Raw genomic sequence first — 55,207 nt, 5'->3', positions numbered from 1 at the left:
GCCGGTGCGGTGGACACGGCCGTGGTGGATTTCGTAGCCGTGTACAGGGGTGTCCCCCGCGCGACCAGTGACCTGGCGGGCGATCTTGGGGTCGGCGAATTCGATGTCGAGGTCGAGTAGGCCGAGTCCGGCGGCCACCCAGGGTTCGTGATCGGTCCGCGGCGGGACCGATCGCGCGGCGGGCGCCGGTGCCCGTTCGTGATCGGTCCGGGGTGGATCCAACCGCGTGGCAGGCGGCGGTACCGCCGTGGCGTCATCGGATGTCACGGCGCCGGTTTCGGCCCGGTCGTCCGGGTCGACGGCTCCAGCCGGGTCGACGGCTCGGACCCGGTCGGCCGCTCCGGACGGGTCATCGGCGCGTTCCGTGGCGACGGGTCCGGCGGACGACTGAGCAGGCGCGCCGAAGTACTCGATGCCGTCGACAATGCGGCGGCCGAGTATCTGGTAGCCGCCGCAGATACCCAGGATCGGCCGTCCGGCGGCGGCACGCGCGCGCAGCGCGGCGTCGATTCCCTTGGCGCGCAGCCATTCCAGATCGGAGACCGTCGCCTTCGAGCCGGGCAGGACCACGAGGTCGGCGGTGGCGAGCTGGTGGGGGGCGTCGGCCCAGCGCACGGCGACGCCGGGTTCGCAGGCGAGGGCTTCGATGTCGGTGGAGTTGGAGATGCGCGGGAGGCGGATGGCGGCGACGGTGAGCCATTCGGTGCCGTGCGGTGGACCGGGGCGGCCGACGGGGGTGCCCGCGATGGTGCCGAGGGAGTCTTCGGCGTCGAGCCAGAGGTCTTCGGCGAAGGGCAGCACGCCGAGGGTCGGGCGGCCGGTCAGGGTTGTCAGCTGGTCGAGGCCGGGTTGCAGCAGGGACACGTCACCACGGAATTTGTTGACGACGAAGCCCGAGATGAGTTGCTGGTCTTCGGGTTCCAGGACGGCTACCGTGCCGAACAGGTGAGCCAGCACCCCGCCGCGATCGATGTCGCCCACCACCAACACGGGGAGATCGGCAGCTCGCGCGAGGCCCATGTTCGCCAGATCTGTGGCACGCAGGTTGATTTCAGCGGGCGAACCCGCACCCTCGCAGATCACCACATCGAATTCCGCACGCAACGAGGCGAGTTCGGCTGCGACCACCTCGCGCAACTGCTGGCGGCGCGTGAAATAGTCACGCGCGCCGACGGTTCCGACAGCCTTGCCGCGCACCACGAGTTGCGATCGCCGATCACTACCCGGCTTCAACAGCACCGGGTTGAACCGCACGCTCGGTTCCAACCCACACGCCCGCGCCTGGAGCGCCTGCGCTCGCCCGATCTCCCCGCCATCGAGAGTGACGACGGAGTTGTTGGACATATTCTGCGCCTTGAATGGCGCCACTCGCACCCCGCGCCGCGCCAGCATCCGGCAGATCCCTGCCACCACAACGCTTTTCCCGGCGTCGGAGGTGGTGCCCGCGATGAGCAACGCTCCGCGCAGATCGGCGCGGCTCACCACCGCGACCGCCACGAGGTCGGCGCCCCGGGTCCGCGATCGGATGCCGCACGCGTCCCGTCGACGATCCGCCGAGCCGACCGCGCGCCGGAGTAGCCGGGCGACCGGCTCACGGCAGCGTCAGGATTTCCGCACCCGTCTCGGTGACCACGAGCGTGTGCTCGAACTGGGCGGTCCACTTGCGGTCCTTGGTGACCACGGTCCAGCCGTCGTCCCAGATGTCGTAGTCGATGGCGCCGAGGTTGATCATCGGCTCGATGGTGAAGGTCATGCCCGGTTCGATGACCGATTCGATGGAGGGCTGGTCGTAGTGCAGGACCACCAGGCCGCTGTGGAAGGTGGGGCCGACGCCGTGCCCGGTGAAGTCGCGCACCACGCCGTAGCCGAAGCGGTTGGCGTAGGCCTCGATGACACGGCCGACGACATTGAGCGCCCGGCCCGGCTTGACCGCCTTGATCGCCCGGTTGGTCGCCTCCTCGGTGCGCTCGACCAGCAGGCGCACCTCCTCGTCGACGTTCCCGGCGAGGAAGGTCCGGTTGGTGTCGCCGTGCACGCCGTGGATGTAGGCGGTCACGTCGATGTTGACGATGTCGCCGTCCTCGATCACGGTCGAGTCGGGGATGCCGTGGCAGATGACCTCGTTGAGCGAGGTGCAGCAGGACTTGGGGAAGCCCTTGTACCCCAGCGTCGAGGGGTAGGCGCCGTGATCGCACATGTACTCGTGCGCGATGCGGTCCAGCTCGTCGGTGGTGACGCCGGGAGCCACCGCCTTGCCCGCCTCGTCCAGCGCCTGCGCGGCGATCTTGCCCGCGATCCGCATCTTCTCGATGGTCTCGGCCGTCTGCACCCAGGGCTCGTTGCCCTCGTTGGCGGTCTTCTTCCACACGTATTCGGGGCGCTCGATGGAACGCGGGACGTCCCGGATCGGCGACTGGGTGCCGGGAACGAGTGGCTGACGGGTGCGCACGGACATAGCAGAGAGTGTATCCAGAGCGGCTAGCTCAGCGACTCGGCGCCGTCGGGCCATGGCTCCAGCCGGACCACGATGCCCTTCGACGTCGGCGTATTGCTGATGTCGGCCACGCTGTCGAGCGGCACGAGCACGTTGGTCTCCGGGTAGTAGGCGGCCGCCGATCCGCGACTGGCCGGATAGGCGACGGCGATGAAATTACGGGCGCGCCGCTCGACGCCGTCGTGCCAGACGCTGACGATGTCGACCACGTCACCGTCGCCGATCCCGAGTTCGGTCAGGTCGGCGAGGTTGACCAGCACCACCCGGCGGGCGTCGTGGATGCCGCGATAGCGGTCACTGTTCGCGTACGGGATGGTGTTCCACTGGTCGTGGGAGCGCAGCGACTGCAGCAGCAGGTGCCCCGGTGGCACGTCGGGCGCGGTGAAGTCGTTGCAGGTGAATCGCGCCTTGCCGGTGGCGGTGCGATAGACCCCCTCGTTGACGGGGTTGATCAGCCGCAGACCACCGGGTTCGCTGACGCGTTCGTTGAAGTTCGCGAAGCCCGGCACCACCCGGGCGATGCGCTCGCGGATGGTGCCGTAGTCGGCGACGAACTCCGCCCACGGGATGCTGCCGCCGTCACCGAGGGTGCGCCGGGCCAGCCCGGCGATGATCGCCACCTCGCTCAGCAGGGTGGGCGAGGCGGGGTCGAGGCGCCCGCGCGAGGCGTGCACCTCGCTCATCGAGTCCTCGACGGTGACGAACTGCTCACCCGAGGCCTGGATGTCGCGATCGCTGCGGCCGAGCGTGGGCAGGATCAGCGCGGTCTCGCCACACACCGTGTGGGAGCGGTTGAGTTTGGTGGAGATCTGCACGGTCAGCGAACATCGCCGCAGGGCGGCCTCGGTGACCTCGCTGTCGGGGGTGGCGCGCGCGAAATTGCCCGCGACGCCGATGAATACCTTCGCGGCACCATCACGCATGGCGCGGATCGCACCGACCGAGTCCACCCCGTGCTCGCGCGGCGGGGTGAACGCGAACTCCGCGCCGAGCGCATCGAGGAACGACTGCGGCATCCGTTCCCAGATGCCCATGGTGCGGTCGCCCTGGACATTGCTGTGCCCGCGCACCGGGCACACCCCGGTGCCGGGACGGCCCAGATTGCCGCGCAGCAGCAGGAAGTTCACGATCTCGCGGATGGTCGGCACGCCGTGCTTGTGCTGGGTGAGACCCATCGCCCAGCACACGACGATCTTCTTGCTGGCGAGCACCTGCCTGCGCACCTGCTCGATCTCGGTGCGGGTGAGCCCGGTCGCGCGCAGCGCGTCGTCCCAGGTGATCCGCCAGGCGTGCGCGGCGAACGCGTCGAACCCGCTGGTCTGCGACGCGATGAACTCGTGGTCGAGCACGGTGCCCGGTGCCGCGTCCTCGGATTCGAGCAGCAGCCGGTTGAGCATCTGGAACAGCGCGAGATCACCGCCGGGGCGGATCTGCAGGAACCAGTCGGCGATGGCCGTGCCGCGCCCGATCACCCCGCGCGGCACCTGCGGGTTCTTGAACCGGATCAGGCCGGCCTCGGGCAGCGGGTTGACCGCGACGATCTTGCCACCGTTGCGCTTGGTCTCCTCGAGCGCGGAGAGCATGCGCGGATGGTTGGTGCCAGGATTCTGGCCGACGACGAAGATCAGGTCGGCCTCGTAGATGTCCTCCAGCGACACGCTGCCCTTGCCGACGCCAAGGGTCTCGTTGAGCGCCGAACCACTCGACTCGTGGCACATGTTCGAACAGTCGGGCAGATTGTTGGTGCCGTAGGCGCGGGCGAACAGTTGCAGCAGGAACGCGGCCTCGTTGCTCACCCGCCCCGAGGTGTAGAACAGGGCCTCGTCGGGCGAGTCGAGCTCGCGCAGGTGGGTGGCGATCAGGTCGAGGGCGCCGTCCCAGCCGATCGGCTCGTAGTGCGTGGCGCCGGGGTGCTTCACCATCGGCTCGGTGAGCCTGCCCTGCTGGTTGAGCCAGTAGTCCGACATCGTGTCGAGTTCGGCGACCGGATGGGTCGCGAAGAACTCGGCGGTGACGCGGCGGGTGGTCGCCTCGTCGTTGATGTGCTTGGCGCCGTTCTCGCAGTACTCGTTGCGGTGGCGGTGCTTGGGCTCGGGCCACGCGCAGCCGGGGCAGTCGAAGCCCTTGGTCTGATTGATGTTCAGCAGGGTCAGCGCCGTGCGCGCGGGGGTGGTCTGCGACAGCGAGTACTCGATCGCGTGCACGACACCGGGGACGCCCGCCGCCCACTTCTTGGGCGGCGTGACGGTCAGTTTGTCCTGGGGGTCCTCGATCGAGGTCATGTCGCCCATTGTTCCAGCCGGCCTCGTCGAGCGATACCGTCGCCGCCGCTCAGTGCACGGCGACGGTATCGGCGACCGGTGCGGACGCGGCGGGTGCGCCGGGTCGGCGCAGCACCGTGACGCTGATGACCAGCGCCGCCGCGAGCAGTCCGGCGGCCACCGTGAACGCCAGCCGGTAGCCGCTGGTCAGCGCGTCCGCCTCGGACGCACCCGCCGCGAGCTCGGCGCCCGTGCGGGCGGCGGCGAGGGTGGACAGGACCGCGACGCCGATCGCCATGCCGACCTGCTGGGAGGTGTTGAACAGGCCCGAGGCCAGTCCGGCGTCGTCGGCCTCGGCACCCGACATCGCCAGGGCGGTGAGGGTGGGCAGCACCAGACCGCCACCGGCGATCAGCACCATCATCGGCAGCAGGTCGGTGACATAGACGGCCTCGGTGGGCAACCGCATCAGCCACGACATCCCGATCAGCAGCAACACCAGACCGGAGATGAGCACGGCCCGTTCCCCGAACCGGGTGACCAGTCGCGCGGAGGCGAACAGCGACACCGTGCCGATGGCCAGTGCGGCGGGCAGCATGGCCAGGCCGGTCTGCAGCGCGGTGTACCCGAGCACCTTCTGCAGGTAGAGCGCGACGATGATCTGGAAGGCGAACATGGCGGCCAGTGCGAGCATCTGCACGACGTTGGCGCCGGAGACGTTGCGGGAGCGGAAGATCCGCAGCGGCAGCAGTGGCGTGCGGGCAGTGGCCTGGCGCGCGACGAAGGCGGCGAGCAGGGCGGCGGCCAGGGCACCGAGGCCCAGGGTGTGCGACGAGGCCCAGCCGTAGGTCTCGACCTCGACGACGGTGTAGATGCCCAGCATCAGCCCGGCGGTCACCAGGATCGCGCCGAGAACGTCGGCGCCCGCGGCCAGCCCGAGTCCACGGTCGGCGGGCAGCGCCTTGATCGCCACCGCGATGGTCAGTACCCCGATCGGCACGTTGATCAGGAAGATCCAGTGCCAGTTCAGCGCGTCGGTGAGCACGCCGCCCAGGACCTGGCCGATGGAGGCGCCCGCGGCACCGGTGAAGGCGAAAACGCCGATGGCCGTGGCTCGTTCGCGCTTTCCGGTGAAGATCGTGACCAGGATGCCGAGCACCACCGAGGCCGAGATCGCGCTGCCGACACCCTGCAGGAAGCGGGCGCCGACCAGCATCGCGGGGCTGGTGGCCGCACCGGCCAGCAGCGAGGCGACGGTGAAAACGACAGTGCCGGTGAGGAACATCGTCTTGCGGCCGATCAGGTCACCGAGGCGACCGGCCAGCAGGAGCAGACCGCCGAAGGCGATCAGATAGGCGTTCACGGTCCAGCTCAGACCGGCGGGCGAGAAGCCGAGATCGTCCTGGATCGCCGGCATGGCGACGGTGACGATGCTGCCGTCGAGGATGGTCATCAACATCGCGGCCGAGAGCACAGCGAGCGCGACGCGCTGGGATTTGGTCATGAAAGGACCGTACTAGATAGTTCCGTTGCAGACAATCTATGACGGACTATTGCCGGGCGCGGCGCGCGCAGGTCGCTTCCACCGCGGTCGACAGCTCCCCCTCGACCAGGCGATTCAGCGCGCGCAGCAGCACATCCCGCTCTTGCGGCGGCAACGATCCGAGGACCGACTCGTGGACGCCGTCGGCGATCTCGACACTGCGCGCGGCCAGTTCGGCACCCGCGAGGGTCACCGAGATGATGCGGGCGCGGCGGTCGGTGCTCGACGGTTTGCGCTCGGCCAGACCGGCCTTCTCCAGCGCGTCGACGGTGACGACCATCGTCGTCTTGTCCATGTCACCGAGGTCGGCGAGCTGCGCCTGGGTGCGCTCGGCCTCCATGGCGTGCACCAGCACGCAGTGCATGCGGGCCGTCAGCCCGATCTCCCCGAGCGCGGAGGCCATCCGCGTGCGCAGGACATGACTGGTGCGGTCGAGCAGGTAGGACAGGTCGGGTTCGGTGCGCGTGTTCGCCGGGGCCGTCATGCGGTCCATCATAGTTTCGTCATAGATAGTCTGCTACCAGCCACAATGATGCGGGGAATCATTTCGGACCACGGTCCGTTTATGCCGTGAGTAGACCGACTCCCGGAAACGAGGTTCACATGGAACTGGGGCTGACCACCTTCGCCGAGCTGTACCCGACCGGCGACCGGCCCGCGCCGACCGCCGCCCAACGCCTGCGCCAGGTCGTCGACGAAGCCGTCGCGACCGAGGCCGCGGGACTCGACGTCTACGGCGTCGGCGAACACCATCGCAAGGATTTCGCCGCTTCCTCCCCCGCCGTCGTCCTGGCCGCCGCCGCGGCCCGGACCGAACGCATCCAGTTGACCAGCGCGGTCACCGTGCTCAGCTCCGACGATCCGGTCCGGGTCTATCAGGACTTCGCCACCCTGGACGGGCTGTCGAACGGCCGCGCGGAGCTGATGGCCGGTCGCGGGTCGTTCACCGAGTCGTTCCCGCTGTTCGGCTACGACCTGGGCGACTACGACGAGCTGTTCGAGGAGAAGCTGGCTCTGCTGCTGCACCTGCGCGGCGATGATCCGGTCACCTGGTCGGGGAAGTTCCGGGCGCCGCTGCGCGATGTCACGGTGTATCCGCGCACCGACGATCGGCCGCTGCCGGTGTGGATCGCGGTCGGCGGGAGTCCAGAGTCGGTGATCCGTGCCGGGCTGCTCGGCCTGCCGTTGGCCATCGCGATCATCGGCGGTCAGCCCGCCCGGTTCAAGCCGCTGGTCGAGCTGTACCACCGCGCGCTGGCCGAGGGCGGCCACGAGAAGCAGCCGGTGGCGGTGCACGCGCACGGGTACGTCGCCGATACCGAGGAGCAGGCCGTGGCCGATTTCTACGCGCCCTACGCGTTGGCCATGTCGGTCATCGGGCGTGAACGCGGCTGGGGTCCGATGACCCACGCGCAGTTCGACGCCCTGCGCTCGCCGGAAGGTTCACTGTTCGTCGGCACCCCCGACTACGTGGCGGGCAAGATCGCCGAGGTGCGCGACGACCTCGGGCTCGACCGCTTCATGCTGCACACCAGTGTCGGCACGCTGCCGCCGGAACAGGTGCTGCACAGCATCGATCTGCTGGGCACGAAGGTGGCGCCACAGGTGAGGTGATGTGGGACGGCGCCCCGCACGGCTGACCGATCGCCGGGCGGGGCGCCGAACCTCGGCCCACCGAGAGTTCGCGCTGCCTATTCGAGGGCCGGATCTCGGCCCGCACGGTGGGCGGCGCGGCGTTCACCCCTGCGGCGCCGGTAGCGGCGAATTCTGCTGGCACACAGGTAGACCACCCAGAGTCCGATCGCCAGTGCGATCGCGGCGATCACCGCCGCCAGGATCGGGAAGAACACGGCCAGGGTGATGACGCCGCCGACACCGAGATCCTCGACAGTGCTCAGCGCGATGTTGGTGACCGGTTCCGGCGAAGTGTTGACCGCCATCCTGGTACCCGCCTTGACGATATGGCTGGCCAGCGCGGTGGTGCCGCCGACCGCCGCGGCGAACAGGGTCGGCAGCGAATCGTCCTGCCCCGCGATCAAGGCCGACACCACCGCACCCGAGGCGGGCCGTACCACCGTGTGCACGGCATCCCAGAACGAATCCAGGTACGGGATCTTGTCGGCGACCGCCTCGATGACGAACAGCACGCCCGCCGCGACCAGCACATCGGTCCGCTCGAGCCCCGCGGGCACGTCATCGGCCCACCCGATCCGCCCGAACACCCCGAGTAGGAACACCACCGCATATGCGTTGATCCCGCTGGCCCAGCCCGCGGTGAAGATCAGAGGCAGCACCGACACCCGCTCAGCCTATGCCCGCTCACCGACATCGCGACCTGAACAGCGTCGATGTCGGGTTATGGCGTTGGACCGCGGCTCCCCGAACTCGCGCGCCGACCTTGACGGGCGTCGCCGTCGCCGGGCGATCATGGCCCATGACTCGCACACTGTCGACGCCGCCCACCCTCCCCGCCGGGACCCTCGCCAACTCCCCTCAACCCACGCTGCCGGCCTCCGGAAACCTGCTGCTCCGCCCCTGGGAGCCGGCCGACGCACCCACATTCCTCTCCGCCTACCAGGACACCGAGACCCGCCGCTGGCACACGAACCGACCCACCACCGAAACCCAGGTCAGGGAATGGTTCGACACCTACCGTCAGGACTGGCAGCAGGAGAAGGCAGGCCACTGGGCCGTCACCCGCGCGGGCGCGGAGGTGCTCGGCCGGATCGCGTTGCGCAGCCTGGACTTCGACGAGGGCACCGCCGTTCTCGCCTACTGGGTGCTCCCGTCCGCTCGCGGCGCCGGTGTCGCCTCCCGCGCCCTGTCCTCGCTCTCCACCTGGGCCATCGACGAGATCGGTTTCCACCGCCTGGAATTGGAGCACTCGACCAGCAACAACGCCTCGTGCCGGGTTGCCACGAAGTCCGGGTATCTCCTGGAGGGCACCCGCCGCAGCGCCGCCGTCCACGACGACGGCCGACACGACATGCACCTGCACGCCCGCATCCGAGGTGACCGGGTCCGACTGCGGTAGCGCTCCGAAATCTAGCAATGCTAGACAGACTAGCGGCCCGGTGTTACCGTTGCTCCAACATCTAGCGTCGCTAGATTCCAAGTAGAGGTGCTGAAATGCTCATTGTCACCGGCCAGATCGTTGCCGCCGCCGCCATTCTCACCAACGCCGTCGTCTACGGCACCGATGTCTGCGGGGCGGTGATCACCCGATCGGTGTATCGCAAGCTCGATGACGCGACCGTGACCATGAGCGCGGGATGGGGTCACTACTACGGCGACAAGCGGATGCCCGTCGTCGGTGCGGGTGGTGTCGTCACGGCGGTGCTCACGCTGCTGATCGCACTGCTGGCCGGGCAGCTCGGCGCCGCGGTCGCGGCAGGGATCACCGTGGCGGCGCTACTGACCTGGCTCGCCTTCTACGTCCGGGTCGCCAAGCCGATCAACACCCAGCAGACCGCCGCCGCGCGGAGCGGCATCATTCCGGCCGATGCCCGTGCGCTGCAGGACGAGTGGGACAGCATTCTGAAGTACCGGGTAGCCCTTCAGTTCATCGCCATCGCCGGACTCTGCGCGGCGCTGATCCTGTTCTGATCCCGGATCGGACTAGGCGAAGCGGGCGATGGCAGCGACGACCGCCTCGCCCATGGCGGGACTGCCGGTGTGGCCGGAGTCGTCGATCACGTGCAGGCGGGCGTCCGGCCAGGCTTTCGCGAGTTCCCACGCGGTGTCGAGCGGGGCACTGAGATCGAGGCGGCCGTGGATCAGTTCGCCGGGAATCCCGGTCAGCCGTCCGGCCTCGCGCAGCAGCACACCTTCGTCGAGCCACGCCGCATGCGCGAAGTAGTGCGTGCAGATCCGGACGAAGGCCAGCATGGCCCGATCCGGCCTGGCGCTGTATTGCCCTGGGCTGCCCGCGGATTCGTGTGCGATCACCGCGTCCTCCCAGCGGCACCACTCGATCGCGGCGTTGCGGCGCACCGCCTCGTCCGGGTGTTCCAGCAGCTGCCGATAGCCCTCGACCAGGTCGCCGCCGGGCACAACAGCCGCGAAGCGCTCCCACTCGGCGGGCAGCAGCCGCGCGACACCCCGGTACAGCCAGTCGATCTCGCGGCGTCGGGTGCTGGTGACGCCGACCAGCACAATCCCGCTGACCCGCTCCGGATACCGCTCGGCGTAAGCGAGGATCAGCGTGGACCCCCAGGACCCGCCGTACAGCAGCCAGCGGTCGACGCCGAGGTGGGTGCGCAGCCGTTCCATGTCCGCGATCAGGTGCTCGGTGGTGTTCACCGACATGTCGGTGCCCGGGTCGACGGCGCTCGGAACGCTCCGTCCGCAACCGCGCTGATCGAACTGCACGATCCGGAAGACGTTCGGGTCGAACGACTTCCGCGACCCCGGACCGCTCCCGCTCCCCGGCCCACCGTGCACCACCAGCGCGGGCAGGCCCGCGGGATTGCCACTGGCGCACCAGTACACCTGGTTTCCGTCACCGACCTCGAGCATGCCGTCGGCGTACGGATCGATCGGGGGAAAGGAAGTCGGCACGGTTACCGAGATTAGTGGAATCGAGGACTGCGCCGACGAGGACGACCTTTCCCGCCGCAATCGGCAAATTATTCTCGACCATCCCGATCCGACCGCGGAGTATCGCCATATTCGACTGAAGAACCCGATCAGCGGCACATTCGGGCAATAGCAAGCGCACCGCCAAAAGTGGCCTGAGTAACATTCTCGATCCCCCAGCGATCTTCCAGACAACATCGATTCAGGAGGTTCGACATGCTTTCTGCGAAGAGACTCGCCGCCGGCGCCGCTGTTGCCGCCGTCACCGCTTCCGCTGTGGTCGCCGGTGGCGGCGTAGCCCAGGCCGACGTACCGGTGTGGGAGGCCAACTGTCACGTCTACAACATCTTCAACACCGGCGGAATGTCCACCTGCGAGCGCCCGACCTGGCACCAGGTGAAACTCACCTGCGTCGCATGGCCCGTCCCGTTCGTCTACTGGAAGTACGGCCCCGCCCACTACGGCCAGAACCAGTCCTGGGCCAGTTGCGATTCCCTCAACGCCCTGGTCGGCATCGAGGTCATCCAGGCGTAGTTCGGCACGGCGGATTCGCCAATGGCACTGTGGGACAGTCGAACACTACGGCTGTAGACCTACCAGAGCCGGCGCCTGTTTGATGTGCGCCGCCAGCGCGGCGACGGCGTGTTCGGCGTCTCGATGAACCCCTCGCAAGGTGTTGGAGGAGAACGATCGCTGGAACTCCAACCCGACATACACCAACCCCGGATGGGTGGTCGACACCCCCGCGCTGTGGAGTGGGTAGCCGTTGGCGAGGGCGCCGAGCTCGGCGAGATAGCCGAGGTCGGGCCGATAGCCGGTGGCGAAGAGCACGGTGTCGACCGATTCGACGGTGCCGTCGGCCCAGGTGATCGTCTCGGTGTCGAAACTGGTGAACATCGGTCGGCGGTCCATGCGACCGGTTTCGACAGCGCGCTGGTAGTCGCCGGTGTCCATGACCAGGGTGCCGCCGACATAGCGGATCAGCCATTCCGGCGGGAGCCGGTCGAACCCGGTCGCCACGAGCCAGTGGTGGATGTCGTGCCCATCGCGGTGCTGGGGCAAGAAATTGATCGGGTTGTGGGTGGCGAGAGTGACTCTCGCGTGGTCGGCGAGTTCGTAGGCGACCTGTACCGCGGAGTTTCCCCCGCCCACGACGATCACCCGCTGCCCAGCGTGGTCCTCGGGTCGACGGTAGTCGGCGACATGCGTGATCCTACCGGCGAACCGGTCCTGGCCGGGAAGATCAGGCACGTGTGGGTTTCCGAAAGATCCTGTTGCGGCAACGATTCCAGCGGTGCGGAGCCGCTGTCCGTCGGCGGTGTCGACGACGAATCCGCTGTCGGGGTGGGCCCCGACGGTGGTGACGGAGGTATTGGTGCGGATGTCGGCCCCGAGGGTTTCGGCATAGCGGCGCAGGTAGTCGACGACGTCGTCGCGGTGCGGGTAGCGATCAGGTTCGGCGGGAAATTCCAGGCCGGGCATGGTGCTGTACCGCGCGGGCGAGAACAGGGTGAGGCTGTCGTAATAGCGCGGCCAGGACCCGACGGGTTCCGGTCCGGCTTCGAGCACGACCGGTGTGAGGTGGTGGTCGGCGAGAGCGCGGGCAGCGGCGAGTCCGGACTGGCCCGCGCCGATGACGATGGCGTCGATCATGAGTGTTGCTCTTTCGGTGAGAGTTTCGGGATGGTGGACAGGGACAAGGCCGCAGCGGCCGCGGCGGCCGTGCCGAGGACAAGGAAAGTGGTCGAATAGCCACCGAGCCCGGCGGCCAGGGCAGTGGCGGCGAACGGTGCCGAAGCCAGGGAGATCGTCATCGGCGCGGAGAGCAGGCCGGAGAGTTGCCCGTAGTGAGCCGAGCCCCAGCGGTCGGTGATCGCGGTGGCCTGCAGCAGGGTGAACACTCCGCGCGCCATACCCGACAGAACCGCCGCGACCGTCAAAGCCGCTGCGGTGGTGAAGATTCCGAGCAGCATCGTGGTCGCGGCGATCGCGACCACGATGACGGTCGTGCGGGTGCGCACGCTGGTACGGGCAGCGAAAGCGCTGTAGCCGACCCGGCTGACGACCTGCCCGACCCCGCCCAGCCCGAGGGCGATCGCGGCGGTGGTGGTGGAGATCCCGCGTTCGGTCATCAACGGCACGAGGGTGACCACGACCGCGAACGAGGCGAACCCGGTGACACTCAACGCGATCGCCAACACCAGAAACGGCCGACTCCGCGCGATCTCGCCGGGATCGCCCGGATGATGCTGCTCGGTCTCGCCCTCGGGCCGAGGCTGCCAGGGCAATCGCAATCCGAACCAGTGTCCAGGAACGGTCACGACCGCGAGGATCACCGCGAGCACCAGATAGGTCGCACGCCAGTCCATTCGCGCCACCAGTGCGGCGGTCAACGGTGCGAACACCGTCGAAGCCAGTCCGCCGGCGAGGGTCAGCACTGTCAGTGCCCGGACCCGATCGGGTCCGTACCAGCGGGTCAACGCGGCGAACGCGGGCGGATACAGCACCGCGCCCATCGACACCCCGACCAGCACCCAACCCAGCGCAAAGCCCGTCAGGGTTCGCGCCGTCGCCACGACGATCAGCGCCGCGACCGCGAGCACCGATCCCGCCGTCATCACCACCCGCGGACCGTGACGGTCGAGTCGGCGACCGACCAGGATTCCGGTCGCCGCGGTGAGGAGCTGTCCGGACGAGAACGCCGCGGTCAGTGCGGTGGGCGACCAGCCGGTGTCGGAGGCTATGGATCCGAGCAGCACCGGGAAGGCGTAGAACAGGATTCCCCAGCTGGTGATCTCGGTGACGCACAAGACCACCAGTACCCGCCGCAACCCGGACGCGGCCGACAGTGCCGGTGCCGAAACATCCTGCATCGCTACGGGTTCAGCGCACAGGAGAGGAGGTCAAGGGCGGTTCCTGGATCCCGGTCGGCGCGCCGAGGGTCAACTCCTGTACCGCTGCCGGGGCCGAGCAGCACCCGCCTGAGGATTCTTCGGCGGGGGCGTCGAACACACCGGACCCGCCGCAGACACCGGTGTCGGGCAAGGTCAGTTCGACCCGTTCGGCGGCGGCGTGGTCTCCAGCGAGAGCGGCGACGATGGAGCGGACCTGCTCGTAGCCGGTCATCGCGAGGAAGGTCGGCGCGCGGCCGTAGCTCTTCATCCCGGCCAGGAAGACATCGGGTTCGGGGTGGGAAAGTTCGTTGACTCCGTGTGGATAGACGGTGCCGCACGAGTGGGCGTTCGGGTCGATCAGTGGCGCCAGTTTCGTGGGCGCCTGCAGGGTGGCATCGAGATCGAGGCGGATCTCGGAGAGCCACGACAGGTCGGGGCGGAAGCCGGTCGCGACGATGACTTCGTCGACATCGGTGACCGGGTCACCGTCGGCGGGAATCAGCGTGAGCCGGTCGTGCTCGTCTCGTTCGACGGTCTCGGTGCGAAATCCCGTGACCACGCGGATGTGTCCGGCTTCGACGGCCGATCGGGCGCGTAGGCCGAGTGCACCACGGGCCGGGAGTTCGTCGGCCTGCCCACCACCGAACGTGGATCCGATCGCACCGCGACGCAGCAGCCAGGTGACGCGGGTGCCGGGGTGCTTCTCGGACAATTCGGCGAGCACGATCAGCGCGGTGAGCGCGGAATGGCCGCTGCCGGCCACGACGACATGGTGGCCTGCGTGCCGGGCGGCGACATCGGAGTCGGTGAGATCGGGAACGCGGTAGGAGATCTTGTGGGCCGCAGCGGTTTCCCCGATCGCCGACAGTCCGTCACCGCCGAGGGGGTTCGGTGTGGTCCAGGTCCCCGACGTGTCGATGACCGCGCGAGCGGTGATCCGCTCCTCGCGGCCGTCGGCGGTGCGGACGTGCACGGTCAGCGGTTCGCTGTCGCGTCCGGCGTCGACGACCCGGTCGCGGCCCCGGCGCGCCACACCGGTCACCTCGGTGCCGAATCGGACCGCGGCGCCGAGCGCTTCCCCGAGGGGACGCAGGTAGCTCTCGACCCACTCCGCGCCGGTCGGATAACCCTCGAGGTCGGGCTCGGTCCAACCGCGTGCGTCGAGCAGCGGTCGTGCGGCCGGGGCGATCAGCTCGGCCCAGCGGGAGAACACCCGCACGTGATGCCACTGCGCGACCGCGGCACCGGCATGCCCACCGCGTTCGAGGAGCAGGAACGGCAGTTCACGGCGGGCGAGCTCGGCGGCGGCGGCGAGACCGACCGGACCGGCACCGACGACAACAACGGGCAGGGCATCCATCACAAACCTCTTTCATCGACTCAGATCGATCAACTACCGCTGAGAGTATCGACTGGCGTCGATGAATACAACCATCGATTCGCGTCGATATACTGACGGCATGCCGATCGCCCTGCCCCAGGCCCAGGTTCTGCCCACCGGCGAGGCCGCCACCTACGCCGAATGGTTCGCCTGCCTCGCCGAACCGGTACGCGTGCGCCTGCTCCATGCCGTGGCGACCACCCCGAAAGGCATCACGATCGGCGCGCTGACCGAGATCCTCGGCACCAGCCAGTCCACGACCTCCCACCACGTCCGCAAGCTCGCCGATGTCGGTTTCGTGCGCCTGCACAAGGAGGGCACCGCCACCATCGTCACCGTCAACGAGGCCTGCTGCGCCGGGCTTCCGCATGCGGCCGACGCGGTGATGGGCCTGCTCGCTCCTCGCCCGTGCTGCCCCGGCGATCTGCCGGTCGACGTCACCGTCCGGGCGCTGAAATCCGGCGACTGGGCCGCTGTGCGACGCATCTACGGTGAGGGCATCGCCACCGGAATCGCAACCTTCGAGACCGAGGTCCCCACCCGCGCGTACCTCGACAAGCACTGGCTGCCCGAACACCGATGGGTCGCCGAGATCGAGGGAAAGGTCGTCGGCTGGACCGCCGCCAACGCGGTATCGAGCCTCGACTGCTACGCCGGAGTCGCCGAGACCTCGGTCCATGTCGCGGACGGCCATCGCGGCCGCGGTGTGGGTAAAGCCCTGCTGCACAAGCAGGTGCTCGCGGCCGATGACGATGGCTTGTGGACGTTGCAGACCTCGATCTTCACCGACAATCGCGCCTCGCTGGCCCTGCATCACAGCGCCGGATACCGCACCGTCGGCGTGCGTGAACGCATCGCCCAGCGAGACGGCGTCTGGCGCGACACCGTCCTGCTCGAACGCCGCTCACCGGTTCGGTAGCCACCGCGGCCGGGCGGCGTTCACCTGAAGTTCGCTTGCCTCGACATATAGATATCGATCAATATAGGCGCATGTCGAAGCCGAAGCTGGTGGTGACGCCTGTGCAGGCGTGCTCCGCGGCGCCGCTGGTGCGCGAGCCCCTGTCCGAGCCACATGCCGCGGAACTCGCGAGTGTGTTCAAGGCGCTGTCGGATCCGGTCCGGCTGCGGCTACTGAGCACGATCGCGTCCCGTGCGAACGGGGAAGCCTGCGTCTGTGACCTGTCGACCGGGATCGAGCTGACCCAGCCCACCATCTCCCACCACCTCAAGGTGCTGCGTGAGGCCGGACTGCTCGACAGCGAACGCCGCGCCTCGTGGGTGTATTACCGGGTGGTTCCGGAAGCGCTGCAGCGACTTTCGGAAGTTCTGCTGGTCGAGAGCGGCACCGCCCAGGGTGCCAGCACGTGAACGCGACCGCCACGGACCACCCCGCTGTCGTCGGCAAGCTGTCCACCCTGGATCGGTTCCTTCCGGTCTGGATCGGTGTCGCGATGGTTGCCGGACTGCTGCTCGGGCGCATGATTCCCGGCCTCGGCGATGCGTTGTCGGCCGTGGAGATCGATGGCATCTCGCTGCCGATCGCGATCGGGCTGCTGATCATGATGTACCCGGTGCTGGCCAAGGTCCGTTACGACCGCCTCGACTCCGTCACCGGCGACCGCAAGCTCCTGATCAGCTCCCTGGTGTTGAACTGGGTGCTCGGTCCCGCGCTGATGTTCGCCCTGGCCTGGCTGTTCCTCCCCGATCTCCCCGAGTACCGGACCGGGCTGATCATCGTCGGGTTGGCTCGCTGTATCGCCATGGTCATCATCTGGAACGACCTGGCCTGCGGTGACCGGGAGGCCGCCGCCGTGCTCGTCGCGCTGAACTCGGTGTTCCAGGTGTTCATGTTCGCGGTCCTGGGCTGGTTCTACCTGTCGGTCCTGCCCGGCTGGCTCGGCCTGGAACAAGCCACCATTGACGTCTCCCCCTGGCAGATCGCGAAATCGGTGCTGATCTTCCTCGGCATTCCCCTGCTGGCCGGATTCCTCACCCGCCGCTTCGGCGAGCGCACCAAGGGCCGTGCCTGGTACGAATCGAGCTTCCTGCCGCGTATCGGGCCGTGGGCGCTCTACGGACTGCTCTTCACCATCGTGATCCTGTTCGCCCTACAAGGCGACCAGATCACCTCGCACCCCCTCGACGTCGTCCGTATCGCCATCCCACTGCTGGCCTACTTCGCAATCATGTGGGGCGGCGGCTACGCCATGGGCGCGGCCCTCGGCCTGGGCTACGAACGCACCACCACCCTCGCCTTCACCGCCGCGGGCAACAATTTCGAACTCGCCATCGCCGTCGCGATCGCCACCTACGGCGTCACCTCCGGCCAGGCTCTCGCCGGTGTCGTGGGTCCGCTGATCGAGGTACCGGTCCTGGTCGGGCTGGTCTATGTCTCCCTGGCACTGCGCAAACGGTTCAAATCCGCCCCCGCTTCGCCTGTCGATGAAGGGGTGACCCAACGATGACCACGCCTTCCGTCCTGTTCGTGTGCGTCAAGAACGGCGGCAAGTCCCAGATGGCCGCGGGTTTGATGCGTGCCATCGCCGGGGGTCGGGTCGAGATCCATTCCGCCGGAACCAAACCCGGAACCTCGGTCAACAACCTGTCGGCGCAATCGTTGCTCGAAGTCGGTGTCGACATCCGCGCCGAGATCCCGAAACCGATCGACCCCGCCCTCCTCCGCTCGGTCGGCCTGGTCGTGACCCTCGGCAGCGAAGCCCACCTCGAACCGGTCGATGACGTGCGAATCATCAACTGGGACACCGACGAACCCTCCGAACGCGGCATCGACGGCATCGAACGCATGCGCCTGGTCCGTGACGACATCGCCGCCCGCGTCGAAAACCTGCTCACCGAACTCACCACACCCGCCGAGCGACGGATCACATCATGAGCGACATCCCACTCGCGCCCACCCATACCCGCCACGACCTGACCATCGATCAGCAGCTCGCCCTGAAAACCGCCGCCACACACCTGCAACGCGAGTTCGACGGCACATTCGGCGTGGAAACCATCGAACGGTTCCTGCACTCGTCCTACGGCCAGTTCGCCGGACGCGCGACCGTGATCAACTACCTGCCGCTACTGGCCGAACGCTTCGCCCGCCAACGCCTGCACGCCCTGGCCCGCGTCGAGGGCAAAGCCCACACCGGCACCCCGACCGTGTTGTTCCTGTGCACCCACAACGCCGGACGGTCCCAGATGGCGCTCGGGTTCTTCACCCACCTCGCCGGGAACCGGGCCGTGGCCTGGTCCGGCGGCCGCGAACCCGGCGAGGAGATCAACTCCGTCGCCGTTGAAGCCATGGCCGAGGTGGGCATCGACATCACCGGCGAGTTCCCGAAGCCCTGGACCGAGGAGATCATCCAAGCCGCCGACGTCGTCATCACCATGGGCTGTGGCGACGCCTGCCCCCTCTACCCCGGGCGCCGCTACGAGGAATGGGATCTCGACGACCCCGCCGAACTCGACCTCACCGCGGTTCGGCCGATCCGCGACGAGATCGAAACCCGTGTCCGACACCTGCTCGCCGAACTCGACCTTCCGGCCAACTGAAAGGTATTGCCCCACATGAGCATCAAGCCCAGCGTGCTGTTCGTCTGCGTGCACAACGCCGGACGGTCCCAGATGGCGGCCGGATTCCTAACCCACCTCGTCGGTGATGCCATCGAGGTCCGGTCCGCGGGGAGCGCGCCCGCTGAGACGATCAATTCGGCCGCGGTCGCGGCGATGGCCGAACTCGGTATCGACATCGCTGATCAGTCACCGAAGATCCTCACCTACGACGCGGTGGAAAGTTCCGATGTCGTGATCACGATGGGCTGCGGCGACACCTGCCCGGTGTTTCCCGGGATCAGTTATCGCGATTGGGTCCTGGACGATCCCGCGGGCAAAGGGATCGACTCGGTCCGACCGATCCGCGACGAGATCAGGCGCCGCGTCGAAGCTCTCGTCGCGGAACTGCTGCCGACCCACGCCTGACGCCGGACCGGCCCCAGAATCGGACCGATCCGGCACCGGCGAGACAGCGCCCTGGATTCCTCCACCCGGGCGAATTCGTCAGCGCAGCGCGGCACGACCTTTCAGCCGTCCGAGCAGTACCAGCACGACCAGCGTCACCGCGACCAGAACCGTGGTCCCGGCGGCGGCGTCGAAGACCTCGCCGCGGTCGGTTTGGGCGAAGATGCTGACCGGCAGGGTTTTCCAGGTGGCGGGGTAGACCATGATCGTCGCGCCGAGTTCACCCATGGACAGGGCGACGGCCAGGCCCGCTGCGGCGCCCATCGCGGGCAGGAGCAGGGGCAGGGTGATCTGGCAGAGCACTCGGACAGGCCCGGCGCCGAGGGATTCGGCGGCCTGGCGGTACGCGGGGTCGAGGCGGTCGAGGGCCGCGGAGACGGCGCTGAACGCGTAGGCGAGCACCAACACCGCGTGGGCGAGAATGACGATCCACTTCGTTCCGCCGAGCAGGATCGGGCGCTCGTTGAACGCGATGAGCACGCCGAGGCCGATGGCGACCGAGGGCACGGCGACCGGGAGGTGGAACACCGCATCGGTGATCCGGCGCAACCAGCCGGGTGCCTCCCGAGAGGCCAGGGCGGCCCAGGTGCCGAGGATCAGCGAGATCGCCCCGGCCAGCAGGGCGGTCTGCAGGCTCACCGAGAGGCTGGCGGCCTGCTCGCCGCTCAGCGCGTGGCCGAGATTGGCGAAGCCGAGATCCGAGGGCAGTGGGCCGGTCCAGCTGCCCGCCAGTGCGGCGGCGACCACGGTGGCGATCGGGGCGACGAAGACCACCGTGACCACAAGCGCGAAAACGCCGAGGACCAGTGCCTTTCCCCGCGGTGTCCAGACGAGCACGATCAATCCCCCTTCGGGCGGGTGCGGGTGAACCGGGCGAAGACGAACCGGTAGGTGAGGTAGAGGGTGAGCGAGAGCAGCACCTGCACCGAGGCGAGCACGGCGGCGCCGGGCAGGTCGAAGGTGACGATGCCGCGGGTGTAGATGAGCGCGGGCAGGGTGATCACACCCTTGGCGCCGGTGAACAGCACGATGCCGAACTCGTTGAGCGTCAACAGCAGAACGAGACTGCCGCCCGCCGCGAGCGCGGGCCACGCCTCGGGCAGCACCACCTGGCGCAACACCCGCCACGGCGAGGCGCCCAGACTCGCCGCCACGTCGAGTTGTTCGCGTGGCAGCTGCGCGAACGCGGCCAGCAGCGGTCGCACCACGAACGGGGTGAAGAAGGTGATCTCGGCCAGGATCACGCCCAGCGGGGTGGTCAGGAAGTCGATGACCGGGGTGGTGGCGCCGGTCAATTCGGCGATCAGCGCGTTCACCGCGCCCGCCGTGCCGTAGAGGAAGGTGAAGGCGAGGGTGATCAGGAACGACGGCAGCGTCAGGATCGTGTCGATGAGCCGCCCGACCAGACCGGACCCGGGGAACGGCACGAACGCGAGCACGATGGCCAGGAAGGTGCCGAGCACCAAGCAGCCCACCGTCGAGCAGACGGCGATGGTCACCGTGCGCCACAGCGCATCCCGGAAGGCGGCCGAGCCGAGCACCGAGGTCCACACCTCGGTGCCGCGCCCGGTCGGGGTCTGCGTGGACTCGGTGAGCACCCGCAGGATCGGATAGCCCGCGATACCGAGGACGACGAGCACCGGTGGCAAGGTCCACAGAATCGGCAACCATCGGCGCTGTGGCGCAGGTACTTTCGCCGGCGGTGCCGGATCGGGACGGTCGAGAACGACAGCGCTCATGACGCGCCCTCGGTGTCCGGGCCTTCGGCCACACGCGAACCCGTCCCGACCGCACGGGGAATCAGTACCCCGGCCGGGTCCGGCAACCGCACACCGACCACCGCACCCACTCCACCGGTGAAGTGCCCCGGCACGTCGGCCGCGAGCTGACCCGGCATTCCATCGACCGCCAGCTCGAGCCGGGTCGACGCACCCCGCCAGACCGCGGTCGACACGGTGGCGCGCAACGCGTCTCGGTCGGTGGTCGCACCGACGGTCACGGTGTGCGGCCGGATGCACAGCAGCGCATCGTCATCCGGCGCCCACTCCTGGGCCCCGACACCGGGATGGGGTGCCTCGGCGCGCAGTGTGTTGGTGCCCGCGGTCACCAGCGCGGCGGTACCGGCGAGGTGATTCACCGTGCACGGCACCAGATTCGCGCCACCGAGGAAGGCGGCGGTGAAATCGGTGGGCGGGCGCTGCCACAGGTTCTCGGCGGTGTCGATGTCGACGAGGCGGGCATCGCGCATCACCGCGATCCGGTCGGCCAACGCCAGCGCCTCGGCCTGATCGTGGGTGACATACAGCATCGCGGTGTCGGGCAGGGCTTCGCGCAGCTGCTGCAGCTCACCGAGCATCGAGTGGCGCAGCTGCGCGTCGAGCGCGGCCAGCGGCTCGTCGAGCAGCAGGACGCGGGGCCGGATGGCCAGCGCGCGGGCGATCGCCACGCGCTGCTGCTGGCCACCGGACAATTCGCGCGGCAGCCGCTGGGCATAGCCGCCCATACCCACCATCGCCAGCGCCTCGGCGACCCGCGCGCCGAGTTCGGCGCGCGGCACCCGGTGCGAGCGCAGCCCGAACGCCACATTGCTGTGCACGTTCATGTGCGGGAACAGCGCGTAGGACTGCACGACGACACCGATCCCGCGTTTGGCGGGCGAGAGATCGGTGACGTCACGACCGGCCAGCCGGACCGTGCCCGAGGTGGGCCGGACGAATCCGGCCAGCGCCTTGAGCGCGGTCGACTTGCCCGACCCACTCGGGCCGAGCAGCGCGACGGTCTCGCCGACGGCGACGCGCAGGGTGAAATCGGCCAGCGCGACGGCGGCCTTGCGGCCCCTGCCGTAACTGACCCCGACCCGGTCGAACACGATCGCCGGTTCGTTCGTCGTTGCCGTCCCGAGCTGGGCGGCGGTAGCGGACTTCGTGCGGAGGTCACCGTCGGACATCGTCAACTCCCTTACTGCGCGGCCGGATTCAGCTACCGGTGGCCTTCTGGTACGCCGCGAGATCGGCGTCCAGGTCGGTCAGGACCGCGTCCCAGTCGATCGCGAGCACCTCGACCCCGGTCAGTACCTCCGCGGGCGCACTGGATTCGGTCAGATCGGTGCGGGGCGAGACGGCGAACGCCTCGGGGGCCAGCTTGGACTGGGCGTCGGGGACCAGCAGGAAGGTCATCAGCTCGACGGCGTCGTCCTTGTGCGGGGCGCCCTTGGCCAGGCCCATCACATAGGGCACCGGCACGGTCGTGCGCTTGCCGTCGGCGGACGGGAAGAACACGTCGAATTTGGATCCCTTCTCCTTGACCGTGGTCAGGTTCATCTGCACGTCGCCGTTGGCGATGAGCAGCTCACCCTTGTCGACCTTGGCCTGCAGCTTGCCGGTCGAGGACGACGGGCCGACATTGTTGGCCTGCAGCGCGGTCAGGTAGTCCAGCGCGCCCTGCTTGCCGCGCAGCTGCTGCAGCAGCACCAGCACCGCGGTGCCGTCACCGGCCTGGCCGGGCGTCGAGTACTGCAGCTTGCCCTTGTACTCGGGCTTCAGCAGGTCGTCCCAGGTCAGCGCGGAGGCGTCGACCGCGGGGTTGGCGATGAAGCACAGGTAGTTGTTGGCCATGGTCACGTAGGTGCCGTCGGCGTCCTTGTCGGTGGCCGGGATCGCGGCGGTGTCGATGCCGCTGGGCTGCAACAGGCCCGACTTCTTGGCCTTCTGGATGAACGGCGGCAGGGTGACGATCACGTCGGCCTGCGGATTGGACTGTTCCTTGTCGACCCGGTTGACCACCTCGCCGGACCCGGCCTCGACCAGGTTGACCGCGATGCCGGTCGCGGCGGTGAACTCGTCGAAACGGTTCTTGTACCAGCCGCCGACGCCGTCGGCGGAGTACACGGTGACGGTCCGGCCGTCCGCGGATTCGGTGCCGGTGCCGCCGCAGGCCGCGGTGAACGCGACGGCGGTGACGCCGGCCAGCAGCAACGCGACCTTGGACAGGCGGCGCGCGGTGAGGGATGTACGCACGATGACAACAACTTTCGCTTCGATGTCGAGAGGGGATCGCAGGGACGGTGGGCTTGTCCCGGTGGCTACCGGGACGATTCAGGGGCGCAGGACCAGCGCGGGGAATTCGGCGACGGAGGTGACGACATGGGTGGCGCCCGCCGCGCGCAGCTGTTCGGCGGTGTGCGCGCCGGTCAGGGCGCCCGCCACGATGCCCGCACCCGCGGCGAGACCGGTGGCGATGTCGCTGGTGGTGTCGCCGAGCACGGCGATCCGGTCGACCGCGTCGACGCCGAGACGCAGCGCGGCAGCCAGCACCATGTCGGGGTAGGGGCGGCCGCGGCCCGCGTCCGAGGGCGCGAGGGTGAGGTCGGCGAGGTCCGCCCAGCCGAGAGCGGCCAGCAACTTGTCCTGCGTGCCGCGGCTGAAGCCGGTTGTCAGCGCCACTCGCACGCCCGCCGCACGCAGCGCGGTGATCGCCTCGACCGCACCGGGAATGGGCGCGATGTCGGTTTCGGTGACCGAGGCGTCGTAGGCGGCTTCGAAGGCGAGATTGGCGGCCTGGGCCGCGTCCTCGTCACCGACCAGCGCGCGGAAGACCTCGATCTTGGACTGGCCCATGGTGTCGATGACATAGCGGCGGGCCTGCTCACGCCGCGGGCCCTCGGACTCGATCCCGGCGGCGGTCGCGGCGGCCTCGAAGGCGCGCAGTACCAGTCCCCCGTCGGCGACGGTGGTTCCGGCCATGTCGAGCACGGCCAGCTGAATGATGTTGTCCGGCATGGTTTTCCTCACAGTCCGATCTGGTCGGCGGTCTGTTCGCCGATGGCGGGGCCCAGCGTCATGCCGCGGCCGCCGGGGCCGGTGACGACCCAGACGTTGGTGTCGGCGCGCACGCGGGTGACGATGGTGGCGGGGTCGACGCTCTGGCTGTAGACACCGGCCCAGCGGCGCACGACCCTGGGCAGCTTGCGGCCGAGCAGTTCCTCGGTCACCTCGGTGAGGTGGTCGTAGGGCGCCTCGTCGACGTCGAAGGCGAACGGCTCGGTGTACTCGTGGGTGTCGCCGATGGTCAGGCCGCCGTGCAGGCGCTGCACGCACAGCAGCTGCATCTTGTGCTCGGCGGCGGTCGCGGTCTGGGACTGCTCGGCGGCCAGCGAATCCACCTCGGCGCCCGCGAATCCCGGGTAGTAGCGGAAGCTGTCGCCGTCGGCGATCGCGGTGGTGAGCGGTTCGTCCAGCGGCGCGGTCTGCATCATCTGCAGCCGCACCCGGCGCACCGGCAGATCGGCGACGAGTTCGCGGGTGAGCCCGGTGTGGGCGGCGCCGGGGCAGTGGATCACCAGATCGGCCTCGTGGCGGCGCCCGTGATCGTCGACGACGACCGCGCCCGAGCCGGTGTCGAGCACCGAGCGGGCCTCGGTGGCCTCGTGGAAGGTGTAGCGGCCGGAGGCGGCCATGTGGGCGCGCAGGGCGGGCAGCGCCTGGCGTGACTCCACCGCGGCATCGGTCGAACAGTGCAGTCCGGCAAGGTATTTGCCGCGCAGTGCCGGATTGACCGCACGCACCTCGTCGGGCTCGAGCAGGGCGAACCCGCGGGCGGCCGCGGTGGGCCCGGCGGCAGCGGCCTCGGCGACGGCGAGCTCGGCCCGCGTGCGCACCAGCGTGATCGAGCCCGCGGGACGGAAGCCGACGCCGGCGACGCGGCCGCCGATCTCGGCCCACAGTTCCCGGGAGCGCAGGGTCAGGTCCAGCTCCGCGGCCGAGCGCCCGGAAACCCAGACCAGGCCGAAGTTGCGGACCGTCGCGCCGCGCGCTTCCCGTTCGCGTTCGAGCTGGACGACCTCGTGGCCGCGGGCGATCGCCGCCCAGGCGTGTGCGGTGCCGAGTATCCCGCCACCGATGATGACCAATCGCATGCCGACGATGGTGGCAAATGGTCTAGACCGATAGGTGTGGGCAGTGAGAACGGCAAGTTAATTTTTGGTATAGACCAATTGGGTACGCTGACGGCATGGGCGCAACGCGAGTTCCGAAGGTGTTCCTGGTTCGCACCGAGATCGACGCCATCCTGGCCGATCTCGACGAAGGCGACCCAGTCCCCTCGGAACGCGAGCTGGCCACCCGCTTCGGCGTCGCGCGCGAGACGGTGCGACAGGCCTTACGAGAACTGTTGGTGGCGGGCCGGATTCGCCGCCTCGGCCGGGGCACGGTGGTCTCCCGGCCCAAACTCACCCAGCCGCTGTCCCTGCGGTCCTACACCGAGGGCGCGATCAGTCTCGGCCGCACCCCCGGCCGCATCCTCGTCACCTGGGAGGACGCCGCGGCGGACGCGGAGACCGCCGCCGACCTGGAACTGGCGCCGGGCACCGAGGTGATGCATCTGGAGCGGGTACTGCTCGCCGACGGTGAACGCATCGGACTGGAGAGCACCTACCTGCCCCTGCACCGCTTCGCCGGTCTGCGCGGCAGCTATGACCCGACCACCTCGCTGTACGCCGCGATCCGCGCGACCGGCGTCGAACTCGCCGGTGCGCGCGAACGCATCGAAACCGTCCTCGCTGCGCCAAGGGAGGCGGGACTGCTCGACTGCACCACCGCACTGCCGATGCTGCTCCTGCACCGGCGCAGTGTCGACGCCGACGGCGCACCCATCGAGCGGGTGCGCTCGCTGTACCGGGGTGACCGCGTCGCCTTCGAGGCGAGGCTGTCGCCCGAGCAGGCGTGACGAATTACTGTTCGGGCAGCCTTCGCCGTCCGCCTGCCACATCGGTGACCAGATCGGTGTAGCCGTCGACGAGTTCGGCCAGCTGATACCAGTGCTTGTGTGTGCTGTCGCTGCGCGCGCCGTTGAGGTCGATGGCCTGATTGGCATCCACCCAGCTACGCGCCATGCGGTCGACCACGGCACCGAGGCTCTCGGTGTGCAGTGACGCGCCACTGCGATGCATCGGCACCTCGGCGACGATCCAGTCGTTGATGTCGTCGACGAGTTCACCTCGACGGCAATCGATTTCGGCGATCAACGCGGCGTCACGCACCTGTGCCCGCCGTTCGTGCAGCTCGGCGAGCGCATGCGCCGATCGCAACAATTCACGGTCTTGAAACCGACGGCCCTGGAATGCGCACAACAATTGCGGCGCCGTCGGAAGTACCCCCATCACCGGCGCGCTCATCGCGTCGCCCCGAATTCACCCGACACCCAAGATTTATGTACCAACATGATTGGCTCTCGATTCGGTTATCCCGGTCTTCTGTTCGGATTGCTCGCAACCAGGCTAACTGGATCATGCTCGCTCACAACGTGAAACGCAAGATTGCGTTGTCACTCATGCAGTAAAGCCACCTCGACAGAACCGGCGGTCACATCGGCGCCGCGACGACGGTCCGTGGCGCATCATCGACCGTTCTGACCACAGTAACCGCGGCCGGGCCCGCTGTCTTCGCCGATCGCGTGACATCGACGCCACGCAGCGCAATAATGCGATTCATGGCAGGTAAGCGCACGACACTGACCGTCAGGCTGCGGCGCCTCGCCGCGATGTTGCGCGAGTTGCGCGAAGCCGCGCAGCTGAGCAAGGAAGATGTCAGCGCCCGCACCGGTATCAACGTGACCACGCTGTATCGGATCGAAATGGCGCAGGCCCGCCCGCAGCGCCGCACCCTCGGCGCGATGCTCGACCTCTATCAGGTCAGTGACAAAATCCGCGAGGAGGCGCTCAGCCTGCTCACCGACGCGTTGAAACCGGGCATGTCGCACGCCTACGAGGGCGCCGTCTCCGATGTCTATGCCACTTACATCAATTTCGAGGCGGAAGCGCTGTCGGCGCGGCAGTACCAGACCTCGACCGTGCCCGGTCTGCTGCAGACCTACGAGTACGCGGCGGCCGTCATCGACACCACGATGCCGCGCCTCGACGCGGCGACCATGGAGAGCCGGGCCAAGGCCAGGATGGATCGCGCGGTGAACCTGTCCAAGGACGACCCGCTGGAGCTGTGGGTCGTGATGGACGAGGCGGCCGTACGCAGGGTCGTCGGCGGTCCCGCGGTGATGGCGGGCCAGCTCGACCGGCTGATCACCGAGACCAAGCGTAAGAACGTGATCCTGCAGATCCTGCCCTTCGACGCGGGCGCCCATCCCGGCATGGCCGGTTCGTTCACCCTGCTCGATTTCCGCGATCCGGCCGACCCGGAACTGGTGTACGTGGAGAGCCTCGCCATCGACACCCTCGTCGAAGGCCACTCCGAGATCCGGCGTTTCGGCGTGATCTTCGACCAGCTGCGCGCGATGGCGTTGAGCCCGCGCGATTCGGCCGTGCTGCTCGCCGAGGCGCGCGCCGCGATCGCTCAGTAGCGGCTCGCGCGCCGGAATCCGTACGCGGCGGGCAGCGCGAACAGCGCCATCGCGCCGAGCGACCAGGCCAGGGTCGCCAGCAGCGGGGCACCGATCGGGCCGCCGAGTGCGAGCCCGCGCATGGTGTCGATGGCGTGGGTCAGCGGATTGTTGGCCACGATCGGCTTGGCCCAGGCCGGGTAGGCGGTGAGCGGGACGAAGCCGGTGCTGAAGAACATCAGCATCGACGAACCGAGCGAAACGCCCTCGACCAGCGCGGCTTTGGCGGTGTACACGGCCAGCGCGGTGACCATGGTGGCGAAGGCCAGACCGTAGACCAGCGGAACGGCGAACAGCGCCAGCGCGGCGAGCGGGCCCTGGGTGAACCGGAAGCCGAGCGCGACACCGACCGCGAAGATCACCAGCGTGCACAGCACGATCCGCACGCCCTCGGCCACGATGCGCGAGAGCAGGCCCGACGCGCGATGCACCGGCAGCACCCAGAACCGCGCGAGCAGTCCCTCACCCCGCTCCCGGCCGAGCGTGACCGCACCGGCCAGCGAGCCCGACATCACCGAGACCAGCGCGATCATCGGCACCGAGCCGTAGAGCGCGTTGTCACCCGCGAACGACGAGACCTGCTTGCCGAGCACCGAATTCAGCATCACCAGCAGCAGGGCGGGAAAGACCAGGGCCTGCATAACTGTGAGCGGGTCGCGGTACCAGCGCAGGAGCAGGCGCTTGGTGTGGATCAGGGTCTGCGGCACCAGCATCCGCAGCGATTCGGTGTCGCGCCGCACGGTCGGCATGGTGTCGGCGCGCGCCGTGCCCGCGGTCATGCGGTCCGCCGGGTGGCGTGCCTGCAGGCGAGCACGGCGCAGCCGGCGAGCAGGCCGACCGCCCAGAGCAGGCCGGGGCCGAGGGTCGCGAAGTCGACCGAGCCCGCGTTGCCCGTGGAATCGCCCGCCAGAGCGCGCAAGCCGTTCACGAACTGGGAGACCGGCTGATTGCGGGCGTAGCCCTGCAGCCAGCCGGGGAACTGGTCGGCCGGGGCGAAGCCGGTGGAGACCATGCCGAGGATCAGCTGGGGCAGCACCAGCACCTGGGTGGTGGCCTCCGGACTGGCGGACACGCTGCCGATCAGGTCGGCGCCGCAGCACATCGCCGTGGCGATCAGCAGCGAGAAGGCGAGGAAACCGAGGGTGTGCCACCAGCTTCCGTAGAATCGGAACCCGATCAGGGTGCCGCACACGAGCGCGGCGGCGATCGCGGTCACCGAGCGCTGCGCGGCGGCGGTGATCCGGGCCGCCAGCGGCACCCAGCGGGGCATGGGCAGGGTGGCGAAGCGGATGTCGATGCCGTCGCGGGCATCGGTGGCCGAGCGGAAGGCGGCGGCGATGGCACAGAACGAGACCGCCTGCATGACGATCATCGGCATCAGGAACTGGGCGTAACTGCTCAGGCCGTGCCCGTACACGGTCATCACCAGGTTCAGCGGGACGTAGAAGCCGACGGTGAACGCCACCGGGGCCACGATCGCGGTGATGATCTCGCCGGTCCGCCACGAGGGCCGGATCAACCGGCGCGCCAGCACCCACCACTGGCCGAGCGCTCCGGTCGCGGACCGATCGTGCCCGGTGACCGGTTCGTCGGAAAACTGCACGCCCCCATCGTGCGCGATCCGGCCCGTGGTGGCGAATTCGGGCACGGTCAGCGAGACTGCGGTGGCGCGGACACGGTGGCGAGGATCCCGGCGATGTCGGGCATCAGCCCGGGATCGATCAGTTCGCCGGGGCTCGCGTCGACGACGACGCCGGTGACCGTCCCGGCGACGTAGGGGCGCCAGTCGCGCACGTCCACACCGGGATCGGGCCGGTCGCCGCCGTCGGGTGCGCGGCCGGGGACGCAGACGGTCAGATCCCCGGCCAGCACCGACGGTCGATGACCCAACGCCGCGCGCACCACGGCAGCGCTCGTTTCGCCGAGGCGATCGAGGTCGGCACCGGTGAGGCCGAGGGCATCCGTCCAGCGCACGGCGAGCGCATCGGCTTCGGCGACGCTGAGATGGGCGATGTCGGCGTCGATCCCGAGCACGATGGCGAACCGGTCGACGAAGCCCGTGCCCGGCGTTGTAGTGGGTCGCGGCAGTGTCGCAGGTTCCGGCCCGGTCGGAGGTTGCGGCGGCGTACGGGCTGATCCCCCGGGCACGATCGGCGCCAGGCCCGGCGGGCCGGGGGCGGTCAGCCCGGTGCCGAGCAGAACGACCGCGACCTGTTCGCCTGCGGCGCGCAGCCGTACGGCGACCTCGTGGGCGATCAATCCGCCGACCGACCAGCCGAGGAGCTGATACGGGCCGTGTGGCGCGATGCGGCGGATCTCGGCAAGGTGTCGGCTCGCATGGGCCGCGATGGTGGGGGCCGGGGTATTCGTCTGCAAGCCGTAGATCGGGACGCGCGGGTCCACGCAAGGCACCAGGGCGGCGAAACTCCAGGCGAGTACTGCTTCCCCGGCGAAGCAGAACAGCGGTGGGCCGTCGACGGTGGTGCCGCGCGGGCGGATCGGCAATACCGTCGCCAGCGCAAGCCGATCGTCAGCCTGGCCGAGGACGGCCGGGCGATCAGGGTCGACCGCCGACCCGGCCCGCGGGGGATCGATGTCCACCGCCGGACAGTCCTCGGGGCGGTCCGGCGCGAACCCGCAGACCATCGGCGGTGTGCCGTCGGCGTCGTCGTGAATGCGCACAACAAATAATACGTCGTACGAATCCCGCACCACCCCAATACTTTCGGGGGCAGTGCGGCCGTCAGTAGGTGTAGGCGGGCAGGCTGCGGACCCCGGCCCACAGGTCGTCGATCAGGCGCTGATAGCTGTCGGCCAGATCGTCGAGCCGCACCCACTCGTCGTAGAACACCGACTCGGGCGCACCGGCCAGCACCACGAACGCCTGGGCGCTGTGCCTGGCCAGCCGGTCGACCAGGTCGCCGAGGGTCTCGGGGTGCTCGTCGGCGGCGGCGGGCGGGACCGGCGCGGCCAGGATCACCCAGCGGTCGATCGCCCGCATCAGCTGGGCGCGACGGCGATCGATCCGCGCGGCCTCGCCCTGCGGGATCCGTTCGCGCAGCTGATGCAGCAGGGCGAGCTCGCCCGCGGCGTCGAGGATCGGGTGGTCATCGTGCGGCAAACCACGGAACGCGGCGAGGAGTACGTCGCGGTCGGGCAGCATCGTCGCTCGTGCCGAATGCCGCATCTCACCGCTCCCCCGACGAACCGACGACGTCATGGCGCGAAATCATCATCTGCACACCTCCGGGTCGGGGCACGACACCCCGGTGGGGGTGTCCTCGCGTGCGGCGGAACGAGGCCGCCGCGGCGCCGTTCGCGCGCACCCGGCAATCATTCCGCCACCACTGTCCCGCACGAGGGCACCCGACGACAAGCAGCTGGCATACCGGACATTCGGATTGTCCGCTGCCGCCGGGTGTCGCCTACTGCACCCGCAGGCTGCCGAACAGACCGTCCTTGCCGCCGGCCGGACCCGCGGTGAAGTACAGCGCGTTCGCGTCGCCGAGGGTGTCACCGTTGCCGAACAGCAGCCCGGCGAGGCCGGCGATCTCGATCGGGTTCGCCTCGTTGTCGCGCAGGTAGTCGACGAAGGTGCCGGTGGTGTCGTCGTAGGCGAGCACGCGGCCCAGACCACCGGAGTTGCCGACCAGCAGCTTGCCCGACAGGGCACCGAAGTTCGACGGCGCGATGGCGACGCCCCACGGCGCGTTGAGCCTGCCGCCGTCGTCGATGATGCGCACCAGCTTGCCCGCGGCGTCGAACTCGGCGATCTTGCCCCGGTCCGGCTTGCCGTCGGCGGAGGTGTCGGCCTCGGCGGACAGCGACGCGATCTCGGCCTTCTCGAAGGTCTTCGGGTCCTTGTCATCCGGGGTGGTCACGGCATAGGAGACGAACACCCGGCTGCCCAGCGTGGTGACGTTGTAGGGCGCGGGATCGCCCGGCTTCGCCTTCTTGCCCTTCTCCGGGGTGGCCGGGTCGATCACCTCGCCGGTGGCGAAGGGGTTGGCGAACCCGGTGGTGGCCACCGGCTGCCAGAACTTGTCGAAGGTGCGGATCTGCGGTTCGGCGCCGAAGTCGGCGGCCAGCAGCTTGTCGCCCGCGGGCGAGAGCGCGATACCGAAGAAGGCCATGCCCTGTGCCGAGCCGTCGAACACCAGGTTCGCGGTGCCGTCGCGGCGGATGACGGCACCGTCGGGCGCCTGCTCGGTCCAGGCCGAGAGCTTGCCCGAATCGGTGGCGACGATGTGGCGCGCCGAGCCGGTGAGCGGAATCGGGTTGCCGTCGAGCTGGACCCACTGATCGCGCACGACGAACAGGTCCGAGCCGATCGGCGCGGGGTTGAACACCACGCCGGTGGTGGTGCCCGCGTTCGGGTCCGCGGTCTCGGCGCCGGGCACGGTGACGGCCTTCAGCTCGTCCTGGGCCAGCTTCTTCAGCTTGGTGTCGGAGGAGGTGTGCACGTCACCGAGGAACTGGAACGCCGAACCGCCCGCGCCGACCCAGAAGTGACCGCCCGCGCCCTTCGGGCGATCGGCCAGGCCCCACGCGTCGACCAGCTCGGGAATGGTGAGCTGGGCGCGATAGGAGTCCTTGGCCGCGACCAGATCGGTGCGGCTGTAGCGGTTGCCGTCCAGCGCGCTCACCTCGACGGCGGCCTGCCCGGTGCTGGAGCACGCCGTGGCCACCAGCAGTGCCGCCGCGAGCACGGCACCGCGCACCAACCCGGACCGCACCGCGCGGGCGCCCCTCACCTGTCCGTTCACGTTCCATCCTTTCGACCTCCGCCGCACGGCGTTTCGGCGAGGCTGACCTTAGCGTGATCGATGCGACGGCGTGCCGTGACGGCCGCCCCGGCGACAGGTCTAGGCTGTCGCCCGTGGTCGAACCCTCCGCCCCCGTCGCCCCGCATCCCGCGATCGCAGCGCTCGCCCCGCTGCTCGGCAGCTGGCGCGGCCGCGGTCACGGCGAGTACCCGACCATCGACTCGTTCGACTATCTCGAGGAAATCACCTTCGGCCATCTCGGCCGTCCGTTCCTCACCTACCGCCAGCGCACCAAGGCGGGCGACGACGGCAGGCCGCTGCACGCCGAGACCGGCTACCTGCGCTGCCCCGCCCCCGGCCGGGTCGAACTCGTGCTCGCCCACCCCACCGGGATCACCGAGATCTGCGAGGGCACGATCACCGAAACCGTCGACGGAATTCGGCTCGAATTGAACTCGACGAATATCGGCCTGAGCGGATCGGCGAAGTCGGTTACCGCGCTCGGCCGGTCATTCCACGTGACCGAGGACACCATCGACTACACGCTGCGAATGGCGGCGGTCGGAGAATCCCTACAGCACCATCTGGCCGCAACTCTGCAACGCGCCTGAGTGTCCTCGAATTCGATGATTTATCGTCGTGTAGCCGCCTGAACTGCGCATTCGTTCGGAAGAAACCGGTCGTTCACCTTTTCATCACGGTCATGTACCGGTTGTGTTCGAACACGCCCGCACATAACGCAACAATTGTGTGTCGCTTACTGCGGCCGCCTGTTGCCTGCCTGGTTGCCGTTCTACGGTTCATCCAACAGCAAATCCCCAGACAATCGAAGGGCTGCCCGTAGACACGTCGAAACCCGGAACGAGGGAGACGAAGCATGAGGCGTTCCACCCTGATCTTGACCACTGCCGGGATGATCTTGGGCGGCGCGGCCGCCATCGACCTGCTCGACGGCGCGGGCGCCGAGGCAGCGCCCGAACCGGCCGCCGGTTACAGCGTGATCCACCAGGCGGCGACATCGCACACCGAAAGCAGTTCACTCGCGGTGGTGCGGGGCCTGCTGGCGACCGACAGCGCCGGTCAGTAGCCCGGCGGGAGCGCCGCGAACATATCCCTCGTCACCGCGACCGCATTGTCGGAGCTGCCGCCCTTGACCAGCAGCGTCGCGAACGCGATGTCGCCTCGATAGCCGACGAACCACGAATGCGAGCCGCCGTCGACCTCGGCCTCGCCGGTCTTGCCGTACACCTCGCCCTGGTCCCGGATCCGCTCGGCGGTGCCGCCGGTGACCACCATGCGCATCATCGTGCGCAGTCCCTCGACCACCTCCGGCGCGATCTCGGGTCGCTCGCCGTCGACCTCGGTCTGCCTGCCCGCGATCAGGAACGGCACCGGCGCCGTGCCGTTGGCGACCGTCGCGGCCATGACCGCCATCCCGAACGGGCTCACCACCACCCGGCCCTGGCCGATGCCGTCCTCGGCGCGCTGCACCAGTTCCTCGGCCTCGGGGACCGAACCCGACATGGTCGGTAGCCCTTCGACCCGATAGTCCTGGCCGATGCCGAGGCGCGCGGCGGCCTCGGTGAGCGCGTCGGGGTCGAGTCTGCTGGCCAGGCGGGCGAAGGTGGTGTTGCAGGAGCGTTCGTAGGCGGTGGCCATCGGCACGTCACCGACGGAGAACAGCTCGTAGTTGGGGATGGTGCGCTCGCCGATGGTGGTGCGGCTGGGGCAGGCCAGCACCGTGTCGGGGGTGGCCAGTCCGGCCGCCATGGCCGCCGAGGCGGTCACCGTCTTGAAGATCGATCCCGGCGGGTACTGGCCGCTGGTGGCCACCGGACCGTCGCGATCGGCGGCCTTGTTCTGGGCCACCGCCAGGATCGCGCCCGTCGACGGGCGCAGCACCACCATCATGGTCTGCTCGGTACGCAGGTCCACCGCGTGCTGGGCGGAGTTCTGCACGAACCGGTCGATGCTGAGCGCGAACGACGGGGCGGGCTGGGCCGCGACCTCGTGCAGCACATCGAGATCGGCGCCGTTGGCATTGCGGGTGACCACGCTCCAGCCCGCCTTGCCGTCGACCTCGGCGATCACCGTTTTGCGGACCTGGGTGAGCAGGTCGGGGGCGAACTTGCGATCGGTGGGCACCATGTCCCACTCCTGGGTCAGCGTGACCCCGGGCAGCCCGATCAGCTCGCCGCCGATCGTCTCGGCCTCGTATTCGGTCAGCAGGATCACCGTGTGCGCGCCGTCGGCCCGCCGGGCCGCGCTCAGGATCGACTGCGGGGTGTAGGCGACCGGGTCGATACGGCTCAGCGCCGCGGCGAGCGCCCCGGCCACGCGCTGCGGATCGGGGGCGTCGGCCACGCTGAACCGCACCCGCGACACCTTGCCGGGGACCAGCACATCGCTGCCTGCCGACTCGTTGACCCTGGCCCGCGGCGCGGCCTGGGTGCGCAATTCCAGGGTCTGGGTGTCGCCGAGCCGGGGATGGATGTCGGAGGAGGTCCAGCGCACCAACCAGCGCCCACCGCTGCGGCCCATCTGCAGTTCGCCGGAGTAGGTCCACTGCCTGCCCTTGGGCAGGCTCCACTCGTAGGTGTAGTCGACGGTGGCGGTGTCGCCGCTGACGCGCGCGTCGCCGGTGCGAATCGACAGTTCCTCGGCCTGCAGCGCCTGCCACGCCGAAGTCAGTGCCGCCGTGGCCTTCTCGGGCGCGGTGGTGAGTTCGGCGGCCGCGGTGAAGTCGTGCTGGGCGAAGGCCGCGGCGAAGGCGTCGGCGGCGGGCACCGGACCCTGGGGTCCCGACGAACAGGCGGTCGCCGCCACCGCGAGGGCGGCCACCGCGCACGTGGTGAGCATCCGTGTCCTCATCGGCACCGATGGTAGTGCGGAAAGGGCCGCTGACCGCGCATCGACGCGGTGTCGGCGCCGCGTCGCTCAGTCGACCAGGATGGTGGCGAAGGTCGCGATCTGACGGAAACCCACACGGCTGTAAGCACGTCGGGCGATGCGGTTGTAGTCGTTGACGTACAGGCTCGCCGTACGGCCCGTCGCCACAACGGCATTCGCGACCGCCGCGGTGCCCGCGGTACCGGCACCGGAGCCGCGATGCTCGGGATGCACCCACACACCCTGGATCTGGCCGGTCCGCCGGGACAGGGCGCCGATCTCGGCCTTGTAGACCACCACGCCGTCCTCGAAACGTGCCCAGGCCCTTCCTGATTCGATCAGGCTCTGGATGCGCCGACGATAGCCGCGGCCACCGTCACCCGCGCGGGGATCGACGCCGACCTCTTCGATGAACATGGCGATCGCGGCGGTCAGATAGCGGTCGATCTCGTCGGGCCTGACCCGGCGCACGCCCGCGTCCGGACGGACCAGGGCGGGCTGGGTGAGCGCGAGCAGGGGTTGGTCGGCGCGCAGATCCCGGGCCGGGCCCCACTTGGGCAGCAGCAGTTCCCACAGCGGCAACGCCAGTTCCTGCCTGCCGACCACCGAGGAGCACACGCGAGGCCAGCGGACCGCGCGATCGGCGAACGCGCGGATGGCCTGCTGATCACCGCGCAGTGGGACCAGGTTGGCGCCGGAGAAGCACAGGGAGTCCGCGGGGCCACCGCGGCTCCACAGCTCACCGAGGCCGCTGCGCGCGTCGAGTCCGAACTCCTGGACGCGGGCGGCGATCATGCACGACGCCACCGGATCGGCGTCGAGCACACGCAGTACCTCGCCCAGATCCCGGACGGACACCGGGCGCGCGGGGGCGGTCTTGGACCGTCGCGTCGGCTCCAGCAGACTCCGCACGGCACCAGCCTGCCACGAAAGCACGCGCAACGGTACGGGTCCGTCGAATCCGAGGCCCGACCGTGAGTAGCGACCGTCAGCCGGCTGCATCTACTCGGCGGGTTCGCGAGGGCCTGCGTGGTGACGCTGCGCTACCGCCTCCGGCCCGCCGTCTCACCCGACCGTGACGACCGGCTCACTACCCGGCTGATCGCCCATCTCCTCGGCGATGCGCATCGCCTCTTCGATCAGCGTCTCCACGATCTGGGATTCCGGCACGGTCTTGATGACCTCGCCCTTGACGAAGATCTGGCCCTTGCCGTTGCCGGAGGCCACGCCGAGGTCGGCCTCGCGCGCCTCACCGGGACCGTTCACCACGCACCCCATCACCGCGACCCGCAGCGGCACCTCGAGGCCGTCCAGGCCCGCGGCGACGGCATCGGCCAGGGTGTAAACGTCGACCTGGGCGCGACCGCACGACGGGCAGGACACGATCTCGAGCTTGCGGGGGCGCAGGTTCAGCGACTGCAGGATCTGGCCGCCGACCTTCACCTCCTCGGCGGGCGGGGCCGACAGCGAGACGCGGATGGTGTCGCCGATGCCCTCGCTGAGCAGCGCGCCGAAGGCCACCGCGGACTTGATGGTGCCCTGGAACGCCGGACCGGCCTCGGTGACGCCCAGGTGCAGCGGATAGTCGCTCTGCGCGGCCAGCTGCCGGTAGGCCTCCACCATGATCACCGGATCGTTGTGCTTGACCGAGATCTTGATGTCGCCGAAGCCGTGGTCCTCGAACAGGCTCGCCTCCCACAGCGCCGATTCGACCAGCGCCTCCGGAGTGGCCTTGCCGTACTTCTCCATCATCCGCTTGTCCAGCGAACCGGCGTTGACGCCGATGCGGATCGGGATCCCGGCGGCACCCGCGGCCTTGGCGACCTCGCCGACGCGGCCGTCGAACTCCTTGATGTTGCCCGGGTTCACCCGGACCGCGGCACAGCCCGCGTCGATCGCGGCGAAGATGTAGCGCGGCTGGAAATGGATGTCGGCGATCACCGGGATCTGCGATTTCCGCGCGATGGTGGCGAGCGCGTCCGCGTCTTCCTGGCGGGGACAGGCCACCCGGACGATGTCGCAGCCCGAGGCGGTCAGCGCCGCGATCTGCTGCAGGGTGGCGTTGATGTCGTGGGTCTTGGTGGTCGTCATCGACTGCACCGAGATCGGGGAATCACTGCCGACGCCGACCGAGCCAACCATGAGCTGGCGGGTCTTGCGCCGAGGTGCGAGAACAGCAGCGGGGGCGGCGGGCATCCCCAATCCGATTGTGCTGGTCACGTTCGGCTGCCTTCTTTCCTACATTTCTCGGGTGTTGCTGCCGAGCTTAGTCGCGCGGGGTGACCGGGCGCCCTGTGAGGGGCACGACACCGGCCCGCGCGAATCACGGCAGACGGATGGGATTGACGATGTCAGCGGCGAGTGTCAGGAGCATGAACGCACCGCCGATCACCACCACCACATAGGTGGCGGGCAACAACTTGAGGTAGTCGACCGGACCGGCCGGGGCCTTACCGAGCCAGGACCGCAGGGTGTTGCGGATCTTCTCGTAGATCACCACCGCGATGTGACCACCGTCCAGCGGCAGCAGGGGCAGCAGGTTGAACGCGCCGAGGAAGAAGTTCAGGCTGGCCAGGACCAGGATGAACATGCCCCACAGGCCACGCTCGGCGGTCTCGCCACCGATCCGGCTGGCGCCGTACACGCTGACCGGGGTCTCGGGATCACGCTCGCCACCGGTCACCGCCTCCCACAGCGCCGAGACCTTCTGCGGCATCTTGGCCAGCGACTTCACCGTCTCCACCATGAAATCGCCGGCGAACACGACGGTCGCCGGGATCGCGGCGACCACCCCGTACTGCTGGGGCTCGGCGAAGTCGGGACCGACACCGACCGCGCTCACCTCGCGGCTCGGACCCTCCTTCGGCGAGCGCAGGACCCGCTCCGGAGTGACCGGCACGGTCAGGGTCTGGCCGTCACGCTCGATCGTGTAGTCGAAGGTGCCGCTCTGCTTCTGCGTCTCGGCCTGGAACTCGGTCCAGGTGCTGACCGGCACGCCGTTCACAGCGGTCACCACGTCACCGCGCTGCAGTCCGGCGCGCTGGGCGGGACCGTCACCGGTGCACGCGGCCAGGGTCCTGTCCGGATTCTCCTGCGCGACGCAGCCCATGGTGCCCAGCGAGGTGGCGGGCGGCTGATGCAGCTGCGGCAGGCCCCAGCCGATCGCCAGGACCACCAGCAGGATGAAACCGAGCAGGAAGTTCATCGCGATGCCGCCGAACATCACGACCAGGCGCTTCCAGGCCGACTGGCGATACATCGCCCGTTCGACCTCCTCGGGCTCGAGCTCGTCGAGAGCGGTCATACCCGCGATGTCGCAGAAGCCACCCAGCGGCAGCGCCTTGAGGCCGTACTCGGTCTCCCCGCGCCGGAACGAGAACACCTTCGGTCCGAAACCGATGAAGTAGCGGCGCACCTTCATCCCGGTAGCCTGCGCGGTCCACATGTGCCCGCATTCGTGCAGCGCGATCGAAATCGTGATACCGACGGCGAACAGTGCGAACCCCAGCGCGAATACCATCAGGGCCTTTCGTGTTTATTGGCGGCTGGTGCCGCGGGTTTTCGGCCTCGTAACCCCGAATCCGAGGGGCGATACTGCGGCTTCGCCGTTACGTCTCGCCCCTCGGATCCGGGGCGGCCGAAAACGTGGTGGTTTCGGTTTGTTCGTCAGGTCAGGGGGTTGTTTTGCCCGCGATGGTGTTCGCGGCGTACTCCCTTGCCCAGCGGTCGGCCGCGAGGACGTCGTCCAGGGTATCGGGTTCTGCCTGCCAGCGATCTGCGGCCTCTACGGCGCGGGTGACGGTGCGCACAATGGCGGGGAAGGTGATCTTGCCGTCGAGGAAAGCCTGGACGGCGACCTCGTTGGCGGCGTTGTAGACGGCGGTCACACTGCCGCCGGCTTCCCCTGCCTGGCGGGCCAGCTGCACAGCCGGGAATACCTTGTCGTCGACCGGTTCGAAGGTCCAGGTGGACGCGGTGCCGAAATCGCAGGCCGGGGCGGCGCCGGGGATGCGGTCGGGCCAGCCGAGGGCCAGGGCGATGGGCAGCTTCATGTCGGGCGGGCTGGCCTGGGCCAGGGTGGAGCCGTCGGTGAAGGTGACCATGGAGTGCACGATCGATTGCGGGTGCACGGTGACGTCGATGCGGTCGTAGGGGACGCCGAACAGCAGGTGGGTCTCGATCAGTTCGAGGCCCTTGTTCATCAGGCTGGCCGAGTTGAGGGTGTTCATCAGGCCCATCGACCAGGTGGGGTGCGCCTTGGCCTCGTCAGGGTTCACCGACTCCAGCATCTCGGTGGTCCAGCCACGGAACGGGCCGCCCGAGGCGGTGAGTACCAGCCGGGCCACCTCGTCCGCGGTGCCGCCGCGCAGGCACTGGGCCAGCGCGGAGTGCTCGGAGTCGACGGGCACGATCTGGCCGGGCGCAGCGGCGCGGGTCACCAGGGAACCACCGGCGACCAGCGATTCCTTGTTGGCCAGCGCGAGCCGGGTTCCGGCGGCGAGGGTGGCCAGGGTGGGTTCCAGGCCCAGCGAACCGACCAGTGCGTTGAGTACGACGTCGGCTTCGGTGCGGCGCACCAACTCGGTCACCGCTGCCGCGCCGCCCAGTTCGAGATCGAGCGCCTGGGCGGCGGCGGGATCGGCGACGGCGACATTGCGGGTGCCGGTGGCGGCCATCTGTTCGGCCAGCAACGCGGGATTGCCGCCGCGCGCGGCCAGGCCGACCACTTCGAAGCGGTCGGGGTTGGCGGCGATCACCTCGAGCGCCTGGGTCCCGATCGAACCGGTACTGCCGAGGAGCAGCACCTTCACCCGATCGGTGGACTGGGAGTGGTCGTGCGCGGCACGCGTTGCGGGGTGGGACACGGCCCCATTGTGGCAGGGCTGCTGGCTACGACGGACGGTCGTATGCCACGATATGCCTACTCGCCCAACCAGTACTCGAGCCCTAAGGAGCGATCGTGGCCGCCACGGACCTCGAAAAAGCCAGCACCGAGCGCCCCGTCGCCACCAGCGTCGACCCCGCCGAGGTGCCCTCGGCAGCATGGGGCTGGAGCGGTGAGTCGCGCCGCACCTTCCAGATCGCCGGCTGGTTCGTCGTGATCGCGCTGCTCGCCATGACCATCGGCAACCACCAGGGACACGTGGAGGACATCTTCCTCGTCGGTCTGGCCGGGCTGATGGCGCTGCTGCTGGTCGTCGACTCGCTCACCAAGCGCATCCCGAAGTAACCCTTCGGCCAGATCACGCCTGCGGCCCTGCTGTGCCGCAGGCGTTTTCGTCTGTCCGAAGCAGGTCAGCGACCGCGTCGAGCGCCCGGCTTGCGGCCACGGCCCTGGCGGACGCTCTGCTGTTTGGCCGCGGGCTTCTTCGCGGTGTTCTTGCGTGCCGGAGCCGCCGCCCGCGGGCGCGCGGCCCGTTCCGGTTCGGGCGCCGCCCCACGGGAGCTGTTGGCCGAGCGGCCACGCACGATCCCGACGAACTCCTCGAGCAGGTCGGTGTCGGAACCAGCGGGCCAGGCCATCGCGATCTCGGTGAACTCGGTGTCGCTGATCGGGCGGTAGACCAGGTCACGGCGATGATGCAGGCGCGCGATCGACTGCGGCACGATCGCCGCCCCGCCGACGGCCGCGACGAGTGCGAGGGTGTCGGCGGCCTGATCGAGGTCGGCGCTGTCCTGCAGGGTCTCCTCGGCCAGATCGGCCGGGCTCACCGCGTCGAGCAACGAGAGCGCGTCGTCCTTCTGCACCACCGCGACCGGGGTCTCCCGCCACAGCGGGATCGCGTTCATCGCGGTCCGGTCGATCGGCAGTCGCACGAAGCACAGATCGACGCGGCCGTCGCGCAGCGCGCTCTCCTGCTCGCCCTGCGCGACGCCGACGACCTCGAGCGGATGATCCGGCAGCCGGTCGGCCCAGATCCGCGCCCACTTCGACACCGTCACCCCCGGCACGAAGCCCACCCGCAGGCTCGCGGGGGCATCGGGCTTGTACTCACGTTCGGCCTGTTCGTGCGCCCGGATCAGTTCCCTGGCGTGGCCGAGCAGCGCGGCGCCGTCCTCGGTCAGCTGGGTCGGCGAGGCGCCGGGCACGAAGACCCTGGTGCCGAGTTCTTGCTCCAGCTCGATCACGGTGGCGCTCAGCGCCTGCCGGGGAATCCGCAGTGCCTTGGCCGCGCGCGCGAAATGCAGTTCCTCGGCGACGGCGACGAAGCGACGCAACCGGGCGAGGTCGATGGAGTCGGCGGCGGTGACGTCGAAGTCGCTCATTCTGACCAGAATATGGCACCGCCGCACGCGTCGATCACACGCTGGCGGCCACCAGCGCGATGAACACCGCGACGATCACGACACAGACCAGCAGGATCAGGTACGTGCCGAGGGCCGATCCCCAGCCCCGCGTCGGCGGCGGCGCGTGCGGAACCGGTGACCGCATCTGCGGCGACGACCACCCGGGCGGCACGCCCTGCTGGTACGGCGGAACCGGCCCCCGCGCCGCCATCGGCGGCTGGTAGGGCGCCACCGGCTGGGCAAAGGGCGCGACCGGGGCGCCCGCGGTCCCCACCGGGCGCATCGGCTGCATGCCGACGAACGGCGCGGGCCGCGCGTGCTGTCCCGACGGCGCCACCGTCGGACGGGCACCGGTCGTCCCGGTCCGCAACGCCCGCCGCGCGGCCTCGACGAACTCCTCGCACGAGTCGAACCGGTCGGCGGGACGTTTGGCGAGCGCACGCGCCATGACGGCGTCGAGGACCGGCGGCAGCCCGGCCCGGCGCGGGCTCACCGGCGGCGGTGGCGCCTGCAGGTGACCGGTGATCACGGCGGCCGGACTGGCCGATTCGAACGGCGCCGCGCCGCTGAGCAGCGTGTACAGCGTGCAGGCCAGCGAGTACTGGTCGGCACGGTGGTCGAGGGCGGCGCCGGTGAGCTGTTCGGGCGCGGCATAGGCGAGGGTGGCGGTGAACGAGCCGGTCTCGGTCAGGTGCCCGGAATCGTCGCGCAGGCGCGCGATGCCGAAGTCGGTGAGATACACCCGTTCCTGACTGCTGGAGCGGGCCAGCAGGATGTTGGCCGGTTTCACGTCGCGGTGCAGGACGCCGCAGCGGTGGGCGTAGTCGAGCGCGGCGGCGGTCTCCCCGATGATCTGCAGCGCCCGGTCCGGCGGCAGCGACACCGGATCCAGGCTCGACGCGTCGACACCGTCGATGTACTGCATGCTGATCCAGAGCTGATCGCCTTCGACGCCGCGATCGAACACCGTCACGATGTTGGGGTGGTCGAGCTGGGCGACCAGATCGGCTTCGCGTTCGAACCTGGCCCTGATCTCCTTGTCGGAGAACAACTCTCGATTGAGCAGTTTCAGCGCGGTCCAGCGCGGCAGGCGCGGATGCCTGGCCAGGTACACCGACCCCATTCCGCCGCGCCCCAGCTGCCGGTCGATCGTGTATCCAGCGAACACCGTCCCGTCAGAAACCACTCTGACCCCCGAATCTCGCTCGTCGTACCGACGGCCTGGACCCTACCAAACGCCGCGAGACCGGGTCGGCGAGCTGACCGACCGGCTCACCAGGGCACGGCGGCGACCTGCTGGGACAGCTCGTCGAGCACCTGCTCGCCCTTCACCTGGGGAATCGTGAACAGGACGAAGCGTTCCCGCTGGGGATCGGTGAACGACGAGATCACCGTGGACACCACCCCGCCGTATTCGTCCTGATAGACGAACCGGCGGTCCCGGCGGAACACACCGGTGGACTCGCCGCGGTCCTCGGCGTCGACGGCGAAGGTGTTCACCGCCGACTCGGCGGCGGGCGCGACGTCGAAACTGTAGAAGCGGAAGGCGAACCCGTCGCCGGATGGACCCAGGCATTCCCACATCGCCTGCCAGCCGTCGAACGCGGATTCCAGGCCCTGCCGCGCGAAGGACGGCTGCCACTGCGGCACAGCCCGGCAGGTCGTGAAGTAGTAGCCGTCGGAGCCTCGGTGGGAATCGGGCAGCATGCTGGGAAACGCAGCCGCCATCGCGTTCAGGTCCGTATGACCCTGCGACCGGCCCAGCGTCACCGCGACGAAACCGGTGTCGTCCCGCCACACCCACACGCCCGCTCCGGCGAGGAGCGCGACGACGATCGCCAACGCCACCAGGGGCCCGCGGCGCCGGCGCCGAGCCCGAGCGGCGGGGCGCTGCGGATTCGGTCGCTCTGGTGCCACCGGTCGCGGCATGTCGCTCTCGGGCCTGAGGCTCTGCTGGGGCGTGGAGCTCTGCCGTGCCGCATTGCCATGCTGACGCGCATGGCCCTGCCGAGGCGCGGAGCCCTGCGCGGACACATTGCCGTCCTGGGGCGCATGGCCGCCCTGCCGAGGCGCGGAACCCTGCGGGGCCGCATCGCCGTGCCCGGGCGCATGGCCCTGCCGAGGGACGGAGTCCTGCCGAGCCGCATTACCCTGCCGAGGCGCGGAGTCCTGCCGGGTGGCACTGCCATGCTGAGGCGCGTGGCCCTGCCGAGGCACAGAGTCTTGCCGGGGCGCATTGCCGTGCTGGGGTGCGGCACGGGGTGGCATGGCCGCCCGCTGCGTCGACGGCGAAAGCGCGGCGCGATGTGGCGTAGGTGCCCCGGTATGCCGCGGCGGGGCAGCACCATGCGCTATCGGCGCGGTCGGGGCGGACGAATTCGCCTGCGGCAGTTGCGGTGATGACGGCGCCCCGAGCACGGTGGGCTCCGAGCCGTTCCCCGTGAGCGCACGCCGTGCGGCAGCGGCGAATTCCGCGCACGAGTCGAAGCGATCGGCGGGCCGTTTGGCCAGCGCGCGGGCCAGCACCGCGTCCAACGCCGCCGGAAGTTCGCGACGTTGGCCGCGTACCGACGGCGGCAGCGACTGCAGATGCCCCTGGATGACCAGCACTGGATTGGCCGCCGCGAACGGGCCAACGCCGGTGAGCAGCGCGAACAGCGTGCACGCCAGCGAATACTGATCGGCGCGATGGTCCAGGTGCGCGCCGGTGAGCTGTTCGGGTGCGGCATAGGCCAGGGTGGCGGTGAACGTGCCGGTCTGGGTCAGGTGGTGGACGTCGTCGCGGGGACGGGCGATACCGAAATCGGTCAGCAGCACCCGTTCCTCGCCGTCACGGTCGGCCAGCAGGATGTTGGCGGGTTTCACATCGCGGTGCAGCACGCCGTTGCGGTGCGCGTGATCGAGCGCCGCCGCGGTCCCTTCGATGATGCGCAGGGCCCGCTCGACCGGGACCGGACGTGGGATGGCCGCCGCGTCGACCCCGTCGACGAACTGCATACTGATCCACAGCCGGTCCTCGTCGACACCCCGGTCATACACCGTCACGACATTCGGATGCTCGAGCTGCGCCGCCAGATCGGCCTCCCGCTCGAACCTGACCCGCATCTCGGCGTCGGCGAACAGCTCCGGGTTCAGCACCTTCAACGCGGTCTGCCGCGGCAGCCGCGGATGACGAGCGAGGTACACCGACCCCATGCCACCGCGCCCCAGCTGACGTTCGATCGCGTACCCGGCGAAGACATCACCCGTCGCAAGCATGCTTCTCCCGTTGTCCGGCTGACTCGAGCACAGCCGTGAACGACTGTCGCGCGGCCGCATTCAACTTAGCGCTTGCACGGTCGGGGCCCGAACGGTCACTCCTCGACGCGCACGCCCATCGACCGAGCGGTTCCGGCGACGATGCGCATGGCCACGTCCACGTCGCCGGTGTCGAGGTCGGGGAGTTTGCGGATCGCGATGCGACGCAGATCAGCACGCGAGATCGCGCCCACCGGCTTGTGCCCGGGCTGAGGTGCGCCGGGCCGGCCGAGGACCGCGCGGATCAGCGAGGCCGTGGGCGGGGTCTCGAGCCGCATGGTCCAGCGTTGGCGGGCGTCGACGGTGATGACCGCGGGAATGATCTCCCCGCGTCGATCCGCGGTCGCGGCGTCGTAGCGATGTTTGACCGCGAACGGCGGGACACCGGTGGGGCCGAGCATCTTGCCGAGGATCATCAGCGAGGCATTGCCGGCTTCGAGTTCGAGAGTGACTGTGACGGGGGCTTTTTCGGGCGCCATGGTCAACCATCTCGAATGGATGCCTCGATCCGGTTCCGCACCGATAACGCCTGGGCCGCAACGTGACTCGAGACGATCACCGTCGTGCCCGCCGACCATGCCCCTTTCGCCGGGAAACTGTCCGCCCGTCCGCTCCCCCGCACGAATCGGACGCCCGCTCGGGGATTCGAGTCGCCGTCCTCGCCATCGCCTGGCAGGCTGGACCGGTGCAGCGTGACGTTTCCGCCAACATGGAGGTTGCGGTCCATGCCGACGCGATGCTGCAGTTCCAGGTCGCGGTCGCCCGACAACCCGGGCTGGCCGTGGTCGAGGCGCTGACCTGCTCGGTCGACGGGGAGTTCCTCACCCCGCGCGAGGTGATCGGCCCCCACAATTCCCGCATCCACGTGCTCGATGCCCCCGCGGGCACCCTGCGGCTGGACTATCGGGCGAGCGTCTCGGGCACCGCCACCCCCGAGACGATCACCGACTACGACCTCGCCCTGTACCGACGACCCAGCCGCTATGCCGAGTCGGACAAGCTGCTCGGCTTCGCGGCGGCCGAATTCGGCTACGGCATCGTCGACCCGGACATGCCCGCCCGGGTCGCGGCGTGGGTCGGCAGGCGGATCTCCTACGTCTCGGGCAGCAGCGCGCCCATCGACGGCGCCGTGGAAACCCTGCTGTCGGGCACCGGCGTCTGCCGCGACTTCTCCCACCTGGTGGTGGCGCTGTTGCGCGCGGTCGGCGTCCCGGCCCGGGTGGCGGCGGTCTACGCACCCGGCTGCGTCCCGATGGACTTCCACGCCGTCGCCGAGGCCTACGTCGACGGCATGTGGCGCACCTTCGACCCGACCTGCCTGGCACCAAGAATGAGCCTGGTCCGCATCGCCACCGGCCGCGACGCCTCCGACATCGCCTTCCTGGACAACCTCGGCGGCGACATCACCCTGAACTCGATGGTGGTCAACGCCTTCATCGAGGGACCACTCCCCTACGACGACTTCGTCCAGCCGATCCGCATCGAATAGAACTCAGCCCTCGGCGGCAAGCTGACCCTGCCCACGGCGGTCAACCGGTAGTCGGCACCACGACCGTGGTCAGGCGAAAGAGGTCGACCGGGCCAGCCAAGTCGGTCATCACTCCCAGCAGCCCCTGACAGGTGTTTTCATCGTAGAAGAAGATGCCGGTCCTGCCTCCGAGAGACCGAAATCCATGCCAGAACTCGAGATCGGCAAGATAGACGGTCGGCTCGACGCCCGAGGACCGACGCCAGCCGCGCTGTTGCGCGACCCGGTCGATCGCCGCGTCGATCAGTGGACTCGTGGCCGGTCGACCCGCATTCATGAAGTCCGCCCGCATCGCCAACTCGTCGTGGAAATAGGTCCACGGAACAACAAAATCCTTTGCCGTCCTGAGAAGTTCCCGCAGGTGGGCCCCTCGGTCCCGCAGAGAGGTGGATGATTCAGAAACCATGTTGCGACCCCTGGTTCGTTCGACGGATACCCTTGGTCAAGCTGAGGCGCCAAGCGTAACCGGGCTCACCGACATGAACCGTCGCCACTCGATCAGCCCTCGCCAGCCAGTTGCCCACCCATCTTTCTCGTACCCGAAATCGACAGTGACACCATGGCATTCACGAAGCCAGCCAACCCACACACAGTGTGCGCGGACGGCGGCGGAATCGAACCGCCAGGTCACCTCCAATACTCCGGTGACATGACCCACAGGGCGCGAGTACGTTGCGTCTATGGCCGACATGTTCCTGGTGAACTTCGGCGACGACGAAGATCGAGCTCGCCGTCGCGCCGAGCAGGCAGCTGAACAGAGCCGCCTGCGTCAACGTCATGCCGAGCATCTCGTGCGCGCGGCGGCGATCGATCCGGCCGCCGCCGAACGGGTTGTCGCCGCAATCTTCCATTCTGTCGACGGGGATGGCGAACCGTGTCGGTGCGGGTGCCATCCCCGGTTGGCGGCGATGCATGGCGACGGGCTGGACTGCCCCTGCACCTGGTCGGAGGAGCGACGGGTCGCCGACCGCCGGACGCGGTGGGCCGAGTGGCACGACAGCGAGACGGCCCAGGAACTGCGGCGAATGTACGAACGAGACCAGCAGCAGATCCAGGCGTGGCTAGGTGGCCAGGTCGGCGTCACCGCCGAACAGACGACCACGTTCGCACCGGAGCAATGGCACGGGGAAGTCGACGGACACAGCTTCTATTTCCGTGAGCGCCACGGACTCTGGCGCCTCGAACTCGACCTCCGCCCCAACGGCCATTCCGCCCAGCGCGTCACCGGTTTCTCGGATTCGAACGAGCCCACAACAGAACCGATCCCACTCACCGAAGGCGACATCATCGCCGAAGGCGTGGAATCCGACCTCGGAGATGGTCCGGTAGAGCACCTCGAGTTCATCGTCCGCACCATCCGCGACCACCTGTGGCAACACACCTGCGACCACGCCGGATCCCTCTTCTACTGCCCGAAATGCGGCAAACGAATCTCGGAACCCAGCAGCCGGTGATCCCCGCGTGGATTCAGTCTTGCCAATAGAACAGGAGTTCCCTGACTCGCAAGGGTTCTCGGTCGCCGAAGTGATACACCGAGAGGGACTCGAAAACGGTTTCCGCGAGCGTGTTGTCGATATGACGGAACTCTGCCAGGGCCGTCTTCACACGGTCGGCGTCGCCGTGGGCCAGGAAGAACGGCCCGAGGGTACTCACTGTGACGCGGCCCGCCAGGGTTTCGATGCTGTGGTAGGTACCGGCGCCCTGTCGGTGTTCGTCACCGGCCGAGAGGGGTTGACCCGGTTGCAATCCCGCCTGGTCGAGGGCGGATACGGCGCGGCCGAGTAGCTCTTGCCCGTCCGGGCCTTCGTAGGGCGGGAGCAACGCGGCCTCGATCAGCCAGCGTGGGTCGGTATCGGGAGTGCCCGGTGCGTACTGGCGCAGGATTGCCGCCCGGACATCGGCGGGGACGTCGGGCAGTGCGATCGATGGCGGGCCGAGCGCCTCCCACAGGGCACGAACTTCGGTGGGGTGATGAGCGGAGAGAACGGCCAGGGCCCACAGTTGGGCCGGCCCCGGAGTTGTCGCCGATGCCATGAGCGACTCGACGCGCCGCTGGGGTCCGCGCAACGGAACCAGGCGGTCGTAGGCTGCGCGAGCCACGCTGACGGACGGATCGGCCAACGCGGGCACGATATCGAATCCTGTCTCGTGCGAAAGCCCGACTCCGATCAGTCGGACCGCCTGCGAACGTCCCGAAAGCATCAGGGCGCGGGGCGATTCCATACCGAGCACCGCCGGCAGTCCGTGCATCACGATGAGCCCGCGCAGGGCCCGAACTCCCGGCGCGCTTCGATGCGACCACGCGTCCGCCGCCATCTCGACCAGCGAATCGGCCACGCTGATGTCGCCCAGTAGTGCACGCGCTGTCAGCATCGCATCGTCGAGACGACAGGACGCGTAGTCGCCCGCGAGGGACTGGCCGCGTAGCCACTCGAGCAGCGCCTCGCGGTGCGGCCCCGCTGCCGAGGTCAGGACTTCGAGCACCGATATCCGTACATCGACCTGGTCATCATCCGAACAGACGAGGTCGACGAGCTCCATCATGCGTTCGGCGGGCACCTTCCCGAACAACGCACGGGCACAGCGACGCCGGTGATGCCAAGGGTTGGCACCGTCGAGCACGAAGGTGATCAGATCATCGACCGGGACCGTGGTGAGCCTTCGGGTGATCTCGATGTCGGAGACCCGGTTCGCGGGCCAGTCCTCGATCGACCCGAACAGGTCGGGTCCGATCGCACTCACCCTTCCGCGGCCAGCTGTCCGCAGGCGGCTGCGATTTCCTGGCCGCGCGTATCGCGCACCGTGCACGGCACACCCTGCGCGTTGACGCGCCGAACGAACTCCGCCTCAACAGGTTTCGGGCTCGCATCCCACTTACTACCCGGGGTCGGATTCAGCGGAATCACATTGACGTGCACACGAGAACCCAAGGCCTTGTGCAGCTTCTGGCCCAGCATGTCGGCGCGCCAGGGCTGGTCGTTGATGTCGCGAATCAGGGCGTACTCGATGGAGACGCGTCGTCCGGATTTGTCGGCGTAGTAGCGGGCCGCGTCCAGGACCTCGGCCACCGGCCAGCGATTGTTCACCGGGACGAGGGTGTCTCGGAGTTCGTCATCGGGGGTGTGCAGGGATACCGCGAGCGTGACCGACATCTCCTCATCGGCCAGCTTGCGGATCGCCGGGGCCAGCCCCACGGTGGAAACGACCACGCTGCGCTGGGAGATACCGAGCCCGTCGGGCGCGGGCGAGGTGATTCGGCGCACCGCGTTGACCACCCGCTTGTAGTTGGCCAGCGGCTCGCCCATTCCCATGAACACGATGTTGGACAGGCGCCCCGGCCCACCGTGTATCTCGCCGTCGCGCAGCGAGGCGGCTGCGGCCCGCACCTGGTCGACGATCTCGGCGGTGGACAGGTTGCGGTTGAGCCCGGCCTGGCCGGTCGCGCAGAACGGGCACGCCATGCCGCAGCCCGCCTGGCTGGAGATGCACAGGGTGTTGCGGTCGGAGTAGCGCATGAGCACGCTCTCCAGCAGGGTGCCGTCGTGGGCGCGCCACAGCGTCTTGCGGGTGTCGCCGGAGTCGCAGGCGACGTGGCGCACCACCGACAGCAGCGGCGGGAAGAGGGTTTCGCCGACCTTGTCGCGCACGTCGGCGGGCAGATCGGTCATCAGCGCCGGGTCGGACTGCAACCGGCCGTAGTACTGGCGCGCGAGCTGATCGGCGCGGAACTTCGGCAATCCCAGCTCCTGCACCGCGGTCTTGCGCTCGTCCGCGTCGAGATCGGCGAGGTGGCGCGGCGGCATGCCGCGGCGCGGGGCATCGAAGACGAGGGGCAGGGAGGTGGCCATAATTCCCCCATTGTCCCAAACGAGGTGCCGGGCCCGGTGGGCGGGCCGCCACGCCGGGCCGTGTTATCGAGAAGATGCGTGCACGGGCGATAGCAGTCGGCAATGATCGATCCATGTCCACGAACGCAGAATCGGGCGCGTCACCGGCTGCTCACGAGCCGGTTCCCGTGCCGTCCGACCCCACCGACACCAAGAAACACCGCCGTGCCGAACCCGACCGTCCGGCCAAGCGCGCCACGCCCGACGCGCTCACCCGGTCACGCACCGGCTATACCTGGATCGCGCTGCTCGCCGCCGCGATCCTCGGCATCGTCCTGATCATCTTCATCATCCAGAATCTCGACAAGGCACAGGTGAACCTGCTGTTCTGGGATTTCTCGCTGCCGCTCGGCATCACCGTGCTGCTGTCGGTGATCACGGGCGTGCTGTTGATGGGGCTGGTCGGCGGCGTGCGCATTCTGCAGCTGCGGCACGCGGCCAAGAAGCCCTGAGCGGCGCGGCTCAGAGCAGCGCGCTGAGCACCAGCCACGACACGAACGCCGAGGGCAGCATCGAGTCGAGGCGGTCCATGATGCCGCCGTGCCCGGGCAGCAACGTGCCCATGTCCTTGATGCCGAGCTCGCGCTTGATCTGCGACTCGATCAGATCGCCCACGGTGGCAACGACCACCAGGCCGACACCGAGCACCACGCCGATCATCGAGTTGGCTTCCAGCAGCAGGGTGACCGTCAGCAGGCCACCGATCACGCTGAACACCAGCGACCCGCAGAACCCCTCCCAGGACTTCTTCGGGCTGATCGCGGGCACCATCGGATGCCGGCCGAACAGCACACCGGCCACGTAGCCGCCGACGTCGGAGCAGACCACCAGGATCATGAAGGTCAGCACCCGCAGGTTGCCGTCGGGTTCGAGCAGCAGCAGCGTCGAGAACGCGGCGAGCAGCGGGATCCAGCTGAGCGTGAACAGGGTGATCGCGGTGTCGCGCAGGAAGTTGCGCGGCGCGGTGTGCAGACCGTGGTCGAACAGCCGCCACACCATGCACACCAGCACGGTCGCGGCGAACGCGCCGAGCACACCGCTCGCGCCCCACGGCCAACCCGCCCAGAACACGGCCTGACCGCCGACCAGGAGCGGAATCCGCGGTACCAGCACGTCGGCCTCGCGCAGCCGCTTGGTGACCTCCCAGGTCGCGACCGCGACCGCGACGCCGACCACCCCGATGAACACCTTGGGCACGAACAGCAGGATCGCGATCAGCGACAGCCCGAGCCCGAGGCCCACCGCCAGCGCCGCGGGCAGGTTGCGGCCCGCACGCGAGGTCGGCCCCTGCGGCTGTTCGGGCGGCGTGGCCGCGCCGCCGGGCACGTCTACGGTGTCCGGCATCGGATCCGGTGCCGCTCCGGTGGCGGCGGCGTCTTCGGCCACGATTGTCCCGTCGCTCAACTCGTCGTTCCGTTCATCCCCCGCACGAGCGGGACTGGTGAGATCTGGCGCGCTCAGACCTCGAGCAGTTCGGCTTCCTTGTGCTTGACCAGCTCATCGACCTGGCCCACGTACCTCGCGGTGGTCTTGTCGAGCTCCTTCTCGGCGCGCCCGACCTCGTCCTCCCCCGCTTCGCCATCCTTCTGGATCCGGCTCAGTTCGTCCATCGCCTTGCGGCGGACGTTGCGAATCGAGACCTTGGCGTCCTCACCCTTGCCCTTGGCCATCTTGACCATCTCACGACGGCGTTCCTCGGTGAGCTGCGGCACCGTGATACGCAGGATGTCGCCGTTGTTGGTGGGGTTGACGCCCAGGTCGGAGTTGCGGATCGCGTTCTCGATCGGGCCGAGCTGGCTCTGCTCGTAGGGCTTGATCACGACCATGCGCGGCTCGGGCACGGTGATGCTCGACATCTGGGTGATCGGCGTCAGCGAGCCGTAGTAGTCGACCAGGACCCGGTTGAACATGCCCGGGTTGGCGCGGCCGGTGCGGATGCTGCCCAGATCGTCCTTCGCCACCGAGACGGCCTTCTCCATCTTCTCCTCGGCATCGAAGAGCGCTTCATCAATCACGACCGATTCCTCCACAGCGTCGTCATCGTCATCGTCCGCGGATGCGGCGTCAGGACCGAACCAGGGTGCCGATGTGTTCACCGGCGACCGCACGGGCAATATTGCCCTTGATCAACAAATTGAACACCAGCATCGGCATCTGGTTGTCCATGCACAAGCTGAATGCCGTCGCATCGGCGACCTTGAGCCCCTTTTCGATCACTTCCTTGTGGGTGATCTCGGTGAACATGGTCGCGTTCGCGTCTTCGCGCGGGTCGGCGTCGAACACGCCGTCGACGGCCTTGGCCATCAGCACCACATCGGCGCCGATCTCCAGGGCGCGCTGGGCGGCGGTGGTGTCGGTGGAGAAGTAGGGCATGCCCATGCCGGCGCCGAAGATCACCACGCGGCCCTTCTCCAGGTGTCGCTTGGCGCGCAGCGGCAGGTAGGGCTCGGCGACCTGACCCATCGTGATGGCGGTCTGCACGCGGGTGTCCACGCCCTGCTTCTGCAGGAAGTCCTGCAGCGCAAGGCCGTTCATCACGGTGCCGAGCATGCCCATGTAGTCGGAGCGGGCCCGCTCCATGCCGCGCTCCTCGAGCTCGGCGCCGCGGAAGAAGTTGCCGCCGCCGATCACCACGGCCACCTGCACGCCGGTCTCGACGATCTCGGCGATCTGCTCGGCCACGGTCTGCACCACGTCGGGATCGAGGCCGACGCCCCCGCCACCGAACATCTCCCCACCCAGCTTCAGCAGCACCCGGTTGTATCCAGGGCGGTCGTTACCCGGGTCGGTCATGGGTGTTCGTCTCCTTCGGCGAGGTAGAGATCGGGTCGAGCTCGAGGGCGTGCGGACCGGCCGCACAGCAAGGCAGAGCGGCATCCATCCTGCCTTATCCGGTTCCCGGTCCCGCACAAGACCCCCTCGCGTGGGCGACGCGAGGGACGGTCGGCGGCCGGGCACGGCAAACGCCCCCGATGCCGGTGAGCATCGGGGGCGCGTACTGCGGCCTGATCAGGCCTGGCCGACCTCGAAGCGGGCGAAGCGGGTCAGGGTGACACCGGCCTCGTCCAGCAGAGCCTTGACGGTCTTCTTCGAATCGGTGACCGAGGACTGCTCCAGCAGGACGACGTCCTTGAAGAAGCCGTTGACCCGGCCTTCGGTGATCTTCGGCAGCGCGGCTTCGGGCTTGCCCTCTTCGCGCGCGGTCTGCTCGGCGATGCGGCGCTCGTTCTCGACCAGCTCGGCCGGGACCTCGTCGCGGGTCACGTACTTGGCCTTGAGCGCGGCGACCTGCATGGCGGCGGCACGAGCGGCCTCGGCCGCGGCCTCGCCCTCACCGGTGTACTCGACCAGCACGCCGACGGCGGGCGGCAGGTCCGAGGCACGCTTGTGCAGATAGGTGGCGACCGGGCCGTCGAAGGAGACGACGCGACGCAGCTCGAGCTTCTCGCCGATCTTGGCGGCCAGCTGCTGCACGGCCTCGTCGACGGTCTTGCCGTCGAGCGGCAGCGCCTTGAGCGCGTCCACATCGTTGGGCTTGGCGGTCGCGGCAGCGGCGACGACGGCGGCGGCCAGCTCCTGGAACTCCGCGTTCTTGGCGACGAAGTCGGTCTCGGAGTTGATCTCGACCAGGACGCCGTCCTTGGCCACGACCAGGCCCTCGGCGGTCGCGCGCTCGGCGCGCTTGCCGACGTCCTTGGCGCCCTTGATGCGCAGCACCTCGACGGCCTTGTCGAAATCACCGTCGGAATCGGCCAGCGCGTTCTTGCAGTCCATCATGCCGGAGCCGGTCAGCTCGCGGAGCCGCTTCACATCAGCAGCGGTGTAGTTCGCCATCGGGGGCGAGCCTCCTCGTGTGTGGGGTGCTTGGGGTTTACACCACCTTGCCGACCGCTTCTGAATTCAGAAGGGCCGGCAAGGTGAACGTAGAACTACCGATCAGCTCAGAAGTCGGCCGGGGTGTGCTGCGCCGGGTCGGCCTTGACCTCGGCCTCGGCCTCGGCCGGGGTCTCGACGGCCGGAGCCTCGGTGGCAGCGGCTTCGGTCGCCACAGCGGCGTCGGCGGCCGGGGTCGCCTGAGCCAGCAGCTCCTGCTCCCACTCGGCGAGCGGCTCGCCTGCACCGGCTTCGGGCTTCGCGTCGCCGGAAGCCTGGCCCGCGCGGGCCTGCACGCCCTCGGCCACCGCGGAGGCGACGACCTTGGTCAGCAGGGCGGCGGAACGGATCGCGTCGTCGTTACCCGGGATCGGGTAGTCGACCAGGTCGGGATCGCAGTTGGTGTCCAGGATCGCGATGACCGGGATGTTCAGCTTGCGCGCCTCGCCGACGGCGATGTGCTCCTTGTTGGTGTCCACGATCCAGATGGCCGAGGGGACCTTGGCCATGTCGCGGATACCACCGAGGGTGCGGTCCAGCTTGGTCATCTCACGCGTGAGCATGAGGATTTCCTTCTTGGTGCGACCCTCGAAACCACCGGTCTGCTCCATCGCCTCGAGTTCCTTGAGGCGCTGCAGGCGCTTGTGCACGGTGGAGAAGTTGGTGAGCATGCCACCCAGCCAGCGCTGGTTGACGTAGGGCATTCCGACGCGCAGCGCCTCGGAAGCGATCGACTCCTGGGCCTGCTTCTTGGTGCCGACGAAGAGGACGGTGCCACCGTGGGCGACAGTCTCCTTGACGAACTCGTAGGCCTTGTCGATGAAGGTCAGCGTCTGCTGCAGGTCGATGATGTAGATGCCGTTGCGGTCGGTGAAGATGAACCGCTTCATCTTCGGGTTCCACCGACGAGTCTGGTGGCCGAAGTGCGCGCCGCTGTCGAGCAGCTGCTTCATGGTTACGACAGGCATAGCTACCGTAGCTCTCTTTCGTTGCCGGTTGTCGCGGTCGATCGGCGATCGACCGCCCTGGCGCCACCGAAACCGCCGGACCCAGGTCTGCGAGACCGGGACCAGCCGACGATTCCACTGTTCATCCGTTGAAGAACTCGCGCGGACAT

57 protein-coding genes and 1 pseudogene (1 of these 58 cut by a window edge) are annotated in these 55,207 nt (G+C 68.8%); 18 read left to right on the top strand and 40 right to left on the bottom strand.

Annotated elements, in window-relative coordinates; genetic code table 11:
* The 6 genes and pseudogenes from ACFVVM_RS00290 to ACFVVM_RS00265 all read right to left on the bottom strand — a co-directional run.
* Positions 1–267: the start of a hypothetical protein gene (locus ACFVVM_RS00290; protein WP_387616669.1), read on the bottom strand. The gene continues 318 nt to the left of window position 1, outside the view; 267 of the gene's 585 nt are visible here — the first part of the coding sequence; the start codon lies at positions 265–267; the stop codon falls past the left edge of the window.
* Positions 268–423: 156 nt separating this feature from the next.
* Positions 424–1,467, bottom strand: a pseudogene (locus ACFVVM_RS00285) (cobyric acid synthase); the annotation flags it as partial.
* Between the two features lie 124 nt (positions 1,468–1,591).
* On the bottom strand, positions 1,592–2,455 hold the full coding sequence (gene map / locus ACFVVM_RS00280) for a type I methionyl aminopeptidase (protein ID WP_387611269.1): 864 nt from the start codon (positions 2,453–2,455) through the stop codon (positions 1,592–1,594).
* A 23-nt stretch (positions 2,456–2,478) separates the two neighbouring features.
* Complete coding sequence (locus ACFVVM_RS00275; protein ID WP_387611267.1) at positions 2,479–4,776, bottom strand: FdhF/YdeP family oxidoreductase; 2,298 nt, start codon at positions 4,774–4,776, stop codon at positions 2,479–2,481.
* Positions 4,777–4,825: 49 nt separating this feature from the next.
* Complete coding sequence (locus tag ACFVVM_RS00270; protein WP_387611264.1) at positions 4,826–6,259, bottom strand: DHA2 family efflux MFS transporter permease subunit; 1,434 nt, start codon at positions 6,257–6,259, stop codon at positions 4,826–4,828.
* 46 nt (positions 6,260–6,305) lie between these two features.
* Positions 6,306–6,782 (bottom strand): MarR family winged helix-turn-helix transcriptional regulator, encoded by a 477-nt coding sequence (locus ACFVVM_RS00265; protein WP_387611261.1) that lies wholly within the window; start codon positions 6,780–6,782, stop codon positions 6,306–6,308.
* A 119-nt stretch (positions 6,783–6,901) separates the two neighbouring features.
* On the opposite strand from ACFVVM_RS00265, the gene ACFVVM_RS00260 reads away from it, so the two are divergent.
* Positions 6,902–7,912: an LLM class flavin-dependent oxidoreductase gene (locus tag ACFVVM_RS00260; protein WP_387611258.1), complete on the top strand. Its 1,011-nt coding sequence runs from the start codon at positions 6,902–6,904 to the stop codon at positions 7,910–7,912.
* A gap of 77 nt (positions 7,913–7,989) precedes the next feature.
* Here the strand turns inward: ACFVVM_RS00260 and ACFVVM_RS00255 are convergent, their stop codons facing one another.
* Complete coding sequence (locus tag ACFVVM_RS00255; RefSeq protein ID WP_387611255.1) at positions 7,990–8,598, bottom strand: DUF4126 domain-containing protein; 609 nt, start codon at positions 8,596–8,598, stop codon at positions 7,990–7,992.
* A gap of 134 nt (positions 8,599–8,732) precedes the next feature.
* On the opposite strand from ACFVVM_RS00255, the gene ACFVVM_RS00250 reads away from it, so the two are divergent.
* A complete protein-coding gene (locus tag ACFVVM_RS00250) occupies positions 8,733–9,332 on the top strand; it encodes a GNAT family N-acetyltransferase (RefSeq protein WP_387611252.1) in 600 nt (199 codons plus the stop codon).
* A gap of 95 nt (positions 9,333–9,427) precedes the next feature.
* Complete coding sequence (locus tag ACFVVM_RS00245) at positions 9,428–9,904, top strand: DUF1772 domain-containing protein (RefSeq protein ID WP_387611250.1); 477 nt, start codon at positions 9,428–9,430, stop codon at positions 9,902–9,904.
* Positions 9,905–9,916: 12 nt separating this feature from the next.
* Here ACFVVM_RS00245 and pip read toward each other — a convergent pair whose 3' ends face one another.
* Positions 9,917–10,858: a prolyl aminopeptidase gene (gene pip / locus ACFVVM_RS00240; RefSeq protein ID WP_387611248.1), complete on the bottom strand. Its 942-nt coding sequence runs from the start codon at positions 10,856–10,858 to the stop codon at positions 9,917–9,919.
* Positions 10,859–11,092: 234 nt separating this feature from the next.
* Between pip and ACFVVM_RS00235 the strand changes: the two genes are divergently transcribed.
* Positions 11,093–11,410, top strand: a complete 318-nt coding sequence (locus ACFVVM_RS00235; protein ID WP_387611247.1) for a hypothetical protein — start codon at positions 11,093–11,095, stop codon at positions 11,408–11,410.
* Positions 11,411–11,455: 45 nt separating this feature from the next.
* Here the strand turns inward: ACFVVM_RS00235 and ACFVVM_RS00230 are convergent, their stop codons facing one another.
* Genes ACFVVM_RS00230 through ACFVVM_RS00220 form a run of 3 tightly spaced genes read right to left on the bottom strand, consistent with a single transcriptional unit; the run spans position 11,456 to position 15,130 of the window.
* Positions 11,456–12,529 carry a flavin-containing monooxygenase gene (locus ACFVVM_RS00230; RefSeq protein ID WP_387611244.1) on the bottom strand — a complete coding sequence of 358 codons (1,074 nt, stop codon included), beginning with the start codon at positions 12,527–12,529 and terminating at the stop codon, positions 11,456–11,458.
* The gene (locus tag ACFVVM_RS00225) at positions 12,526–13,749 is read right to left on the bottom strand and encodes an MFS transporter (protein ID WP_387611241.1); all 1,224 of its coding nucleotides are present in this window, start codon (positions 13,747–13,749) and stop codon (positions 12,526–12,528) included. The genes ACFVVM_RS00230 and ACFVVM_RS00225 overlap by 4 nt, the downstream gene beginning before the upstream one ends.
* Before the next feature lie 10 nt (positions 13,750–13,759).
* Positions 13,760–15,130, bottom strand: a complete 1,371-nt coding sequence (locus ACFVVM_RS00220) for an NAD(P)-binding domain-containing protein (RefSeq protein WP_387611238.1) — start codon at positions 15,128–15,130, stop codon at positions 13,760–13,762.
* A 100-nt stretch (positions 15,131–15,230) separates the two neighbouring features.
* On the opposite strand from ACFVVM_RS00220, the gene ACFVVM_RS00215 reads away from it, so the two are divergent.
* The 6 genes from ACFVVM_RS00215 (at position 15,231) to ACFVVM_RS00190 (ending at position 19,135) form a co-directional block, all read left to right on the top strand.
* Positions 15,231–16,070 carry a helix-turn-helix domain-containing GNAT family N-acetyltransferase gene (locus ACFVVM_RS00215; RefSeq protein ID WP_387611236.1) on the top strand — a complete coding sequence of 280 codons (840 nt, stop codon included), beginning with the start codon at positions 15,231–15,233 and terminating at the stop codon, positions 16,068–16,070.
* A gap of 71 nt (positions 16,071–16,141) precedes the next feature.
* Positions 16,142–16,519 carry an ArsR/SmtB family transcription factor gene (locus ACFVVM_RS00210; protein WP_387611233.1) on the top strand — a complete coding sequence of 126 codons (378 nt, stop codon included), beginning with the start codon at positions 16,142–16,144 and terminating at the stop codon, positions 16,517–16,519.
* Positions 16,516–17,616 carry an ACR3 family arsenite efflux transporter gene (gene arsB / locus ACFVVM_RS00205; RefSeq protein WP_387611231.1) on the top strand — a complete coding sequence of 367 codons (1,101 nt, stop codon included), beginning with the start codon at positions 16,516–16,518 and terminating at the stop codon, positions 17,614–17,616. The genes ACFVVM_RS00210 and arsB overlap by 4 nt, the downstream gene beginning before the upstream one ends.
* Positions 17,613–18,044 carry a low molecular weight phosphatase family protein gene (locus ACFVVM_RS00200; RefSeq protein ID WP_387611228.1) on the top strand — a complete coding sequence of 144 codons (432 nt, stop codon included), beginning with the start codon at positions 17,613–17,615 and terminating at the stop codon, positions 18,042–18,044. The genes arsB and ACFVVM_RS00200 overlap by 4 nt, the downstream gene beginning before the upstream one ends.
* On the top strand, positions 18,041–18,709 hold the full coding sequence (locus ACFVVM_RS00195) for an arsenate reductase ArsC (RefSeq protein ID WP_387611225.1): 669 nt from the start codon (positions 18,041–18,043) through the stop codon (positions 18,707–18,709). Before ACFVVM_RS00200 ends, ACFVVM_RS00195 begins: the two co-directional genes overlap by 4 nt.
* Before the next feature lie 15 nt (positions 18,710–18,724).
* Entirely contained in the window at positions 18,725–19,135 is a 411-nt protein-coding gene (locus ACFVVM_RS00190) for an arsenate reductase ArsC (protein ID WP_387611223.1), read from the top strand.
* A 78-nt stretch (positions 19,136–19,213) separates the two neighbouring features.
* On the opposite strand, the gene ACFVVM_RS00185 is transcribed toward ACFVVM_RS00190, so the two are convergent.
* The 6 genes from ACFVVM_RS00185 to ACFVVM_RS00160 all read right to left on the bottom strand — a co-directional run bounded on the left by ACFVVM_RS00185 (position 19,214) and on the right by ACFVVM_RS00160 (position 25,088).
* Positions 19,214–20,011, bottom strand: coding sequence for an ABC transporter permease (locus ACFVVM_RS00185; protein ID WP_387611221.1), 798 nt, complete (start codon positions 20,009–20,011; stop codon positions 19,214–19,216).
* A 2-nt stretch (positions 20,012–20,013) separates the two neighbouring features.
* Positions 20,014–20,913, bottom strand: coding sequence for a 2-aminoethylphosphonate ABC transporter permease subunit (locus ACFVVM_RS00180; RefSeq protein WP_387611219.1), 900 nt, complete (start codon positions 20,911–20,913; stop codon positions 20,014–20,016).
* Positions 20,910–22,121 carry an ABC transporter ATP-binding protein gene (locus ACFVVM_RS00175; protein ID WP_387611216.1) on the bottom strand — a complete coding sequence of 404 codons (1,212 nt, stop codon included), beginning with the start codon at positions 22,119–22,121 and terminating at the stop codon, positions 20,910–20,912. The genes ACFVVM_RS00180 and ACFVVM_RS00175 overlap by 4 nt, the downstream gene beginning before the upstream one ends.
* A 28-nt stretch (positions 22,122–22,149) precedes the next feature.
* Positions 22,150–23,163, bottom strand: a complete 1,014-nt coding sequence (locus tag ACFVVM_RS00170; RefSeq protein ID WP_387616667.1) for a 2-aminoethylphosphonate ABC transporter substrate-binding protein — start codon at positions 23,161–23,163, stop codon at positions 22,150–22,152.
* A gap of 105 nt (positions 23,164–23,268) precedes the next feature.
* Entirely contained in the window at positions 23,269–23,952 is a 684-nt protein-coding gene (locus ACFVVM_RS00165; protein WP_387611213.1) for a phosphonatase-like hydrolase, read from the bottom strand.
* An 8-nt stretch (positions 23,953–23,960) separates the two neighbouring features.
* Positions 23,961–25,088, bottom strand: coding sequence for a TIGR03364 family FAD-dependent oxidoreductase (locus ACFVVM_RS00160; protein ID WP_387611210.1), 1,128 nt, complete (start codon positions 25,086–25,088; stop codon positions 23,961–23,963).
* Positions 25,089–25,183: 95 nt separating this feature from the next.
* Here ACFVVM_RS00160 and ACFVVM_RS00155 point away from each other — a divergent pair, with 95 nt between their 5' ends.
* Positions 25,184–25,897 (top strand): GntR family transcriptional regulator, encoded by a 714-nt coding sequence (locus ACFVVM_RS00155; RefSeq protein WP_387611207.1) that lies wholly within the window; start codon positions 25,184–25,186, stop codon positions 25,895–25,897.
* A 4-nt stretch (positions 25,898–25,901) separates the two neighbouring features.
* Here ACFVVM_RS00155 and ACFVVM_RS00150 read toward each other — a convergent pair whose 3' ends face one another.
* Entirely contained in the window at positions 25,902–26,261 is a 360-nt protein-coding gene (locus tag ACFVVM_RS00150; protein WP_387611204.1) for a DUF4254 domain-containing protein, read from the bottom strand.
* A 398-nt stretch (positions 26,262–26,659) separates the two neighbouring features.
* Between ACFVVM_RS00150 and ACFVVM_RS00145 the strand changes: the two genes are divergently transcribed.
* On the top strand, positions 26,660–27,523 hold the full coding sequence (locus tag ACFVVM_RS00145) for a helix-turn-helix domain-containing protein (protein WP_387611201.1): 864 nt from the start codon (positions 26,660–26,662) through the stop codon (positions 27,521–27,523).
* Here ACFVVM_RS00145 and ACFVVM_RS00140 read toward each other — a convergent pair.
* The 5 genes from ACFVVM_RS00140 to ACFVVM_RS00120 form a co-directional block, all read right to left on the bottom strand.
* Positions 27,517–28,341: an ABC transporter permease gene (locus ACFVVM_RS00140; RefSeq protein WP_387611198.1), complete on the bottom strand. Its 825-nt coding sequence runs from the start codon at positions 28,339–28,341 to the stop codon at positions 27,517–27,519. The genes ACFVVM_RS00145 and ACFVVM_RS00140 overlap by 7 nt on opposite strands.
* Positions 28,338–29,165 (bottom strand): ABC transporter permease, encoded by an 828-nt coding sequence (locus ACFVVM_RS00135; protein WP_387611196.1) that lies wholly within the window; start codon positions 29,163–29,165, stop codon positions 28,338–28,340. Before ACFVVM_RS00135 ends, ACFVVM_RS00140 begins: the two co-directional genes overlap by 4 nt.
* A 47-nt stretch (positions 29,166–29,212) precedes the next feature.
* Positions 29,213–30,277 carry a thioesterase domain-containing protein gene (locus ACFVVM_RS00130; RefSeq protein WP_387611193.1) on the bottom strand — a complete coding sequence of 355 codons (1,065 nt, stop codon included), beginning with the start codon at positions 30,275–30,277 and terminating at the stop codon, positions 29,213–29,215.
* Positions 30,278–30,305: 28 nt separating this feature from the next.
* On the bottom strand, positions 30,306–30,749 hold the full coding sequence (locus tag ACFVVM_RS00125) for a hypothetical protein (RefSeq protein ID WP_387611190.1): 444 nt from the start codon (positions 30,747–30,749) through the stop codon (positions 30,306–30,308).
* 238 nt (positions 30,750–30,987) lie between these two features.
* Positions 30,988–32,328, bottom strand: a complete 1,341-nt coding sequence (locus tag ACFVVM_RS00120; RefSeq protein ID WP_387611188.1) for a TIGR03118 family protein — start codon at positions 32,326–32,328, stop codon at positions 30,988–30,990.
* Positions 32,329–32,441: 113 nt separating this feature from the next.
* On the opposite strand from ACFVVM_RS00120, the gene ACFVVM_RS00115 reads away from it, so the two are divergent.
* Positions 32,442–32,939: a peroxynitrite isomerase gene (locus tag ACFVVM_RS00115; protein WP_387611185.1), complete on the top strand. Its 498-nt coding sequence runs from the start codon at positions 32,442–32,444 to the stop codon at positions 32,937–32,939.
* Positions 32,940–33,205: 266 nt separating this feature from the next.
* Positions 33,206–33,415 carry a hypothetical protein gene (locus ACFVVM_RS00110; protein ID WP_387611182.1) on the top strand — a complete coding sequence of 70 codons (210 nt, stop codon included), beginning with the start codon at positions 33,206–33,208 and terminating at the stop codon, positions 33,413–33,415.
* Here the strand turns inward: ACFVVM_RS00110 and ACFVVM_RS00105 are convergent.
* The 5 genes from ACFVVM_RS00105 to dxr form a co-directional block, all read right to left on the bottom strand.
* Complete coding sequence (locus tag ACFVVM_RS00105; protein WP_387611179.1) at positions 33,409–35,199, bottom strand: penicillin-binding transpeptidase domain-containing protein; 1,791 nt, start codon at positions 35,197–35,199, stop codon at positions 33,409–33,411. The genes ACFVVM_RS00110 and ACFVVM_RS00105 overlap by 7 nt on opposite strands.
* 66 nt (positions 35,200–35,265) lie before the next feature.
* Positions 35,266–36,129, bottom strand: a complete 864-nt coding sequence (locus ACFVVM_RS00100) for a GNAT family N-acetyltransferase (RefSeq protein WP_387611177.1) — start codon at positions 36,127–36,129, stop codon at positions 35,266–35,268.
* Positions 36,130–36,282: 153 nt separating this feature from the next.
* Positions 36,283–37,437, bottom strand: coding sequence for a flavodoxin-dependent (E)-4-hydroxy-3-methylbut-2-enyl-diphosphate synthase (gene ispG / locus ACFVVM_RS00095; RefSeq protein ID WP_387611175.1), 1,155 nt, complete (start codon positions 37,435–37,437; stop codon positions 36,283–36,285).
* A 103-nt stretch (positions 37,438–37,540) separates the two neighbouring features.
* The gene (locus tag ACFVVM_RS00090) at positions 37,541–38,737 is read right to left on the bottom strand and encodes a M50 family metallopeptidase (protein ID WP_387611173.1); all 1,197 of its coding nucleotides are present in this window, start codon (positions 38,735–38,737) and stop codon (positions 37,541–37,543) included.
* Positions 38,738–38,888: 151 nt separating this feature from the next.
* Positions 38,889–40,082, bottom strand: a complete 1,194-nt coding sequence (dxr, locus tag ACFVVM_RS00085; protein WP_387611171.1) for a 1-deoxy-D-xylulose-5-phosphate reductoisomerase — start codon at positions 40,080–40,082, stop codon at positions 38,889–38,891.
* Positions 40,083–40,177: 95 nt separating this feature from the next.
* Between dxr and ACFVVM_RS00080 the strand changes: the two genes are divergently transcribed.
* A complete protein-coding gene (locus ACFVVM_RS00080) occupies positions 40,178–40,447 on the top strand; it encodes a DUF2631 domain-containing protein (protein WP_387611169.1) in 270 nt (89 codons plus the stop codon).
* Positions 40,448–40,512: 65 nt separating this feature from the next.
* On the opposite strand, the gene ACFVVM_RS00075 is transcribed toward ACFVVM_RS00080, so the two are convergent.
* From ACFVVM_RS00075 to ACFVVM_RS00060, 4 genes are all read right to left on the bottom strand, one after another.
* Positions 40,513–41,484, bottom strand: coding sequence for a LysR family transcriptional regulator (locus ACFVVM_RS00075; protein ID WP_387611167.1), 972 nt, complete (start codon positions 41,482–41,484; stop codon positions 40,513–40,515).
* Positions 41,485–41,518: 34 nt separating this feature from the next.
* Positions 41,519–42,691, bottom strand: a complete 1,173-nt coding sequence (locus ACFVVM_RS00070) for a protein kinase (protein ID WP_387611165.1) — start codon at positions 42,689–42,691, stop codon at positions 41,519–41,521.
* A gap of 86 nt (positions 42,692–42,777) precedes the next feature.
* Positions 42,778–44,763: a protein kinase gene (locus ACFVVM_RS00065; RefSeq protein WP_387611162.1), complete on the bottom strand. Its 1,986-nt coding sequence runs from the start codon at positions 44,761–44,763 to the stop codon at positions 42,778–42,780.
* Positions 44,764–44,858: 95 nt separating this feature from the next.
* Entirely contained in the window at positions 44,859–45,281 is a 423-nt protein-coding gene (locus ACFVVM_RS00060) for an uL11 family ribosomal protein (protein ID WP_387611159.1), read from the bottom strand.
* 206 nt (positions 45,282–45,487) lie between these two features.
* Between ACFVVM_RS00060 and ACFVVM_RS00055 the strand changes: the two genes are divergently transcribed.
* Positions 45,488–46,291, top strand: coding sequence for a transglutaminase family protein (locus tag ACFVVM_RS00055; protein WP_387611156.1), 804 nt, complete (start codon positions 45,488–45,490; stop codon positions 46,289–46,291).
* Between the two features lie 40 nt (positions 46,292–46,331).
* On the opposite strand, the gene ACFVVM_RS00050 is transcribed toward ACFVVM_RS00055, so the two are convergent.
* The gene (locus ACFVVM_RS00050) at positions 46,332–46,736 is read right to left on the bottom strand and encodes a hypothetical protein (RefSeq protein ID WP_387611153.1); all 405 of its coding nucleotides are present in this window, start codon (positions 46,734–46,736) and stop codon (positions 46,332–46,334) included.
* A 274-nt stretch (positions 46,737–47,010) separates the two neighbouring features.
* Between ACFVVM_RS00050 and ACFVVM_RS00045 the strand changes: the two genes are divergently transcribed.
* Positions 47,011–47,784, top strand: coding sequence for a hypothetical protein (locus tag ACFVVM_RS00045; protein ID WP_387611150.1), 774 nt, complete (start codon positions 47,011–47,013; stop codon positions 47,782–47,784).
* A gap of 13 nt (positions 47,785–47,797) precedes the next feature.
* On the opposite strand, the gene ACFVVM_RS00040 is transcribed toward ACFVVM_RS00045, so the two are convergent.
* Both ACFVVM_RS00040 and rlmN read right to left on the bottom strand, forming a co-directional pair.
* Entirely contained in the window at positions 47,798–48,952 is a 1,155-nt protein-coding gene (locus ACFVVM_RS00040) for a hypothetical protein (protein WP_387611147.1), read from the bottom strand.
* 116 nt (positions 48,953–49,068) lie between these two features.
* The gene (gene rlmN / locus ACFVVM_RS00035) at positions 49,069–50,178 is read right to left on the bottom strand and encodes a 23S rRNA (adenine(2503)-C(2))-methyltransferase RlmN (RefSeq protein WP_387611144.1); all 1,110 of its coding nucleotides are present in this window, start codon (positions 50,176–50,178) and stop codon (positions 49,069–49,071) included.
* Positions 50,179–50,291: 113 nt separating this feature from the next.
* Here rlmN and ACFVVM_RS00030 point away from each other — a divergent pair, with 113 nt between their 5' ends.
* Positions 50,292–50,669, top strand: coding sequence for a lipopolysaccharide assembly LapA domain-containing protein (locus tag ACFVVM_RS00030; protein ID WP_387611141.1), 378 nt, complete (start codon positions 50,292–50,294; stop codon positions 50,667–50,669).
* 10 nt (positions 50,670–50,679) lie between these two features.
* Here the strand turns inward: ACFVVM_RS00030 and ACFVVM_RS00025 are convergent, their stop codons facing one another.
* From ACFVVM_RS00025 to rpsB, 5 genes are all read right to left on the bottom strand, one after another.
* On the bottom strand, positions 50,680–51,561 hold the full coding sequence (locus ACFVVM_RS00025) for a phosphatidate cytidylyltransferase (RefSeq protein ID WP_387616665.1): 882 nt from the start codon (positions 51,559–51,561) through the stop codon (positions 50,680–50,682).
* 113 nt (positions 51,562–51,674) lie between these two features.
* Positions 51,675–52,232, bottom strand: coding sequence for a ribosome recycling factor (frr, locus tag ACFVVM_RS00020; protein WP_387611138.1), 558 nt, complete (start codon positions 52,230–52,232; stop codon positions 51,675–51,677).
* Positions 52,233–52,281: 49 nt separating this feature from the next.
* Entirely contained in the window at positions 52,282–53,010 is a 729-nt protein-coding gene (gene pyrH, locus ACFVVM_RS00015) for a UMP kinase (protein WP_387611135.1), read from the bottom strand.
* A gap of 216 nt (positions 53,011–53,226) precedes the next feature.
* On the bottom strand, positions 53,227–54,051 hold the full coding sequence (tsf, locus tag ACFVVM_RS00010; protein WP_387611133.1) for a translation elongation factor Ts: 825 nt from the start codon (positions 54,049–54,051) through the stop codon (positions 53,227–53,229).
* 107 nt (positions 54,052–54,158) lie between these two features.
* Positions 54,159–55,058, bottom strand: a complete 900-nt coding sequence (rpsB, locus tag ACFVVM_RS00005; RefSeq protein ID WP_387611130.1) for a 30S ribosomal protein S2 — start codon at positions 55,056–55,058, stop codon at positions 54,159–54,161.
* Positions 55,059–55,207: the final 149 nt, after the last annotated feature.

Source organism: Nocardia sp. NPDC058176 (assembly GCF_042883805.1).
Classification (GTDB): domain Bacteria; phylum Actinomycetota; class Actinomycetes; order Mycobacteriales; family Mycobacteriaceae; genus Nocardia.
The sequence above is the reverse complement of the archived record's forward strand: the minus strand, read 5'-3'. Positions and strand labels throughout refer to the sequence as shown.

What these genes read in the sequence shown, in the direction of transcription:
- ACFVVM_RS00230 (WP_387611244.1), bottom strand. Translation starts at nt 12,529, where the DNA reads ATGATCGACGCCATCGTCATCGGCGCGGGCCAGTCCGGACTCGCCGCT.
- ACFVVM_RS00210 (WP_387611233.1), top strand. Translation starts at nt 16,142, where the DNA reads ATGTCGAAGCCGAAGCTGGTGGTGACGCCTGTGCAGGCGTGCTCCGCG.
- ACFVVM_RS00050 (WP_387611153.1), bottom strand. Translation starts at nt 46,736, where the DNA reads ATGGTTTCTGAATCATCCACCTCTCTGCGGGACCGAGGGGCCCACCTG.
- rpsB (WP_387611130.1), bottom strand. Translation starts at nt 55,058, where the DNA reads ATGCCTGTCGTAACCATGAAGCAGCTGCTCGACAGCGGCGCGCACTTC.
- ACFVVM_RS00190 (WP_387611223.1), top strand. Translation starts at nt 18,725, where the DNA reads ATGAGCATCAAGCCCAGCGTGCTGTTCGTCTGCGTGCACAACGCCGGA.
- ACFVVM_RS00155 (WP_387611207.1), top strand. Translation starts at nt 25,184, where the DNA reads ATGGGCGCAACGCGAGTTCCGAAGGTGTTCCTGGTTCGCACCGAGATC.
- ACFVVM_RS00260 (WP_387611258.1), top strand. Translation starts at nt 6,902, where the DNA reads ATGGAACTGGGGCTGACCACCTTCGCCGAGCTGTACCCGACCGGCGAC.
- ACFVVM_RS00145 (WP_387611201.1), top strand. Translation starts at nt 26,660, where the DNA reads ATGGCAGGTAAGCGCACGACACTGACCGTCAGGCTGCGGCGCCTCGCC.
- ACFVVM_RS00110 (WP_387611182.1), top strand. Translation starts at nt 33,206, where the DNA reads ATGAGGCGTTCCACCCTGATCTTGACCACTGCCGGGATGATCTTGGGC.
- ACFVVM_RS00270 (WP_387611264.1), bottom strand. Translation starts at nt 6,259, where the DNA reads ATGACCAAATCCCAGCGCGTCGCGCTCGCTGTGCTCTCGGCCGCGATG.
- ACFVVM_RS00165 (WP_387611213.1), bottom strand. Translation starts at nt 23,952, where the DNA reads ATGCCGGACAACATCATTCAGCTGGCCGTGCTCGACATGGCCGGAACC.
- rlmN (WP_387611144.1), bottom strand. Translation starts at nt 50,178, where the DNA reads ATGGCCACCTCCCTGCCCCTCGTCTTCGATGCCCCGCGCCGCGGCATG.
- ACFVVM_RS00075 (WP_387611167.1), bottom strand. Translation starts at nt 41,484, where the DNA reads ATGAGCGACTTCGACGTCACCGCCGCCGACTCCATCGACCTCGCCCGG.
- map (WP_387611269.1), bottom strand. Translation starts at nt 2,455, where the DNA reads ATGTCCGTGCGCACCCGTCAGCCACTCGTTCCCGGCACCCAGTCGCCG.
- ACFVVM_RS00220 (WP_387611238.1), bottom strand. Translation starts at nt 15,130, where the DNA reads ATGGATGCCCTGCCCGTTGTTGTCGTCGGTGCCGGTCCGGTCGGTCTC.
- ACFVVM_RS00125 (WP_387611190.1), bottom strand. Translation starts at nt 30,749, where the DNA reads ATGCGGCATTCGGCACGAGCGACGATGCTGCCCGACCGCGACGTACTC.
- ACFVVM_RS00195 (WP_387611225.1), top strand. Translation starts at nt 18,041, where the DNA reads ATGAGCGACATCCCACTCGCGCCCACCCATACCCGCCACGACCTGACC.
- ACFVVM_RS00175 (WP_387611216.1), bottom strand. Translation starts at nt 22,121, where the DNA reads ATGTCCGACGGTGACCTCCGCACGAAGTCCGCTACCGCCGCCCAGCTC.
- ACFVVM_RS00235 (WP_387611247.1), top strand. Translation starts at nt 11,093, where the DNA reads ATGCTTTCTGCGAAGAGACTCGCCGCCGGCGCCGCTGTTGCCGCCGTC.
- ACFVVM_RS00030 (WP_387611141.1), top strand. Translation starts at nt 50,292, where the DNA reads ATGTCCACGAACGCAGAATCGGGCGCGTCACCGGCTGCTCACGAGCCG.
- ACFVVM_RS00265 (WP_387611261.1), bottom strand. Translation starts at nt 6,782, where the DNA reads ATGACGGCCCCGGCGAACACGCGCACCGAACCCGACCTGTCCTACCTG.
- ACFVVM_RS00140 (WP_387611198.1), bottom strand. Translation starts at nt 28,341, where the DNA reads ATGACCGCGGGCACGGCGCGCGCCGACACCATGCCGACCGTGCGGCGC.
- ACFVVM_RS00215 (WP_387611236.1), top strand. Translation starts at nt 15,231, where the DNA reads ATGCCGATCGCCCTGCCCCAGGCCCAGGTTCTGCCCACCGGCGAGGCC.
- ACFVVM_RS00090 (WP_387611173.1), bottom strand. Translation starts at nt 38,737, where the DNA reads ATGGTATTCGCGCTGGGGTTCGCACTGTTCGCCGTCGGTATCACGATT.
- ACFVVM_RS00060 (WP_387611159.1), bottom strand. Translation starts at nt 45,281, where the DNA reads ATGGCGCCCGAAAAAGCCCCCGTCACAGTCACTCTCGAACTCGAAGCC.
- ACFVVM_RS00245 (WP_387611250.1), top strand. Translation starts at nt 9,428, where the DNA reads ATGCTCATTGTCACCGGCCAGATCGTTGCCGCCGCCGCCATTCTCACC.
- ACFVVM_RS00160 (WP_387611210.1), bottom strand. Translation starts at nt 25,088, where the DNA reads ATGCGATTGGTCATCATCGGTGGCGGGATACTCGGCACCGCACACGCC.
- ACFVVM_RS00225 (WP_387611241.1), bottom strand. Translation starts at nt 13,749, where the DNA reads ATGCAGGATGTTTCGGCACCGGCACTGTCGGCCGCGTCCGGGTTGCGG.
- pyrH (WP_387611135.1), bottom strand. Translation starts at nt 53,010, where the DNA reads ATGACCGACCCGGGTAACGACCGCCCTGGATACAACCGGGTGCTGCTG.
- ACFVVM_RS00180 (WP_387611219.1), bottom strand. Translation starts at nt 20,913, where the DNA reads ATGAGCGCTGTCGTTCTCGACCGTCCCGATCCGGCACCGCCGGCGAAA.
- ACFVVM_RS00025 (WP_387616665.1), bottom strand. Translation starts at nt 51,561, where the DNA reads ATGCCGGACACCGTAGACGTGCCCGGCGGCGCGGCCACGCCGCCCGAA.
- ACFVVM_RS00105 (WP_387611179.1), bottom strand. Translation starts at nt 35,199, where the DNA reads ATGAGGACACGGATGCTCACCACGTGCGCGGTGGCCGCCCTCGCGGTG.
- tsf (WP_387611133.1), bottom strand. Translation starts at nt 54,051, where the DNA reads ATGGCGAACTACACCGCTGCTGATGTGAAGCGGCTCCGCGAGCTGACC.
- ACFVVM_RS00045 (WP_387611150.1), top strand. Translation starts at nt 47,011, where the DNA reads ATGGCCGACATGTTCCTGGTGAACTTCGGCGACGACGAAGATCGAGCT.
- ACFVVM_RS00200 (WP_387611228.1), top strand. Translation starts at nt 17,613, where the DNA reads ATGACCACGCCTTCCGTCCTGTTCGTGTGCGTCAAGAACGGCGGCAAG.
- ACFVVM_RS00250 (WP_387611252.1), top strand. Translation starts at nt 8,733, where the DNA reads ATGACTCGCACACTGTCGACGCCGCCCACCCTCCCCGCCGGGACCCTC.
- ACFVVM_RS00065 (WP_387611162.1), bottom strand. Translation starts at nt 44,763, where the DNA reads ATGCTTGCGACGGGTGATGTCTTCGCCGGGTACGCGATCGAACGTCAG.
- ACFVVM_RS00275 (WP_387611267.1), bottom strand. Translation starts at nt 4,776, where the DNA reads ATGACCTCGATCGAGGACCCCCAGGACAAACTGACCGTCACGCCGCCC.